Here is a 57,671-nt window from a genome sequence, read left to right as displayed (position 1 = left end):
ATCTCGCTTGGATGCTTTGCATAAACTACAAATCATCCAAGACGTCCGTGCTGTAAATACGGGAAGAACTCCCGTATTAGCACCACTTTCGCCACTGATTCCATTACTGCTGACCGGAAGCTCTGTTGATTGATTGTACATAAAAAGTCGCCACAATGACTGGATAAAATATCCGGTCGTTGTGACGACTTTTTTTATTGTTAAGATGTGAAATTCGATTATTTATTTTGCCAATTTAGGCTAATTATTATTGACCACCGTTAGCGGCAATACAACAACCATCGAATTAGTTGATTTCGATATGATGACCTAAGTCTTTCTTATCTTCAACCTTTGGCAACGTGATCTTCAAAACACCATCAGCGTAATCAGCAGTAATCTTGTTCTCATCGACTGCTGGTAGGTGATATTGTCTTGCAAAACGTCCGCCCGAACGTTCACTCATAATCATATCGCCGTTCTTGTCCTCGTGATCATTGAAACTGTCACGATGACCGCTAACAGTCAAAGTATTGTTTTGATAGTTAATATCAATATTCTTTTTATCAAAAGCTGGCATGTCTACATGGACTTGATAGTCTTTGTCAGATTCCTTAATGTCTGTCTTTAGTGTTACATCGTTGTTAGCATCCTTAAAGAATGTTGGAAAGCTGTTCATCCAATTTGAATCAAACCAGTCTCTCATAATGTCATTTGGACGATCCATAATTTCGTTACTCATATATCAATTACTTCCTTTCCTTCATTACAAATACATTGTAGTACCTGCCTGGGGGAAAGTTCAAATATTTAGCACTCAAAAGTATCGAGTGCTAAATATTATTTTTTCATGTAATTTGTGGGTTCGAAATATTTTTGTAGTAAACCGATCAATAAATCAGTAATGACGGCCATTAGCGCGGTTGGCAATGCTCCAGCTAGGATCAATGGTGCACCGTCGGTAGCGTTAGTACCACGAATGATCAAGTCACCTAATCCACCAGCACCAACGAAGGAACCGATGGCGGTATTACCGATAGCAACGACCATGGCGGTACGGATACCGGACATGATAACCGACATTGCTAGCGGTAGTTTGACCATGTACAAAAGTTGTATCCCGGTCATTCCCATTCCCCGAGCTGAATCGATCACGTTAGGATCAACGTTTTTCATACCAGTATAAGTATTCTTGAGAATTGGTAGTAGGGAATACAAGAAGATCGTCACGATAACCGTATTTGGTCCTAATCCTAATACCAGCATGATGATTGAGAGCATGGCAAGTGAAGGGACGGTTTGAATGACGTTGGCAATACTGATAATGAAATTACCTAATTTGTAGTGATTTGCGATATATATTCCTAGTGGAATTCCGATAACTGCAGCGATCAAGACCCCATAAAATGAGATCAGAAAATGTCTGCAGAATTGTTCTAAGATATAAATTCCATTGTGAGTAAAATAAAAAATTAATTGTCTCCATAACGGCTGGTCAGCCATATTATTTTTCACCCCTAAAGTAATTATGTTTTTGTAAGAATTCTTGTGCGACATCTGCCGGTTCACGGAGATTATTATCGACTTCATAGTTCATTGTTTGCATTTGTGATAAGGAAATTTTGCCATCCAAACGGTGCAGTAGTGGTTTGAGTTCAGGATGTTTCCGCAACAAACTGTTATTAACAACCATACTTGTATCGTAAGGTGGGAAGAATTGTTTGTTATCAGGTAAGATCTTCAGATTGTAACTCTTGATACGTCCATCGGTCGAATATCCTAGAACGGCTGACATTTTACCAGCTGCAACGGCGGAATAAACTAATCCGACTTGCATAGGATACACCCGCTTGAACGTAAAACCGTAGGTACGTGAAAAAGCTGGGTAACCATCGTCAGGACGGTTGATCCAGATATTATCGGCACCAATATTGATGGTTGGAGCAATCTTCTTCAGGTCACTGATGTTGTGTAGATGGTATTTTTTAGCCATTTCTTGAGTGACTAACATGTTGTAGGTATTAGCGAAACCGTAAGTTGGGAACCAAGTTTGGTCGAAACGCTGTTTGTAGAGTCTTTTAACAGTTCGATTAGCCTTAGCGCGATTCTTGATCGGCTTATGGTTTAAAGTGGCGATCAACTCGTCACCAGTAAAGTTCTCAGCAGCAATATCGGCGTTATGACGCATCAAAGCGGCGTGAACTAATTGATTGGAACCTAAGTTATTAACGATTTCAGTGTGGTAATTAGTTTCGTGTGAAATAAGTTCCATGATGATCTCGGACATGATCATTGATTCAGTCGTCGATAAACTGGCAACTTTGATCGTGTCTTCAGAACCGGAACCTAGTCCAGGCCAGCCACAGCCTGATACTAATAACATTGTGGCTAGAGATATTAACGTAATGATTTTTTTGAATATTTTTTTCATAATTACACCCCACTACGTTTCGTTTTTGGTGTAACTTTTTTCTCGAATATTCCTAATAAATAATCAGCGAGGATCGCCAAAATTGTAACCGGAATAGTACCACCGATGATCAGACTAGGGTTGTAAAGATTCAGTCCGTTAAAGATGAAATCACCTAATCCACCGGCACCGATGTACGACGCCAAAGTAGACCAAGAAATTACATAAACAGTTGAGAGCCTGATACCAGACATAATAATAGGCATGGACATTGGTATTTCAACTTTAAAAATAGACTGCATCGTTGTCATTCCTAGACCACGTGCGGCGTCGATCAGATTTGCGTTGACCTTCTTCATACCGATATAGGTATTACGCAAGATTGGTAATAATGAATAAATAAATAGTGCCACGATAGCAGGGACTTTACCGATACCAAAGATTGGTATCATCAGAGCTAACAGTGCTAGCGAAGGAATGGTTTGTAGCATTCCCGAGATGGACATGACGTACTTGGCTGTCTTATCGTAACGAGTCAATAAGATACCAAGTGGTACAGCGACGATTATGCCGAGGATAATGGCAAAAGCTGAGATGTAGATCTGTTCCCAGGTTTTGATTATCAATTCAGAGCCATGCTGGTTCAGAAAAGAAATCATGCATCATCACTCTCCTTCGCAATCGTATCAGGTAGTTTGACGTTCTCAGGATTATCAAGTTCTTCTTTACCCCAAATAGCGTCATAGATGATATTAACTAGTGAAGCACGAGTAACGATACCGATTAGATTATTGTCATTGTCGATCACGGGTACGTACTTGTAGCCTTGTTTTAGAATACGTTCACTCGTATCGCGCAAATATGACGTTGTCTTGACTTTAAAGCGATTAGGCTTATAGATATCTGAGACGTTCGAATACTTCGAGTAACGGTCGTTAATCGTCTCTAAATCGATAAATCCTTTGAGCTTGTTGTTATCATCAGTAACTAACAGTGTATCAACGTGGTGATAACTCATTTCTCTAATTGCTTCAGCCAATGATTGACCAAGAGTGATCTTAGCCGGATTTTTCGACATGATGTCACTAACCGAAAGAGTGTTTTGTTGCGCCTGTAGTAAACGCTCTTCACCAAGTAATTCCTTGACGAAGTCGTTACCAGGGTGTTGCAAGATGTTATCGGGAGTGTCGTCTTGGATCACGTGACCACTGTCCATGATAACGATATGAGTAGCGAGTTTCAGAGCTTCATCCATATCGTGCGTAACGAAAATGATAGTCTTTCCTAATTCTTCTTGCAGGTTCTTAACTAGATCTTGCAAGTCATCACGCGTAATTGGATCAAGCGCACCGAAGGGCTCGTCCATCAAAATAATGTCTTGATCGGCGGCTAGCGCACGAACGACACCAATTCTTTGTTGCTGCCCACCAGATAATTCGGCAGGGTAACGATCTAAATAACTTTCAGGCAAGTCAGCCAATTTTATTAATTCTTTAGCCTTACGGTCCATTTTATCCTGTTGCCACTTGAGCAGCTTGGGTACTAGGGTGATATTGTCCTTAATGGTCATGTGAGGCATTAGTCCATTATTCTGAATAACGTAGCCAATTGTACGTCGTAGTCTTACTGGGTCGAATGTCTTAAGATTCTTTCCCTTAAAAATGATTTTCCCGCGACTAGGTTCGATCATACGGTTGATCATTCTCATAGTTGTAGTCTTACCAGAACCAGAAGTTCCGATCAGACAAACGAATTCCCCCTCATTGATAGTTATGTTGATATCCTCGACAGCATCATTGCCGCCGCGGTAGTTCTTTGCTACATTTTGAAACGATATTATTTCTTTTGCAGACTGCATAAATCCTCCTATAAAATGACTAACGATAGCTATGATACAATTATAGAGAGATTAATTCAAAAAGAGGTCGAGGATATTATGTCAAAAATAGTTCTCAAACGTATCTATAACAAGGAATTGCCCGATGGATATAGAATTTTAGTTGATCGTCTGTGGCCACGTGGTATGTCCAAATTACGTGCCAATTTGGATCTGTGGGCAAAGGAAATTGCTCCATCAGCTGAATTACGTAAATGGTTCGGACATGATCCAGAAAAATTTGCTGAATTTGAACAGAAATATATGGAAGAAATCGAAAATAATAGCTATACCAAAGAATTCGTTCAAACCGTTATAACGGCTCTGAAAAAGCAAGATGTCCTTATTTTGTATGGAGCAAAAGACGAAGAACATAACAATGCTGACGTTCTCATAAAATATTTAAATAAAGAAATTAATAAATAATTGAAGAATAGACCTATCGTATTATAATGATATAGTAAAGTTAAAAGACGGGACGGATGAAAATGGAAGAATTCGATTTGGCAACTCTTCTTTCCAGCAACGAGAAAACTTTAATACGTATTTTACAAAATTATGCCAGAACAAATGATCTGGTTATTTTTGTGTTAGATAATAATGATAAATTGATATCGAATGCTTTAGGTGAGGTATCAGAAAAAAGTGTTTTAGCAAATTTAGATAAAATAAAAAATTTTACTGAATTTAGTACGAATCGATTCAAGTATAGTGTTGAACTGACTGATGTGCCGATCCGTATCGCAAAGATCAATCAGATGGTGGGAAAACTGTACGTGGCGCACGACGTTTCCGGTAAACCGAGTCCGGATAGTTTAATACTTCTGCAAAGATTGCAAGATCAGGCCGAGTTCTTGAAATACTTGTTTGAGAACATGGCTCGTTTGCTAGTTGAGAATCGCGGGATCGATGATTTCTTAGTTAAGCAGCCAGTCAATGTTGATGATATGATCGATGAGTTAGATGATAGTGAAGCACTAGCGTTACAACAGTTACAACAGTTATCAACTTCGAATCGCGCTATTATCACAGCCATTGAGTTTATCGATGACAACTTGGACAAGCGCTTGACATTAGATCAAGTCGCTAACCGAGTTTATTTGTCGGACTATTATTTTAGTAAGCTATTTAAGAAAGAAACCAAACTAAGTTTTTCAGTATATTTGAATGCTAGAAAGATCCAACGGGCGATGCTCTTGCTCAAGGATACCGAATTGAGTATTCAAGATGTTTCTAATGAATTAGGTTTCACACGCATGAGTTACTTTAGTCAGACTTTTAAAAAATATACCGGCTATACACCTTCAAAATTTCGCCGTAATAAATAAAGCTTCCCGATCGACTGAGTCGATTAGGAAGCTTATTTTATACCTTTTTTCTTATTGTTGATTTGGTGAATTATTAGAGTAACGATGATGGCCACAACTAATACGGCTACGAACAGCATGTTAGGAACCTCTATATCGATAGCTGGAATGGACAAGAATAACTTGACTGAAATGAAGAGAATCAAGAAGTAGGCCATTCCCTGAAGTTCAGGAATACGGTTCATTAGTCCCATGATTAATTCAGCGATTCCACGCATTGCAAGAATACCGATCATACCACCGATCAAAACGATAACAGGGTTGCTGGAGATCGCTAATGAAGCTAGCACTGAGTCGATCGAGAAGACAATGTCCATCAGTTCGATGGAGATAACTACTTGCCAGAATTGAGAAATGTGAATGTGCTTTTTCCAGCCTTTAGGTTGTGGTTTCTCAGTTGGTACTTCTACTTTTCCTTTTTTGCGGCGATCAATGAAGAAATACTTCAGGAATAAATAGAACAGATAACCAGCGCCTAAAACCTTGATCCACCAGAAATTGATCAGGTAGACCCCGATACCGATGACTAAGAATCGGAAGATATAAGCTCCGAATAGTCCGTAGAATAGTGATTTTTCCTGTTCGACTTTGCTAGGTAGTGATTGTGTCTGTGCGGCTAAAACGACCGCATTGTCGACAGACAGGATACATTCCATAACCACCAAAGATAGAATTATCAACCAATCTTCGCCAGATTCAATAACCGTTGCCCAGTTATGAAGGTCGAAGAATGGACCGTACATGTTCACAAGTGCATTCAATCAGAATATGCTCCCTCAAATTATTTGTATTTGCCATATCATACTGTATTTTATGGCATTTGTATATATATTTATTTTACTCTGAAAACGAAAAAAGAACACCTTGCGGTGTTCAAATTTATACACTAGGTACGAATGTAGTGTAGATCAACCAAATATTTAAGATGGTCAAGATGATAGCAATACCATAACCAATGTTCTTAACATAGTTCTTATTGGCAAATTCACCCATCAGTTCTTTATTACTTGTGAAAGCAATCAATGGGAAAATTGAGAATGGTAAGGCAACACTCAAGAATACTTGTGAGAATGTTAATAGTGATTCAATCTTAGCTTCGTTACCATGATAAATAATAGCGAAGGTGATAACTGGCAAGATCGATAGTAAACGTGTAATAACACGTCTTGCCCAAAGTTTCATCTTCATGTGGACGAAACCTTCCATAACGATCTGACCCGAAAGTGTACCAGTGATAGTTGAGTTTTGACCAGATGCTAGTAAGGCAACGGCAAACAGAATACTTAGTACCGGACTAGCAACAGCACCGGCGATCTTTGGATCTTGCAGGGCGTTGAACAAGTCAACGAAGCGACCAAGATCACTATTAGTACCGTAGAACAATGCAGCACCCAATAGTAATAGCAAGGTATTAACAACGAAAGCTAAGGTAAGCTGAATATTTGAATCCCAAGTTGAGAAGCGAACAGCTTGTTTAACACTCTTAGAATCGTTACGATCGTATTTTCTAGCTTGCGAGATACTCGAATGCAGATAGAGGTTATGCGGCATAACTGTCGCACCAACAATACCTAACGAGATATAAAGCATGCTTTGGTTTTGTAAGATAACTGGATCAGGAACGAATCCAATTACCATTTGTCCCATATTAGGTTGGGCCAAGATAACTTCGTACATAAATACTGCTAAAATAACTAAGATCAATGCGGCAACGATAGCTTCGATCTTTCTGAATCCAAGTTTCATCAGAACTAGAAGCAATAGGACATCGAAGGCGGTTATTAGAACACCCCAGAGTATCGGTATGTTGAATAGAAGTTTTAAGGCGATAGCGGAACCGATGATCTCCGCAATATCAGTCGCCATGATAGCTAACTCAGTAACTATCCAGAGCATAAAGCCGACTTTTTTAGTCGTTCTATCTCTTGTCAATTGTGCCAAATCTCGACCAGTTACAATCCCTAGTTTAGCGGCCATATATTGTAATAACATGGCGATTAAACTAGATATCAAAATGACGGTCAAAAGTTTGTATTTGAATTGAGCACCACCAGCGATGGAAGTAACCCAATTACCAGGATCCATATAACCAACGGCTACTAGAGCTCCAGGTCCACTATAAGCTAGCAGAGTTTTGAAGAATCCAGCATCCTTTGGGATTTCAACGGTATCGTTAATTTCTTCTAGAGAAGGACCGTTTGCATAATGGATCAGGCTATCGTGTTTTTGTTTATTTTCACTCAAGCTTGTATCCCCCTTTTCAATCTCTCAACATAATATCACGTTATGCAACACTTTTAAACCCTAATAAAAAATAAATTTAGGGCGACTTAACTTATTTAAAATTTTATAATACTTGATCCAAATCAAAGTAAAAATTTGTAAAAACAGCTATACTAACCTACAATTATTTAAAAAGGAATGAGGCCATATGGACTTTATAATAATCATAGTAGACGTAATATTCTTAGCCGGAGCAGTCTTCAATATTTACTGGCAATCACAGATTGAGATCCGCTCGGTTTATAAGATATCATCATTGATTTTTGCAGCATTTATTGGTGCGTGGTTACTAGTTTCAGCCTCAAATGATTTGCCATATATCATTATGGTGGCGGCCTTTGTAACACTCACTATTATGAATGGTGTCGGTGGGATTGGCGAGAAAAAAGTCGTTATGAATGGATTCTATTCTGGCGTCTTAGATTACTCTCAAATCGTTCATGTAACGCTGATTCCCATTGAGATTCCGCAACGAAAACCAAAAGTTGCCGTTATCTTCAATACAAATCGTACACAACAAATACAAATGAGCTTTAATACATCATATAAAACCATTCAAGATTTTTTGAGTAAGAAATTATCGTCTGGTGTCCAAGTTGAAGTTGGACAAATATAAAAATAATAAAGCAGCATCACGATATATTATCGCGATGCTGCTTTTTAATTTGCACTCTTTAAATCTCTGATGTAGTAACCAGCATATCCAATGATGATCAGAGCTATGGCAATGCCGAGTTGCCACCACATTGTTCCCAGATCCATTTGATGAACAGGAACTTTGGTAATGAATCCGAAGGGAGTTAGTTTTTCGACCCATTTAGGCAAGTCGATCAGCTTTCCAAAGTAGCCGACAAATAATGCTAGTCCGGCATATAGGTAACCGAAGATAGATAATTTAGGGATCCAGCCGACGATACAGGCTGAGATAGCTAAGATAACTAGTAATGGTGAGATATAGGCGTAGAACCCACGTAAAAAGACCGACATGGCAACGGGATGCTTCATCACAGAAGCTCCTCCGAGTTGTAAGCCCCACATACCGGCAAATAATGCGGCCAAGCTAGTTAGAATTCCTAATACTAAGACACTAGTGAAAAGGTAATTACGACTAACTGGTTTAGAGTGAATCAATTCCAAATAGCCTTTGCTTTCACCGGTCTTGAGATAATTAATGATTTGAATTCCTGGAAATAGTGCGAGGACACCGAAGACGATCATTAAGATGGCTACGAAGTTCTTAATGATAAGAACATTAGCCTTGTTGACGGCTGCTGCACCGAAGATTTTTTCCATAGCTGGATTGGTCTTTAGAATATCTCCAATCGTATTGAAGATCGAACCATAAGTAAATCCGAGAATGAGTAGCCCGACTACCCAGACGATAATAGTCGTACGATGCAATCTCCAGAATAAACTCAGAGGACCACGTAAGAACATGGAAGCTTTAGCACGGCCAGGCTTGGTAGCAATGATACCAGATCCAATGTCACGGTGATCATTGATCCATAACGCCGCTATGCAAAGAATCAGTGCTAGTCCTAACATCAAGAATACAGGTAGCCAGTTGTTATCTTGATAAGTTGAAAATTTTTCGACCCATCCGAAAGGGATGAACCAAGTAGCCTTGGGGTTAGATACATCAGTCGACATTCTAGCAATGTACATAATACCGAAGACGACGTATGACAAGATAGTAGCTGAACGTGAGTTGTCGACTAGTTGTGCTAAGAACGCCGCGATAGCCGCAAACATGAATCCTGCGGCACCAAGACCTAAGCCGAGTAAAAAGTTACCGTTGGTATCAGTTCCAGGTAAGTTAGCTACTTGTAATCCAATGCCGTAGAACAAGCCGATCAATAAATTTATAATAAACAATTCAATCAAGGCTGAAGCTAGATTAGATAGTTTACCGACAGAGTGCGATTGAATTATTTCCAACAATCCGGAGTCTTCTTCGCCACGAGTATTCTTAATGATGATCGAGAAGTTCATGATTGCTGCCATGATAGCCATGAAGACTGTCATTTCACCGGCAAAGACATCAGCCGTGGTGTAAGGAGCACTACCGGATAACTTACCGAATAGAGAAACCATCGAAGGAGATTTCAGCGTTTTGACGATTTCGTCGATGGAAGCCTGTGTATCATAAATCGAAGTAAATTTGGCCGCCACTGCAGCGAAGAGAACGATCATCGTTACCGACCACAGTGCAAGTTTTAACCAGTCACGTTTTAAACTGAAACGTGTCAAAAACCAAGTTTGATGAAAATTACGATTTTCCATAATTGTTATCTCCCTTCGTTAGAACTGTAATATCTCATGAATAAGTCTTCCAAGGTTGGAGGAGTTGATTGAAGTGAGACGATTTGCTTAGAAGCTAAGTAATCCATTACGTAACTCATTTGTTCAGAATCTACTGAAAAAGTAGTTAAACCGTTCGCTGCAACTTCAACGTTATGAACGCCTTGAAGTGTTTGTAATTCTGGAGTAGGTTGCATAGTTTGAAATTCGATCACAGTTCTAGTTAAGTGACGCATATCTGATAGAGAGCCAGTTTCGACTATTTTACCGCTACGAATAATACCGATGCGATCGCACATTTTTTCGACTTCAGACAAGATGTGACTTGATAGTAGAACTGCCTTGCCCTCCTTTTTCAGTTCCATGACTGATTGTTGGAAGATCTCTTCATTCAGTGGATCAAGACCAGAAGTTGGTTCGTCAAAAATATAAAAATCGGCGTCAGTTGAAAATGCGGCGATCAAGGCGACTTTTTGGCGATTACCTTTGGAATAAGTTCGAGCTTTTTTAGTAGGATCAAGCTGGAATCGTTTGATCATCATGTCGGTTTTGCGGTTGTGCTTGGTGTTACCGAGCTTCAAGAATAAGTCGATGATCTCGCCACCAGTTAGATTAGGCCAGAGATAAACATCACCAGGTACATAGGCTAGACGCTTGTGGATCGATACAGAATCTTTATAAACATCCTTACCGAAGAGTGTGGCAGTACCGCCACTTGCACGAAGTATTCCTAGCAAAGTACGGATCGTTGTCGATTTACCAGCACCATTTGGTCCGATAAATCCAAAAACTTCCCCAGGATAGACATCGAATGTCACATCCTTTAGTGCTTGAAATTTACCGAAATTCTTTTGTAGATGATCAATATGTAAAATAGCATTGTTATTTTGTTTCATCATATTATCCCCTTTGCATGAATCCAAGTTGTGAGCAATAAACTTGAATTCTCAGTAATAAAATGAAATATTTTTCTTGAATAGTTCATTTATCAAAGAGTATATTAGTTGTGCGGATAGTCCCTGTCAACCTTAAAATATCGGCGAAATGAACTATCAGCACGATCCAAAATAACTATCTTGATGTATCAATATAAAAAGTGAAATATCACCGAAAAATATTTTTTGGAGGTAAAAATGGCAAGCAATCAAAAACGAAAAGAAAAGAAGAGATTGGATATTTTAAATGCGGCAACTATGGCATTTATTACTAATGGATACAAAAATACCTCCGTCGCAGATATTGCGAAAGAGGCACATTCGTCACAGGTAACACTGTATAAGTATTTTCCAAGCAAATTGGAACTAGCACGAGAAGTTACTATTAAGATGATCGTTGCTGGCTATGCTGGTTATGATAAGCGATTGGATCAAGCCGATATGAGTTTCAAACAAAAAATCGAGAGTATTTTAGATTTTGGTAATACGGAAGTCAATACGATGAATCCGGACTTCATGAATTTTATGATCGATGAATTTCAGGCTGCCAATGGTGATGATCGAGTTATGAAAGCTTATAACGAAGGTAAAGATAGATTCTGGGGTAAGATACTGAAGCAAGGCCGGTCTGAAGGGATGATCAAGGATGATATTCAAGACGAAGTCGTGATGATGTACGTTGATATGATCTTGACTTACTTTATGAATCCTTCTACAGCTCAAAAAACCAAAGACATTGTGACTAAGAAGTATTCTAATGGTTTAGCGAGAATATTTTTTTACGGTATTATGGGCAAGTGATCTTGGCAGGATCAATTGATATCCGTCGAAGAAATCACTGTTTAGTTTTCCAAATTCGTCGATCAAGGCGTGAAATTCACTAGCTTCGTCAGGTGTGAAATCAAATTCAGCATGGACGGAGTTTTTTAATTGCATGTAGGTTGGTTTTTCCGTGAAGGCATGGAGGTTTTTGAATAAACGCATGCAATAATTGTCAGCCACAAAAGTTGAACGATGGAAATAATATAGCAACAAGACATCGGCGGTCTCATTGCCAATACCCTTCAAATTTAACAGCCGCTTACGTAAAACTGGAGTTGAGAATCGTTCCCAATCATCGAAGTCATCACGGTAAGCCGTCAATAGCGACCTTACATAGATCGATTTATTCTTGTAGAAGCCACTCGGTTGAATTAGTTCGCGTAGTTGATCGAGTGGCAGAGCTAGTAATTTATCCAGATCGAATCCAGTCGCATCTTGTAAATTTGCTAGTGAACGATCGACGTTTTTCCAATTAGTATTTTGAATCAGGACCATACCGACAAGCATCTCTTCAGTACTGTGAGTAGGCCACCAATTTTGGCGACCGAGTTGTTTATTTAGTAATTCAAATAGTTCTCTGATAGTAATTTGTTTGTACAAGATATTTCCCCCTTGGGACATCCATTATCTAACAAAATCACTAAAATGTCCCAAATTGTTTCACGGGAAACGTTATAACGACCATTCTAAGTATTTTAAATTTAAAGAGATTATCTTTCTTAATGTTGTTACTTCAACTGGATAATTATGCAAAAAGGCACATCACAATAATTTCTGTGATGTGCCTTTTTAATATTGTTGACCAGCGTCAGCGGCATCCATAAACGAAACAAACTATTCAGAGCGCAATGCCGTAGCAGCATCCTTTTTAGCAGCCATTCGTGCAGGAATATGGCCACCAATAACAGTTAAAACCGTACTTACAATTATTAAGACAATTGCATGGATCGGATTCAATTGCGCCACGTTGGATAGATCGGTCATACTCTTCAAGATCGAATTGATAGGGAAAGTTGCTAGGTAGGCGATAACGACACCTAAGACACCAGATGCAACACCGAGAATGGTTGTTTCAGCGTCGAACACTCTAGTAATATCTTTCTTTCTAGCACCGAGTGCCTTTAAGATACCAATTTCTTTGGTACGTTCCAGCACTGATGTGTAAGTGATGATCGAGATCATGATCATACTTGTAACTAGTGAAATACCGGCAAATGCTACAAGTACATAGGTGATAGCGTCCATAAGTCCACCAGTTAGGTTAGAAACAGATCCAGCCATATCAGTATAGATGACTTTGTCAGCTTTTTTCTTGCCACTGTTGTACTTGTCTAAGTACTTAAGAATCTTGTCTTTGTTCTTAAAATTGTTTGGATAGATCATGATACTTGAAGGTGTTGTTGAACCACCTAAGTAGCTGATCAAAGTAGCTTTGGTTGTAGCATTATCAACACTAGCACCAGTTAGAACGTTGTCGTTGCTAGATTTTTGAGCATTAACGATATCTGAATCTTTATTTTGGTTGATGATGTTCTTAGTCAATTGATCGCTATAAGCAATTCCAGAAGCTAAAATATTTTCTGACGATTTAGATCTGACACGTAAGATACCTGAGATCTTCAAAGTGGTATTGGCACTGTTGTTATAAAGATCTTCACTAGCTGAATTAGGTAGGAAAGTACCAGTTTCTAATTTCTTGTAATAATCATTATTATTAACAACTTTGAATTCTTTACCAACTAACTTGTTAAAATCAAGCTTCTGACCGTCTTTAACGGATAAGCCTAGATTCTTCAAGGCGTTGATATTAGTTGAATTGTCACTGTCGACGATCAAGACAATATCATTGGCACTAGTTGGCATTGAACCTGAAACAACTTTGTAGTGTTTCTTCAAAAATGATTGACCGTTCTTGCCACCAGGATAAACTGAACCACCAATACCGGTTGAGGTTGCCATAGCACTAGTCATGGCACTAGCAGAATTAGCGTTACTATTATCAGTATTTGAGAACTGAACTGTTTTGATTTTACCATCGACATTACTCAAGAGATTCATTCCAGTTGAGTATGTGTAAGTGATAGTTTTGCTCAAATCTGGATCGATATTATCGATATAATTCAAGTATTTCTTAGTAATTTTGTTGACGTGAGTAGATTTGTCAGCCTGGCTTAATTTGGCCGTGACCTTAGTTTTTTTAGCTTTAGTCAGCTTATCGTCTTTAGTAGTTGGAGCTGTTTGGCTGGAGGCTACTTGTGAGACGGTAATAGGAAATTGTGCCAAGGTATTCGATTGTGTCTTGTCGATCTGCTTTTGGAAACCAGACGACAGGGCCAAAACAATGGCGATACTGATGATACCAATACTTGAAGCGAAGGCGGTCAAGAAAGTTCGGGCCTTTTTAGTTTTAATATTGGTGAATGATAATTTGAGCGCTGTCCAAAAAGTCATTTTGGTCTTTTTTAACTCAAATTTATCTTTGTTTTCATCTTCATTGTAAGGGTTAGAATCATTTTGAATCTTACCATCAGCAAAGTTGATAATACGGTTGGCATATTGTTGAGCTAACTCGGGATTATGGGTAACCATGATGACAAGTCGCTCTTTGGATAGTTCTTTGATCAGCTCCATGATTTGAACACTAGTTTCAGTATCCAAAGCACCAGTTGGTTCATCACAAAGCAGGATTTCAGGATCATTAGCGATCGCACGAGCAATGGCAACACGCTGCATTTGACCACCGGACAATTGGTTAGGTTTCTTGTCCATGTGTGGTCCTAAGCCAACACGTTCAAGCGCCTTAACAGCTTTTTCTTTCTTCTCAGCATTAGGAACACCACTAAGAGTCATTCCCATTTCAACATTATCTAGAATACTTAAATGTCCAATAATGTTATAGCTTTGGAAGATAAAGCCGACCGAATTGTTACGGTAAGCATCCCAATCTGATTCGGAGAAGTCCTTGGTTGATTTACCCTTAATAACCAAGTCACCAGAATCGTAAATATCCAAGCCACCGATACCGTTAAGCATGGTAGTTTTACCGGAACCACTAGGTCCCAATATGGCAACGAATTCCTTAGGTCTGAATGAGACTGATACGTCATCTAGCGCTTTAGTAACAGAATCACCAACGTAGAAATATTTTTTTATGTGTTTTAATTCCAGCATATAGTTAATCCTTTTATTTTAAATTTGTAATGCTCAATAATTAATTCTCTGTTAGAATGTCATTAATGCAACACCATGTTTCATATAATAGAAACAATTTATTCAAAAAACAATCATCAATTATGAATAATTTGTTGTAAGTGTAACACATTCACCCATACTGTCGCATTAATAAAACTATCAGGAGTTAAGAATTATGGTAGGAATAAAGAATAATCGTCGAGCCCAATACACTCGGCAAGTGATCCAAGACGCCGTCTTATCACTATTGGAAGACAAATCTATCAATGATATTAAAGTTACTGAGGTCTGTAAATTAGCCGATATCAATCGAACCACATTTTATCGTTATTACGATGATGTCTTTAAATGTGTTGAAGGTATTGAAACTGAATTCATTGAATCACTGGATGCAGATGAAGATCTGAAGCCAGAACAGGCTTTTGAAAAAGTCTTGAATGCCTTCTACAATCAGAAGCGCTTGAGCAATCTGGTATTTGTGGAAGGTAAGACCAAATTGCTGGATCGAATCCAACAGACGGTAGAGAACAGTGGCAAGGGAAAACCGCAGCTCGATGAAGATGATCAATATCAAGAGGTTTATATGATGTCAGGGATGATGGCCATCATGAAGCAGTGGGTCAAGAACGGTATGATCGAGACGCCCAAGGAATTGTCTAAAATTATGATTCGGATAATTTTTGCGGACAACATCCAATCGCTGCGTGATCAAATCGAAGGTTGATAACTCTGGATACGTTTACGTAAGTGTTATTGCTTATTTTCTGAAAATAACTGTGTTAATATTTTTAATGGTGCAAAAAAACACGTTGTTTTAAGGGGAGGACGTATCATGAGAGAGATTTTATTTGTTGTGGGCTCATTGTTAGTTTTAATGCTCGAAAAATATGTCTTAGCCAATAATTCAGTTAGCTGGTTAGGTTCAATCGTACCAATAGTATCGATCGCCTTTATTACTTGGTTATTGATCACTGGACAGTTGAATTTAGATTTACTGGATATTATGGTTTCTATATTATATGTATCATTGAGTTTTATTTTTTGGGGACAAGGGAATGATTTATATCATCGCAGAACGGTGAAGAAGATTTCCCAACAAATATACGAAAAGACAGCTTCTAAGTATAACGTTTAGAGGTTGTCTTTTTTTCGATTCAATTATTGGCAATTAATGTAAACAGGTTACATAATATGGGTGGATTTGAGGAGCTGTACCTCAGATCCAATATTCTGAAGTCCGTCGTGATGACATTGTCACTATGAAGAAGACTTCCTCCTTTATTCGCTTCATTGCTACAAATTGTTTCTTGTAATGGCTATTTACAAGTTATGAAAAGTTACATTTCCTTTCATAGATAGGGTATACTTTCAATGTAGTGTACCCTATTTTTTTGGAGGTTGAACATGTTAAACAAGCTTGAAGTAATGCTATATGTTAAGAATGCAGATCTGATTTCCAAATTTTTCCAAGAAGCTTTGGGCGCTAGACTGATCAAAGAAACCAAAATGATCGACGGTAGTTTTGAGTTGAAGCTTAGTGTTCTGGACCAAGTTAATATTAATTTATACGATGTTGAATTTATTAAGGACTATTCTCCAATGGTGTCATTAGAAATGCCATCATTGATGTTTTTAACTAATGATATTAGGGATCTTCATGATCAAATTGAAATGTACGCTAATACTGTTAGTGAGATATCTGCTCAGGGAGATCAATTGGTGTTTAATTTCTCTGATCCGGAAGATCATTATTTTGCGGTTGGAACTTTGGTTGAAGACTAATTAGTTTTTTGAGTTGAGGTTAGGATGCCGCTTGCCGCTTCCGGTCAGCAGTAATTCCATCAGTGGCGGGACCAGCTCGAGCCAAAAAGCGGTCTCGACCTTCGCTTTCTTGCTTTGCAAAGACCGCAAATCAATAAAGTCGTCCAGTTCTGTAAATGCGGAAAACCACCGCATTAACACCACTTTCGCTACTGATTTCATTACTGCTGACCGGAAGCTAATTTATCGATTCAAAAAAATAATAGCACGTAACGTCTACTGGATAGATTTACATCCAAATAGACGTTATGTGCTATTTTTTGTTCAAAATTAGATAATAAGATTGCTGCCTAGTAATAGAGGTTATTCTATTACTATCACAGATTTAGCTGAGGATGGGCAACAATGGAATCCGCCGTAAAAGTGTTCTTAGCGATTTATCGCTTAGAACACTGGACGACTTTGAAGACTACAGGCTTCAAAGCGAGGTCGAAAACGTAGTTTGAGACCGGTCCTACGGCAGATGGAATTGTTGCCCATCCTCAGCGGCATCGGCACCCACCACCCACCGACAAATTATTTCTGATAGACAAAAACCAATCGATCATCAACAGAAAGTTCTGGTGAGAATTTCCAATCGGGATGACTGAACCTTTTTATCCCAGAAATGTCAGTAATATTATTCTCAGCCATAAAACGGACCATTTCTCCACGTGCCATTTTAGCCAGAGTGGCTTTTGTTTTCAGCTTGTTATCTACCAAGCTTCCGAATACGATCGTAATCAGTTTTTGATTGGGTTTCAAATATGGTTTGATGGCATTGGCATATTCTTGTGAAGATAGATTAACTATTGGTTCAGTTCCATCAGTTAAAGCATCGTAAATTTTTGAGTTCCAGAAGTCATAGAGGGTGTTGTATGTCGCAACTTGTAGTTTTGACTGCATCTCTAAACGATAGGGAACTACACCGTCAAAGGGACGCAAGATGCCGTAGAATCCTGATAAGATGCGTAAGTTTTGACGGACATAGTCTAATGCTGGTTCGGTGAATAAATCTGGTGCCATGTATTGATATTGAATTCCGCTGAATGCTAGTAAGGCAGGGGTTAAATGCTTAGTTAAATCAATTTTTTGAAGCCAGTCATAGTTTTGTTCGGCTAATTTATCACTGCAATTCCACATTTTCTTAGCTTGTTCATAAGACAGTTGCTGCATGGTTTGCAGTATCTGTTTAGTTTGATCAAGGTATTGCGGTAATTCTTCATATGCAAACGTATCGTTGTCGACGATCATTTTTTTTGCTGGAGCGATGATGATTTTCATTGTGGCTCTCTTTCGATTAATCAATAGCAATTCTTACAATATCGGTGACAACAACCGAGAGAAGCGTTGCTTAAAGTGTAACCAGTGTCCTTGGCTCTTAATGACCTCAGGTGTGATCAACAGACTATCTTTCATGTCATTCTCAAAGGCACGAGAGATCTTGTGGGAAATCTTGGCATCATAAATAAAGGCGTTAGCTTCAAAATTCAATGAGTAACTTCTGAAGTCTTGATTCATTGAGCCGACAGTACAGATTTTATCGTCGAAAACACTAGCCTTAGCGTGCAAAAAGCCTTTTTGGTAACTATAAATTTTAATACCATAACTAGTCAAAAGGTTGGCGTAGTACTGAGTTGCACGATAGATGAAGGGATGATCGGGCATGCAAGGGATCATGATCCTAACGTCAACACCTGATCTGGCGGCGATCGTTAGGGCGGTGAACATTGGGTCATCGGGTACTAGGTAAGGTGATTGGATCCAAACACTCTTTTTAGCACTGACGATCATATCGATGAATCCGTCCTTAAGGACTTCTTCACGTCTGTCAGGTCCATCAGTAACGATCTGGATAGGTAAGTTAGCATCTATATCAAAGCGGTCAGATGGGAAGTATTTCTCTTCAAAGGATAGTGCTTCTTCACGGCGTTCGATCGAAGCGTTCCAGTCTTGGAAGAAGCGTTCTTGGAGAAGTAAGGTTGCCACGCCCTTGATCCTGACATGAGTGTCACGCCAGTAACCAAACTTGTCAGTTACGTTGACGTACTGATCACCGACGTTGAATCCACCAGTCCAGCCAACACATCCGTCGACCACAACGATTTTTCTATGCAAGTGATAGTTTAATCGTGTCTTAGCGATAACGTTCTTAGAAGTGATGAATTGCAATACCTCGCCACCAGCAGCCTCGAAGTCCTTGAACCAACTCTTACGAGTTCCGTTTGATCCCCATGGATCATATAAGAGACGAACTTCCAGTCCTTCTTTGGCCTTTTGAGTTAATAATTCCAAAAATTGTTCACCAATATCACTCTTGATGAAGGCATAGTATTCAACGTGAACTGTTTCTTTGGCGTTTCGCACGTCTTCAAACATTTTTTTGAATTTTTCTTTACCGTCAAAGAATAGTTCGACTTCATTGTGACGAGTAAGAGGAGTTTCTTCTGTCTCGTTGAAGAATTTGATGATGTGGTCAGCATAGTGAGTCTGATCGGAACGATTATTAGGATCTTTATTCTTGTCTTGGCGTTCGATGGCTTTTCGCTTAGCATCATCAGCAAGTTCCATTAACTTCAACTGATCCAAGCCAACGTGCTTTTGATTACTGATACTGAAGATTTTTTCCTGAGCGATTCCACGACCGAAGAAGGCATAGATCAAAAAACCGATGATCGGTAAAAGTGTCAAAACTAAGATCCAGGCCCAAGTAGTAACGATGTTTCTAGGTCTGTGGAAGACAGTTATCAGTGCTGAGATTGTATTAAGTAATAAGATAATTAATATTAGCCAAATAATCCAAACGTCAATCATATATAAATTCCCCTCTATTTTATATAAAAGAGTTTATCTCAATTTCTGGATAAAATCTATTTTCAAGAGTGATAAACAAAAAAATAGCCATTCGGAATTCCGAATGGCTATTTGCGATGATCAATCGCGATTGTTTCCAAAGATCAAGATTAAACGTAATAGTTGTAAAGCCGTTGAGATTGCGGCAGCGACATAGGTCAAAGCTGCAGCTCCTAGAACTTTTTTAACCATTGGTACTTCATCGCTTTCGAGTAAGTCACCAGAACTTAAGATCCTAATGGCTCGCCCTGAGGCGTTGAATTCAACTGGCAAAGTGACAACTTGAAATAAGACAACTAGAGCGAATAACCAAATACCAATTGAGATCAGGGTGTGATTCATACCAAAGATCATACCGATGAAGATCAAAGGAATAGATGCTTGTGAGCCAAGGTTTACAGCCGGAACTAGTGCGGCTCTCAAACGCATAGGTGCATAGCTCTTCTGGTCTTGAATCGCGTGTCCACACTCATGGGCAGCAACACCGATGGCAGCTACTGAAGTTGATCCATAAGTCGATTCAGATAAGTTCAGTGTCTTGTCACCAGGATTGTAGTTATCAGTCAAATTACCACTGATACGATTGATTTGAATATTCTGAAGTCTTGCTTGGTCTAGTATGTAACGAGCAGCTTCGGCTCCAGTGGTTCCACGGCGACTATCATATTGGTCGTATTTGTTGAAGTTGTGCTTGACGAACCATGACGCCCACAAACTTATAACTAGACCAATAATGATTAAGATGAAAGTGGGGTCAAATCCATATCCGTAATATCCGTACATTTATTGTTAACTCCTCTTTAGTTCTTTATTGCCTATATTATATCCATTCTTTGTGAAGTTTTCTTGAATAACGCTGTCCAAAGTAACAAATTGAAGTCGATTGAGCTTGATCTGATCTTTAACGAACATGATCAGTCTTTCAGCGATTTCTTTTTTCTCAATATCATTGAGATCATTAACTTGGACGGTCAAATTTCCAATTGAATCGCCGATATTTTCGATTGAAACAAAGGCAGCGATGTTCTTAGTCTCTTTATCTTGGATGAACCAATAGATACTAGTATCACGCATGATGCTCTTAGCAGTGTGACTGATAAAGTCCGTTGTTTGAGCAATGCTTAAGTTCAAGAACTCACTAGCTTCTTTTAATTTAAAATGTGAAGGGAATTCCCATAAGAAATTCTCAGTTATGAATGGTCTGTAAGATTTTAATTTTGTCATTATTCGATTATCATACTCTTCTTAGCGCTCTTGTGAAGTTTGTTGATCCAAGGTTTGAGCTTCTCGGTTGTCAACAGTCCTAGTAGGTAGAAGACAATACCAAAGGCTGCCAGGATAATAATATCCTTAGTAGCATTCGGCCAATAAATACCACCGACCGCTTCACGCAGCAGGTTAACAGCATACGTGAACGGTAGATATGGATTAATGAATCTGAAGAATCCACCTGATAAGACGACTGGGAAGTTACCACCAGCACCGGAGATCGATAGAACCAAGATGATAATACCAATACCCTTACCAACGGTTCCAAACATCTGGACCAGTGAATACAGGATCGATATGAAACAGAAACTGACTAGCATCATGAATAATATCAGAGCAACTTTGTCCTTAACGTAAGTATGGATCAAGAAGATATTACCTAATGCAGCCGCAACGGCTTGGAACATGTTCAATGAAGCGAAGGTCAAGTAACGGCCGTTGAAGCGTTGCTTGAAGTTGTAACGGTATTTTTGTCGATCGTTCAACTTGAAGTGAACGGTGAAGACACTTGATAGCAGCAAGGCACCAACCCAGACACAGAGTGCCAAGTAGAATGGGGCACTGGCAGAACCGTAGTTTGGAACATCATAAAGATTATTCTGCTTCAACTTAACTGGATTTGAGAAGAAGTCGGATTCAGTATTGGCATCAGCCTTCATTAACTTGATGATTGCTGAGAGGTCCACTTCCTTTTCGCCATCCTTTAGTAGCTTAGCCGAGTGGTGAATATCCTTCTTCAATTGTGGCCAGTCGTTAACGGCAAAGTCGTTAGCGGCAGACAATGATTGTTCCAATTCTGGAGTCTTGGAGTTGACTAAGTTCAGTGCAGTTGACAATTGATTCTCGATCTCTGGCAATTGATATTGAACGAAGAAGGTAGCCTTGGACAGCTTGTTCTTCAAGTTCGGATAATCGTTGTTGTAGAAATCGTTCGCCAGATTGATACCTGTCACAATGTTGCCCATATTGCCGTTTAACAAAGTATTGGCATCGTGGATCTCATTACCAACAGCAGGTAATTGTTTTTGGTACTTCTGTAGATATGTTAGAGCAGTTTGCAAAATTCCCTTAGTGTTACTCAATAATCCCGGAATAGCAGGGATAACGTTAGTATTGACTTCACTGAGAGTCTTACTTGCATCCGTCAGCAAGGTCTTGATATCAGAGATGCTGCTTGATACTGAATCGATGATCTTCAAGTTCTTAACATCGTTGACTTTATCTGCAATCGTGTCTGCTTGGTTAGATAGGTCAGTTAGCTTAGATTGCAGTTGATCAGTGCTGAGGTTGTCGAAGTCGTCAATGATGGCATTGGCACGATCAGCTAAGGTGTCATTTAATGCCGCCAAGTCAGTTAAGTGCTTGATCGGTGTATCAAAGATCGTAGTGTGATCGTGACCGAATTGATCAGCTAGCTTGTTGTAAAGATTTTGGAGGTCAGTCAAAGTTGAAGCAACTTGACGACTGACAGTAGCTAGTTGCGTAGCGTTGTCAGCCATATTTTGGATAACAGTTTTTAGTTGTTCTTTTAATTCTGTATTCTTTGGATCAGCCTTGATCTTGTCGATCAAAGTATTGATGTTAGATGCAGAAGTACTGATTTGTTTAGCTAAGTTGTAGACCATCGACAAACCAGTATCAATAGTAGACTTAATAACTGGTAGAGCATTTTGAATTTTTGGTATCAAATTCGTATTAGCGTTATTGATGGCAGTTTCAGCGTCATTACCTAGCTTAGTAACGTCAGGCATGACATTTTCTACTTGATTGATAACCTTGATACCATTGTCAACTTGCGTAATACTGCTGTCCATTAAGTTTGAGATCTGACTGAAGTCATTATCGATTGTATTGATCTGTGATCCAGCACTTTTGATTTCAGGGATTTTCGTCTGAAGTTGTTTAACGGCAGTTCCGCCTTCGTCAACTAGTGGTAGGAAGTTATTCAAATTGACGATCTTTTGAGCGTCCGCATTTAATTCGGGAATATAGCCGTACATATCGTTGACTTCGTTTAGTTTTTTGTTCAAATCAGGAATCAGTGTATTAGCGGTTTGGACTTTGTCCATAATACTCTGCAGTTCATCACGATTTTCATCGGTCGTGATCAACAAACTTGATAGACGCCGTAACATCGGCAAGTTATTCTCGATTTCAACACCCGACTTATTCAGCACGGTTGCGATAGTCTTACTGATCGTACCGATGAATTCGTCAGAAATAGTGTTTTGTAGAGTCGTCGCACCCGATTCAGTTAACTTCGGCGCGACGGCATTGATCTTCTGGTTAACTGAGTAGACTAGGGTAGGTTTCTTGATCTCTCCTGAAGCAAAACTCATGATATCCTTAGAGAAGCTCTTAGGAATGTAAATTCCGGCGTAATATTTACCGGATTTAACACCATTGTCAAGTTGTTCTTTAGAGTCAGTGAAGACCCAGCCTAGTTTTCGATTCTTTTTTAGATTGGCAATTAAATCTTCACCAATTTCAATTTTTTCACCTTTGAGATTGACAGATTGGTCATCTGAATAGACGGCTACTTTTAGGTCGCTGGTGTTTGAATATGGATCCCACAATGCCCACACGTTGAACCAACAATACAGACATGGCAAAATGATCAAAGCTATCATTAGTAGTGTTGCCGGTTTTGATTTAAGTGTTCGTTGTATATCTATTCTAAATAATTCCCAAGATTTGATGATGTACCCTCCTCAACGGTTCGGTTCCTAACAAGATAAGTTAACATAAATCAACTATGAAATAAACCATTATGTTAATGGATTAGAATAAATGAAATTATTAACGCGCTTCAAAATTTCGGAATCATCATGCATTAGTGAGTGTTCTGCCTTAGAGCCGTTGACCGGATAATCAATGTATTCTTTAACTCGTGGCTTGAGAATATATGAGATTGATTGCACCGATGTGACAGAAATATATTTATCACTATTTGAATAATCTTCCACATTACCGTAAATATTCAAAACCCTCAGGTCATTGGAAATACCGTTGCGTCCCATAAAGATCCGAAAATAAGTCGGGCTCATAAAAGCGGGACGACCGTCAGGTTTAATGCGGTTAACATTAGGAAGATCACCTAGTCCAAGAATGCCATTGAATGGACCAGCAATAAGAACCAGTTTTTTTAATCGTGGCATGTAGGGATGTAGTTTTTCTTTTAGATTGACTAAGACTAGAGCCACAGCACCTAGAGAATGTCCAACGGCATCATAAGTGTCGAACTCGTGCTTAGTTCTCAGATTAAAGAGCAGTTTGGATAGCCAATAAGAGATCTGGTTACTGCCGACATATTTGTTTTGAAAGACAACTTGAATAATCGGATGAGCATCATCAGTCCATTTTCCTTCATACGTAATTTTTCCACGCCAATTGATAATAGCTTTTAGATACTCAGTTTTTTGATTGAATTTTAGTGCTGATTCAATCATTTTTTCAGTCGTATAATCCCCACCACGAAAGCCGTGGATATAAAGTATCGGCCACTGTTTTTTTTTCATAAATTCACCCCAACACTAACCTATTATATAATGAAAAGTAACAAATTATAACTAATCGAGGTAAGACATTGCAAAAATATTATGCAGTACGACGAGGAAAGAAGCCCGGCATCTATCGTACATGGGCTGAATGCAAGGCGCAGGTCGACGGATTCACTAATGCACGTTATAAAAGTTTCACTACTGAAGCAGAAGCACAGAAATTTTTAACAGATAAAGATAATTATGCACCGAAAAAGAAGACCACAAATAAAACTAGTGATTTAAAGGATTTTGACGTTGTAGTCTATACAGATGGCGGATCTCGTAATCATGGAAATGTAAAGGGCGGTCATGTCAGAAGCAATGATCGTGCCGCTTGGGCTTATCATATCAATGCCGGCACAGAAACCTTTGAAGGTACTGATGGTGAATTCGGAGCTACGAATAATCGAATGGAGATCATGGCATTGATCGAGAGCTTCAAACGGTTGAATGATCTGAAGCTTAATAATAGGAAGATTATATTTGTTTTGGATTCACAATACGTTCTTAACGCCATTACTAAAGGCTGGCTCAACGGGTGGAAGCGTCGTGGATTTAAGAAGGCTGACGGACAAGTGCCAGTCAATGTTGAATTGTGGCGTGAATTGGATAAGCTGTTACCAACAATTGCTGACAAGACGTTTGAATGGACGAAAGGTCACGCAACTAATGCCGGTAATAATCGAGTTGATGCTTTATTAAATGAGACTATGGATAAAATGTAAAAAATAATTTTGGAGGAATAGATCAATGAATATAGCTATTGTAACTGGGGCATCCTCTGGTTTAGGTAAAGTTTTTTTTGAGCAATTAATTAAGCGATATACTTCATTAGATGAAGTATGGATAGTTGCTCGACGTTTAGAGAGACTGGAAGAATTAGCAGATAAGTTTTCAAATAGAAAAATTAGAGTTTTTTCATTAGATCTGTCAGAACCAGAAAGTTTTGACACTTTAAGTCATAGTTTAGAGACATTAAAACCGACGGTTAAAATTTTAATCAACAATGCAGGCTTTGATCGAACAGGCTTATTTCATAAAATGAAACCACAGAATATTCAGGCTATGATCAATCTAAATGTTATGGGTATGACATTGCTCAATCGAATTTGCCTGCCATATATGAAGAGAGGCAGTTATGAAATAATAACAGGGTCTATAGGAGGCTTTATTCCACTTCCCGGCAGTGCAGTTTATAGTGCTAGTAAGGCATATACTAGGTTTTTAGCAAGAGCGTTGCATGAAGAGGAAAAATCACGGGGCGTAAATGTTATGTTATTATCACCAGGAAATATGGATACTGAAATGCTTAAACGAAGTGAGATACATGGGAAACTCTCATTCCTACCATATTTGGATTTACAAAAAGAAACTGTAAAAGCTATGAAAAAAGCCGAGAAGGGGGCAGCAGTGTATACGCCGCTTGCCTTTTATAAAGCGTATAGAATTTTTGGTAAAATTGTTCCTAGTGCCTTGGCTGTCAAGTTTACAAAAGTGGAGATCAAGTAATAGCCTTGAATCAATGATTGTTGCAATTAGTTTATTGTTTTCCGCTTTCGGTCAGCAGTAACTCCAACAAAGGCGGGACCGGTCTGAGCCACAAAGCGGTCTCATACCTCGCTTGGGTTGCTTTGCCAAAATCGCAAATCAACCAAGACGTCCGTGCTGTAAATGGGGAAAGTTCACCCCCATTAACACCACTGTCGCTACTGATTCCATTACTGCTGACCGAAAGCTAGTTTGATTAAGTGTCAAAAAAAGGACCATCACAATAAATGGAAAATGTTATCCATTGTGTGTCGGTCCTTTTTTAAATTAATTACTACTTAACTGAATAGTGAGTAATGATACAAATTAGCTGAGGGTGGTCAATAATGGAATCCGCCCTGATAGTGTACTTAGCGATTTATCGCTTAGTACACTGGATGACTTGGAAGACTACAGGCTTCCAAGCAAGGCTTAAGACGAAGACTTAAGCCGGTCCCAGGGCAGATGGAATTGTTGACCACCCTCAGCGGCAAAGAACACTTAGTTAAACAAACCTTGGAAGAAGGAAACAATACTGTCCCAGATCCTTTGTAGGAAGTTACGATTCTCTTGAGTATTTAAGTTGTTAAAGATATTTTTAGCTTTACTCATGATATCGCTACTTAATTTCGATGCTTGTTCCTTAAAATTGGAATTGTTCAAAGCACCGGAATTTCTGATTTCTACCATTAAATTAATGATTTTTTGTTTTTGATTATCAGTAATAATGTTTTGTAGATTGTTCTTTTGTAAGTTGTTATTAACGATAGTTGTAATTTGGTTGACGGTGATATTATCACCCTTTTGAGCAATATCGGATTTCATTCCAGCAACGGCATTGTTCAATTGCTTGTCGGAATATCCGTCAGTTCCTTTGTTAGCATCAGTGATACCACTTAAGACACCCATTTCATTTTGGGCGGCATTAACTTGGCTTTGGTTCAAAGAATTACCAGTACTTGCGTATGCAGCATAGATACCTGCCAAAGCGCCAGAACCATCGATCGGTGTAGCTGACGTTACATAGATGTTAGCGTCACTAATACCGGCTGTGACAGCTGCGTTTCGGTATTGGTCGGCAGTGATGGTCGTGATGTTATTCTTGCCATTGTAATCAACGATTTTAACGTTGATACCTGAACCAGATGAAGTTTTTTGAATCAAGGCTGATGACCAGACTCCAGAACTGCTAGTAAATGAACTACCACTAGGGTTCAAGTACTTGACCAAAGTATCACCAGTTACGGTTACGGTCGTATAGTTGCTGTTGTTGCCATTGATCTGTGAAGATAAGGCATCAACTGTACCTTGTTTTTGGCTGCTAGTTAGCGATGTTCCCAGTGTCATTACTGGCTGGTCACTCAAACTATCCGCCTTAACACTTTGAGTAGTAAAAATACCCAAGGTGATCAAAGATACTAAACTAAGTAAAACAATATTTAACTTTTTCACGAGTCAAATCCTCCTTGTCTACATTAAACCAAACAATTATGAATAATTCGAGAATTTTGAAAAAAATGCCAAGATGGATAGCCTAAAAATAGTAAACTCACGGTGTTTGTGGTATTCTATAGGTTCTAGGAATTCGCTTGGAATTACAAAAAAAGAAAGAATAGGTGAAACGAACAATGAAAATCGTTGTCCTCTCAGGTGGAAGAAGTACCGAAAGAAACGTTTCTTTATCTTCAGGTGTGAAGATCACAAACGCATTAAGAAGTAAGGGTTATGAAGTCGCATATGTCGATTCATTTCTTGGGGTAGATGTAGCTGAAGATAAGATCGATGATCTATTTACTACTGAACCAGAAGATGAAACTAACTTGATCATCAGTGATGAAGTATTGACAGACGAAAAGATCAACGCCTTACGTACTGACGATACTGTTGGATTACTTGGAAAGAATGTATTGAAGATTTGCCAACATGCCGATATTGTCTACATGGGACTTCACGGTGAAGATGGTGAAAATGGTAAGATGCAAGCTGTCTTCGATGTCTTTGATATTAGATATACAGGTAGTGGCTCATTAGCTTCAGGTATTGCAATGGATAAGAAATTCTCCAAAGAAGTTTTTGTCCAAAACCATATTCAAACTGCTGACTACACAACAACTACTACAAGTGATATCTCAGCGGAAGACATTCCCTTCGGTTTCCCAATGGTAGTTAAACCATCAAATGGTGGTTCAAGTGTTGGTACACATATTATTAATGATGAATCAGAACTAAAAGAAAACATTGCGGATGCATTGAGATTCGACAAAGAAGTATTGATCGAAGAATACATCAAAGGTCGAGAATTCTCAGTTGCAATGGTTGATGATCATGCACTACCAGCCGTTGAAATTGCAGTTGATACTGGATGGTATGATTTCCAACACAAGTTTGTTGAAAACAACGTAACTCACTTCATCACTCCTCCAGACTTGGATGATGAAACTCACGCTCGCATGCAAGATATGACCAAAGATACTTTTGAAGCATTAGGTATGAGTAACTACGGTCGTGTGGACTTCTTATTACGTGATAGTGAATTGTACGTTATGGAAGCTAATACTTTGCCAGGTATGACACCATTGTCACTTATGCCACGTGAAGCAAAGGCTGCTGGTATTTCATACGCTGATCTATGCGAAAGCATTATTAAGAGCAAGATGCGTATTTACGACGAAAAATAATAACTCACTGACTCCTTATCTATTCAAGATAAGGAGTTTTTTTGTGCTTTTACTTGACCATCAATCTTATGAAAACTATAAAGGAATTGATGAGAGAATTTGATAGGAGGTTTGATTAAACTTGGAAGATTCTTATATATCATTTGATCGGGAAAACAAAGTATTTCATTTGCACAATAAAAAAATATCTTATCTGCTTAAGATTGAGGACAATAATGTCTTGAATCACTTGTATTTTGGTAAGGCTATTAAACATTACAGTGGTAATAAGTCCTATCCTAGACGTTACCGTGGTTTTTCAGGAAATGTGCCAGGAAATCCTGAACGCGGTTATTCCAAGGATACGTTGCCACAAGAATATTCTAGCCACGGCTCGATGGATTATCGCATACCAGCATCGATCATTCGGCGTGAGAATGGCTCGAACATTCACGATTTAAGATACTTTGATTATAAGATCGAACCCGGAAAGCCTAACTTGAAGGGTTTACCACAATCGTACGTTGAAGCAGACGATGAAGCATCAACTTTGATCGTTACTTTGAAAGATAGATTTCAAGAAATATACATAGATATGTATTATACGATCTATCATGATCGTGCCGTGATTACTCGTTCAGTCAAGGTCAATAACAAGACTGATCAAGCGATTGCCCTAGAAAAGATTGCGTCAATGCAATTGGATCTGACTAACAACGGCGTGTATGATCAAGTAGTTTCGTTGCCGGGTGCTCACATGCATGAACGTCAAATCAACCGTGAAGACATCAACTCCGGAATCAGAAGTTTTCAGAGCCGCCGTGGTGAATCTAGTCACCAGATGAATAGCTTCATTGCTTTGGCAAATCATGATACCAGTGAGTTTGCGGGACCAGCAATTGGCTTGAACTTTGTATATTCCGGAAACCATGATTTTGAATTAGAGAAGGATCAGATAGATCAGCTGCGAGTTTTAGTAGGAATCAATCCGTATAATTTCAGTTGGAATCTGGATCCTGGGGAAACATTTCAGACGCCAGAAGTGATCATGGTTTATTCGGATAATGGTTTTAACGATATGAGTAATACGTATCATCATTTGTTGCGAGAACGTGTCGCTCGTGGTGGATATAAATTGAAGCAACGTCCGATCGTCATAAATAATTGGGAAGCTACTTTTTTTGATTTTACCGACGAAAAGATCGAGAAGATCGTTGATGAGGCAGCTAACTTAGGTATTGAGATGTTTGTTCTAGATGACGGCTGGTTTGGACATCGTAATACTGATAATTCTTCCTTGGGTGATTGGTTTGAGTATAAGCATAAGTTACTTAAGGGACTCAAAGGAATGTCAGATTATGTTCATCAAAAAGGGATGAAATTCGGCTTGTGGTTTGAGCCGGAGATGATTTCTGTTGATTCAAAACTTTATCGTGAACATCCCGACTATTTGATGCAAGAGCCTAATCGTGAACCTTCGCCATCGCGTGATCAGTTTGTTCTTGATATGGGACGCCAAGAAGTGCGTCAGAATGTTGAAAAACAGATGACTAAGTTATTAGATTCAGTTGATATTGATTACGTTAAGTGGGATATGAACCGCAATATGTCTGATGTTTATTCATTGGCTTTGAACAAGCACAATCAAGGCGAGGCCTCTCATCGTTATATTCTCGGAGTTTATGAGTTGATGGATCATCTCACCACTAAGTACAAGAATATTTTGTGGGAAGGCTGTTCCGGCGGTGGCGGTAGATTCGATGCTGGATTATTGTATTACATGCCGCAATCTTGGACTAGCGATAATACCGATGCCGTAGAACGGATGAAGATTCAGTATGGAACTAGCTTAGCTTATCCAATTTCCAGTATGACAGCTCATGTTTCGGCAGTACCGAATCAGCAGACTGGCAGAGTGACACCGCTGAAGACCCGTGGCGACGTAGCTATGAGTGGAGTGCTGGGCTATGAGTTGGATCTGACCAAGTTAACCGCGGATGAGAAATCTGAAATCAAACGACAAGTTTCTCAATACAAAAAAGTTCGTCAGTTAGTTCAGTACGGTGATTATATTCGGTTGAAGAGCCCGTTTGAATCGAACATTGCTTCGTGGATGTTTGTAAATACTGAGAAGACCGATGTCTTAATGTTTGTCGGTCGCATACTTTCGTCTGGTCAGCCGGTCTTTCATGAGATTTTTTTGAAAGGCTTGAATCCAGAATATCAGTATCAAGATGTTGACACAGGTAAGACTTACTATGGGGATGAGCTGATGAACTTGGGGATTTATATTCCTGATTTTAATGGTGATTTTCAGAGTAAGATTTATCATTTTAAGAAAATATAGGATTAGTTCTTAATTCGTAAGAACAAAAGTAGCGCATCACAATTAAGCGATGCGCTACTTTATTTTCAGTTAGTAGTAATTGTTAGATATCTTTAGCAACCGCGTAAGCTGACCAAATTGCTCCCATGATATTTGATACATTATGAGAATCTCCAATTAGATAGGATTCCTTGTCAGTAGTTGCCAATAGGTGCATGAATGGATTATTAGGTGAGTAACCAAGAGCACAGACAACATCGCCACCACTGATTGTTTCCTTATTACCATCTTTAGTTGTTACGTTAACATTAGTGTCATCAATTGATTCCACCTTGGTATTTAGTTGTACGTCAATACCTTCATATGGTAATAATTCTTTCATCATTTGATAGTTGGCAAATGATTGGGCATGAGGTCCACCACAAATATCGTTTGACATCTCAACTATTGTGACGTCTTTACCTTTGCGTTCTAGCCACAAAGCCGTTTCGCAACCTACTAATCCACCGCCAATAACAGTAACTTTTTGTCCTACTTTGTTATGATCCGTTAATACATCAGATGCAGTGACCATTTTGTTACTTCCAAAGTCAGGAACAATGGGTTTAGATCCAGTTGCTACAACAACAGTGTCATACTCATTGCTATCAAAATCTTTTTTAGTAGCTGAAGTATTCAATTTAATCGTTACATTCTTCATTTTAGATAATTGACGTGTATACCATAATACTAGTTCATGATCGTTGGACTTAAAACTTGGTTTTGAACCCGGAATTAATTCTCCACCTAGTTCAGAATTTGATTCAAATAATGTTACGTTATGTCCTCTAGTACCGCAGATCCAAGCTGTTTCTAGACCAGCAGGACCACCACCGATGACTAGAACATTTTTTACTTTTAATGGAGCCGTCAATCGGTATGCGGCTTCTCTACCAGTTGCAGGATTTACAGTACATGAGAAGGGTAGTCCCTTTTCCAATCTTGCTAGGCAACCATCTTGACATGAAATACATGGGCGAATGTCTTCCCAATCATCAGCTTTGATTTTGTTTGGCAAATCAGGATCAGCTAATAATGGACGACCGAATTCTACCAAATCAATGCCTTGATCTAGTGCACTATTTATTACTTCTGGATCATCCATTCTTCCAGCAACTGCGACTGGAATATCAACAACGGATTTAACTTGTGCGCCAAAAGTATTATAAATACCCTTTTTGTCAAAATACATTGGTGGGTGATTCCAGAACCAAGCGTCATATGTCCCGGCATCGACATTTAGCATGTCATATCCAGCGGCCTCAAGAATTTTTGCGGCTTCTAATCCTTCGGAAATATCTCTTCCTTTTTCTTCGAATTTTTCACCAGGTAAAGCACCGTTTCTTATTTCTTTAATAAAACTCTTTAGTGAGAAACGAATAGATACAGGGAAGTCCTCACCGCATTGAGCCTTGATACCTTTAACAATATCTGTGACGATCTTTAATCTGTGTTCAAGATCACCACCGAATTCGTCGTCACGATGATTAAATAAACTCATCGCAAATTGGTCGAATAAATAGCCTTCATGAACAGCATGAATTTCAACCCCATCAAATCCACTGGCCTTACAAATTGCGGCACCTTTAACAAAGTCACTAATAGTTTTTTCGATTTCAGCGTGTGTCATTGCACGATGCTTTTGATTAGGATCGAATCTATTAGTTGCTTCAGAAGGAGCCCATTGTTTCTTGGAAGCACCTGGGAATGATGAACGTCCTGAACCAGCACTGATCATGCAGATTGCTTTTGTACCATATGAATGAATCTGTTGTAACATTTCTGCTGATGTATTCATAAAGTCAAAAGGATTATTTATAGGGCAAGGGGCACTGCCTTTTTCGAAGTCATCATAACTGCAAACGACTAATCCAACAGTTAATAATCCAACGCCTCCTTTAGCTCTGCGAATATACATGTCTTGAGCATTTTTGGAGAATCCACCTTCGCTGTCAGAATATCCGACTAATCCTAAAGGTGCCATAACAGTACGATTTTTGATTTCTAGCGAACCTATTCTTGCGGATTCAAAAAGGCGAGAAACATTTCTTTTTTCAACATTATCTGTAACTACAACCATTCAATTCTCCTCCTAATCAATTATTTATTACAATTCAATTGTGTATCACATCACAATATATGTACAATTAGTATTGGAACGACATAATATAACAAAAATGTTATATTCCATAAGTTGATATATAAAGGATTGTAATTATATACAAAGTTAATATTTTATATATTAATTCACAATTAGGAGTTGAGTTAGATGTCAGACGATAAAGTTATGCAATTCTTAGATGCAATTGTTAGTAATGGTGGCATATCTAAAGCAGCCAAGAGTTTGTTTGTTACTCAGCCTTACATTAGTCAAACAATTCATAATGCTGAAAAAAATTACGGAGTAGAGTTGCTGGATAGAAATGTCAAACCAGTTAGGCTTACTTACGCTGGACAATTATTGCTGGACTATTTGCATCGAGAAAAAAGTGAATATTCAAGACTCAAAAGTGAAATGAACAGTTTATCCAAGTATGCACATGGGGAAATTGTAATGGCTACTAATCAACCATTAGGCAGATATTTTTTTCCTAAGTTATTACCAGAATTTCAGCGGAAATATCCAGAAATAAAAACTAGGTTGATTGAACTTCCAACTACACAAGCAGAAAAGTTATTACTGACGGGGGATGTCAATTTTTTCATTGGTATGCCTATATATAATAAAAAATTGGACTATGAAAAAATATCTTCAGATTCAGTTTATGTACTGATTCCTAAAAGCTCATCTTTATTTGATGGTTCAATGAATTATCCTCCCGAATTTCCCTATACTATTAATGCATTAGATGGTGAGAATATTATAAGTATTAGACAAGATTCACATTACCAAGAAGTCTTAGATCATTTCTTTATCGATCATGGAGTAGATTTACATGTTGTTACTGAGGTAGCAAATATGGATATTGCAGCCCAATTGGCAAAGAAGCAAGTGGGATGTGCTTTTGTATCATCACTAATAGTCAGTGAAAACTTTGCACTACCAACCAATACATTGAATGTTTTTAAAATTCCTAATAGACTTTTGAAAACAGATGTCGGTATTACCTATAGAAAAGTTCAGGGTATGTCTGATCCGATACAATTACTAATTGATTTGACTCGTAAGAATATTAAGCCAGCTATTTTTTAATTACAGACAAAAAGCCAACAGCTGATTGGAGGACAGCTGTTGGCTTTTATGGTTGAGTGGTTTTGTTAAGTATTTGGATTTATGAGAGTGTAGTGTAAGGAATAGAAATGATCATTAAGCTAAATCGCTTGCTAGAACCCATTCGTTAGTAGCAACACGATAGTAAGTTACGCCATTAAGAACCATCATCTTATCAACAGCCCAGCTTGTGTTAGACATTAATGCACGGTTATTGATTGCTTTACCGTTGTTATCGAATAATTGTGTAACTTTGTTAGTTCTGAAGGTTGTCTTGTGAGCTGTGATTTCTGATTCTGCAGTTCCTTTTTGAACAACTTGAATATGAACAGCTTTTACAGACTTATCGATTTTGATTTCTGATGATTCATTTTTTGCTAATTCGAATCCATCGGGGACAACTACTGTATGTTTTGAACCATTGATACCAGAGATATTTGCTGATCCAACAATTTTATTAGTAGCTTTGTTAATGAATTGAATAGTATTTGTGTATACAGTGTTGTCGCCATTTGTTACATTGCCAGGTTTACCTGGAGTTGTAGGAGTAGCTGGTGTACTTGGTTTTGTATCAGTAGCACCGCTGTTAGTAGCTTTATTTAGTTTTACAGTTACAATTCTATTTGTAACTGTAACTCCACCTTGAGTATAGCTGTTACTTGAAATTTCAAATCTGTTTTCTGGGCTCAAAGTATAACCAGTTGGAATTTGAATATCTGATGCATTAATAGATTTTGTGCCTTCAGGTACAAGCAAACTAGTAGTTACAGCTGGACTAACAATTTGTAGTTTCTTTACTCCATCCAGATAGACGATTGAAACATTTTGCTTGTTAACATCTGTTACATGGATAGTTGCCTTACCTTGTACGATTTTAAAGTCATTAGTTCCATTTTCCAAAATGTAGCCCTTTGGAAGATGTAATTTGTTTTTGTCGATAGTTGTGGCATCATCATCGACAGTGTCATGAGTTAAATCTTGTGATACAGAGAGTGGTGAGCCGTTAAGAAGGAAGCTGATACTGATTTTCTTAGTTTTAGTGATTTTGATTGTAGCTTTGTTATCATCACTAACTTTTAAATCTTGATTGTCAGAAACTCTGTAGTTAGCAGGTGTTGAGATCATGTAGTTCTTAAGATCTGTAGCCGTCTTAGCGATAGTTACTGATTGATCCACAACACCAGCGATATCAGCTCCACTATTATCTGTGAAGTGAATAGTAACTGTTTTTGAGGTTTCTGGCTTTTTCTCTGGTGTTTCAGCTCCAGCGTCAGCAGCGTTAACAACAACAGCGTTGATCATGCTAGGATTTAAAATCATAGTACTAAATAATAAACTTGTAATTACAAGGGACTTACTTTTTTTCATAAAATCTCTCCTCAAGAGTCTAATAATTTAAGAACTATGTTATTGTATCTGGTCAGTGTAAATATCCAGCAAAGTTAATGTAAATATCGTGTAAAGTTTCAGAAAACTATTTTTGTGAGTCAACAAGTTTTTTTAACGAAAAATTAATAAATAAACCTTACTACTTTGAAAGCTAGTGAGGTCACCAGATGAAGGGAATCAGCGATTTTGTTTTTTTATTATATTCAATGAAACTTTGCCCATAATGTTGGGTTAAATACTTATCCGCATTGGGAATTTATGAAAATACAAACATGCACAGTAACATTATTGGTATTAATAGCGACCAAATATTTCCTGTAACTATGGCAAATCCCAAAACCCATAGAACGTCACCGAAATAATTGATGTGAACGGCGTATTTGAATAATCCACCGGTGTATAACTTTCCCTTATTATTGGGATCCGCCTTGAAAGGTTTACGTAACAATTCAGATAGGCTGTTTACACTGGATCCAATAATAAATAATAACCAGCCGAACCAAACGAGATTGAAGCTACTCCAAATTGCTAAAATTGGAAAACCAAGATAATACAATCCAAATGCTAAACTATTCCTGATTGCTTCCTTCCAACTAATACCGCGTGGTAGCCAGATGAACATCATGGAATTCAATCGGATGAAGGTTATCAATATAAGTAAGAACATATTAATAGCCATCGTTGATGTAAGGTGTGGGGTAATCCACTTGTAATCGATCAATACATAGATGATCTGCATTAGTAAAATAAAAATTTTTGCAGGTAGAGTTTTACGGTGAATGCCGTACATTATTTCACATCCTTTTCTGGTGCCAATCCTTTAACTAGGAAATCCACCAAATGAGAAATTTCTTCTTCCTTGTTCCAATTTGGAGATCTAAATAGGAAGTAATGCTGTGCTAAATAACCGAATATAGTGGAAAAGATAAATCTAAAGATCTCGACATTGTTCCAATCAACGATCAATCCATCAGATTTTAATTTATCGATGGCATCATTAATGGTCTTCAAATATTCGTAAGGAATCTCAGCAACGATACTCTTGCGAATATTTTCATCGTAAATAAACTCATCAATAAAGATCCTAAGCACATCGATGTTTTCAATGAAAAAATCTAAACGATTACGTAAAATAACGTCGATGAAATCGTGCAGAGTGGGGTATCCAGTTTTTAAAGTTTGCTCTGAGAATTCATTAAGTATCTCCGGTAGAATTACACGAGATAGCGGCTTGAGGATCGATAATAGTAACTCTTCTTTATTATTGAATCGCTTAAATAAGCTGCCTTCTGATACGCCTGCTTTTTGGGCAATCTCTTTGGTACTGGTATCTTTGTAGCCTTTTTGGGCAAAGAGCGTTATGGCAGCTTGAAAAATCTTTAATTGTTTGTCAGTTAAACCAGATGTTTCGGGTGATTCTTTATAAATATCAATTAAACTTTTCATATTATATATCCCTCAAATTAATTAGTAACTTAATTGTAATTCAATGGCATCGAAAAAGCTGGAACAAAATTGCTTTTGTCCCAGCTTCCTCAGGGGTGAATCTAAAATATTAAAATTAAGCGTGCTTTACGCTATGACCATTGCGGTAACCCAAATATAATTGTGTTCCCGCAAGGACGATATTTACATAATTCAAAATGTTGAACCAAGTGTCAATTCCGGCTACTTGAGTTGCACCGAAGTAAGCCCAGAATCCAGCGATGACAGCAACAACATTGACCCAGCCTAAGGCCTTTTGAAGTTGTTGGTCATCTCTTTTGACATACATCCAAATGACGTTGATCACGAACCAAATTGCTAAAATCCAAAACATTGTTGTAAACATAATATCAGCTCCTCTAAAAACTTTTTATATTATTAGAAAGTGAGTACTCACTTTATTGATTACATAGATCATTATAGTTCCACTAAATTTAAAGTCAACAGTTTGCAATCAATTATTTCAAAATAAAAAGACTTCCCAGCAAATTAATGCTAGAAAGTCAGTCATATCAGTCGTTTTCATCTTCAATAATATGATCTTTGGTTTGTCCAAAGATGGTAATGATGTGTTGATCACTCAAACGGTAATGTATATTTCGGCCATGTCGCACGCTATTAACTAGATTTAATTGGCGCAACAAGCTCAATTGATGGGAAATTGATGATTGGCTCATGTCCAAAGTATCGGCGATTTCTCCAACACTCAAAGGTGTCTTTGACAATGCCAGAATAATTTTTACACGAGTCATATCGCCAAATGCCTTAAAAATGTTGACCATCGATTCTAGTTCTTCGTTAGCAGGAATGCTTTCTTTCAGATGATTGAGAGCATCTTGATGTTCCTGCTCCGAAAAATCTTTTTCTACCATAATGTTTCACCTTTTTCTTAAAAATCATTGAATTTCCCTGTTGGATATATTATATTATAGATGAAATATGAATGAATGCTCATATATTCATGTAAACACTTACACAATTGTAGGGAGGATGTTCTAAATGAAGTCATACAATGTCCAATCCGAATATCAAGTTAAGGATAAACAAAAGAAATCACATAAAAGATTAGATCAAGAATCTGTAATAAGGATTTGGAAGTTAGTGATTTCGGCAATATTTATGGTAACAGGGTTCATTGGTGTTTTTGATGAGTCCATTAATATTATCTTCTATTTTATCGGTTACTTTGTGATCGGTGGAAGTATTGTTTTTAAAGCAATCAAGAATATTTTTCATGGAGAAATTTTTGACGAGAATTTCTTGATGACGATAGCAACGGTCGGTGCACTTATTTTGGGTGAGTATCCCGAAGCTGTTGCGGTAATGTTCTTCTATGAAGTTGGTAATTTATTCGAAGATATTGCAACTAATAATTCTAAACGTTCAATTTCCGCACTATTAGAAGTTAAACCAGTTTTCGCTACGATCAAGTTAGCGTCTGGTACCAAAGAAGTTGATCCCAACAAAGTTCAAGTAGGTCAAATAATCGTTGTTAGACCTGGAGAAAAGATTCCGCTCGACGGTACAGTTGTTGCTGGTAAGTCGATGGTTGATACTTCGGCCTTAACAGGTGAATCAATGCCTAGAAGTATCAAGGAAAATGATTCAGCAATGAGTGGATCGATCAACCAGAATGGTACTTTGGAGATCAAAGTTACTAAAGTATACAGTGATTCAACTGTAGCCAAGATTTTGGACATGGTTCAAAACGCCAGCAGTAAAAAAGCTCCAGCTGAAAAATTCATCACTCGTTTTGCTAAGATTTATACACCCATCGTTGTAGCAATGGCAGTTGCTCTAGCAATTGTTCCATCACTATTCACTGGTAACTGGAGTGAATGGATCTCACGTGCATTAGTTTTCTTAGTTATCTCATGTCCTTGTGCGTTAGTTATTTCAGTACCATTGAGTTTCTTCGGTGGTATCGGAGCTGCTTCTAAACAAGGTGTTTTAGTTAAAGGAAGTAGCTATCTAGAGGCCTTGAATAATGTCGACACAGTCGCTTTTGATAAGACTGGTACACTAACAAAAGGACAATTTGAGGTTGTCAAAATCGAACCAGTTGCTGGTATTACTAGACAAGAATTATTAGGTATAGCAGCAGCGGCTGAGCAGAACTCAACTCATCCAATTGCACAGTCTATAATCAAAGCTTATAACGGCGATATGAGTTTGTTTGAAGTAACAGATGCTAATGAACATGCAGGTCATGGTCTGAGTGCAACTGTTAATGGTAAAAAAATCGTTGTCGGTAACGATAAGGCAATGTCAGGAATTAATTTTATTAGAGATAATGGCATTGGTACGGTTGTTTATGTCAGTTCCGATGACAAATTTATCGGTAGTATCGTTATCGCTGATGAACCAAAGTCTGACGCCGAAGATGCTATAGAGTTGTTACATCAACGCGGTATCAAGAGTGCCATGCTGACAGGTGATAACGAAGTGGTTGGTCAATCGATCGCTACAAAATTAAAACTAGACCGAGTTTATACAGACTTGTTACCAGAAGACAAGGTTAATATTGTTGAAAAATTATTAGCTAAATCAAAGAAAAATAATAAAAAAGTTGCCTTTGTCGGCGATGGAATCAATGATACTCCAGTTTTGACAACGGCAGATATTGGATTTGCTATGGGTGGCCTTGGAAGTGATGCAGCTGTTGAAGCCGCAGATATTGTCATTATGGGTGATGAACCATCAAAGGTTTCTAAGACGATCAAGATTGCCCAAGTTACTCGTAAGATCGTTATGGAAAATATTAGCTTTGCTATCGGGATCAAGGTTTTATTCTTGATTCTAGGTGCTTTTGGTTTCGTAGGAATGTGGCAAGCGGTATTCGCTGACGTTGGCGTTACGGTTATAGCGGTACTTAATGCGGTTAGATTACAATTTCTCAAGTGATTTTAGAGTTGGTGGAGTATTCTATTTTCCGCTTCCGGTCAGCAGTAATTCCATCTGTAGCGGGATCAGCTCGAGCCAAAAGGCGGTCTCGACCTTCGCTTTCTTGCTTTGCATAAATCGCAAATCAATAAAGTCGTCCAGTGCTGTAAATGCGGAAAATCACCGCATTAACACCACTTTCGCTACTGATTCCATTACTGCTGACCTCCAACTAATTTAAATTAGATACTAAAAAACGTACATTATGGCGAATGAATAGATAATCTATTCAAATTGCTGCAATGTACGTTTTTAATTTGTAAAATTCAAAGAAGGATTGCCGTTTTACTGCTAAGTAAGTATCAATACTATTTAGCTGACAGTGGCCAACAATGGAATCAGCCGTGATAGTGTACTTAGCGATTTATCGCTTAGTACACTGGACGACTCGGAAGACCGAGGGCTTCCGAGCGAGGTCGAAGACGTTCCTCAGGCCGAGACCGGTCCCACGGCAGATGGAATTGTTGACCACTGCCAGCGGCACCCATCCACCTACTACTTTAAAAAAATAAATATCACGATTATCATATTTCCGATTCTTATTATAATAATCTATTTAAAAAAATATTCTATTATTTAGTAACGACAACTTATATTGTAATATTAAGATGTTAAGTTAATTAATTAAAGTGAATTATTGGAGATAATAATATGATAGCAGGAAGTTTATATCAAAGAGTTGCCAGTGATATTAAAAAGAATATCTTGTCGGGTAAATATGAAGTTGGAACTTTGATCCCGACCGAAAATGAATTGGAAAAAATGTACAAAGTTAGTAAAATCACTATTCGAAAGGCCGTTGAACTGCTGGTAGGCGAAGGATACCTAGTCAAGAAGAGTGGTATTGGCACGACAGTCATCAGTAATAATCTGTTCAACAAGTTATCAAAGGCGAGATCATTCTCATCGATCGTAGACGAGAATGGTAGTCTGACGAAGAAGATACTGGAGATAAAACTAGTCCCACCAACAGGTACACCGTTTGAGAATGATATTAATCAGCATATCCTCTACATCAAGCGCCTGTACTCTCTCAACGATAAACCATTTATTGTCTTTGAACACTATTTACCAAATGTTGCCATACAAGAAGAGCTGAAGAACTTGCGCCACAAGTCGTTATACAAGATTCTACAAGAGAGTGGTCATGAAATTGCCAGCTTTAAAGATGAATTCAAAGCTGTAAACTTAGATTCAGCGAATCAACAATTGCTAGAGAAGTCGGATACACTAGCGATCAAGCGAATCAGACGTGGTTTTGATCGTTTTGATAATTTGATCGAATACTCATTAGCGATGTATGATACGAATAAGTTTCCTTACGAGATCGAATACGAAGTCTAAGCTTCGTATATTTTTTTACATCATAATATTATAATGTTATAATTTTTTTGAAAAATTGAGGAGGCAGATTAGAAGGCGACAAACGAGTATCAAGCGGAATAACTATTTAAAAATGTCCATAGATTAGAAGGCGGAAAATATATGACTAAACGAACTTTGGGAGTTTCAGTATATCCGGATCACAGCAATATTGATAGTGACAAAGAATATTTAGCTAAGGCAGCGTTACAAGGATTCACTAGAGTGTTTATGAGTATGTTAGAGATTGGCACGGGCAGAGAGCAAGTAATGGACCGATATCACGACTTGATCTCATACGCCAAAGTTTTAGGTTATACCGTTACGTTGGATGTGGCACCAGATATTTTTGATCAATTAGGCATTTCATATCAGGATTTAAGCTTTTTTAGGCAATTGGGGGCCGATACGATTAGATTGGATACCGGTTTTGACGGTCAGACAGAAGCTATGATCTCTTATAATCCAGAACAGTTGAATATTGAACTGAATATGAGTAACGATGTCGATTATTTGAACAATATTCTATCTTATTCAGCTAATCGACCATTCATCCTGGGATGCCATAACTTCTATCCCCAACGTGGAACAGGATTACCACTAGAGTTCTTTCTATCCTGTTCTAGAAGATTCAGGAAGCAAAACATTGAAACAGCAGCTTTTATTACTTCACAATCTGGCAATATGGGACCTTGGGACGTGAATGATGGCTTGCCAACATTAGAGATGCATCGAGATTTTCCAGTAGTTATTCAGGCAAAACATTTATTTGCGACCGGTTTGATAGATTGTGTGATTATTGGCAATGCCTACGCTTCGGATGATGAATTAGAGGAATTGGGAAAAATGAATCGTTATGAATTGACCTTTGGAGTCAAACTATCATCTGACATAAATGAACTGGAACAAAAGATCCTCTTGGATAATTTGCATATGAGGCGCGGCGACATTACCAGCTTGGTGGCACGTTCGACACAAGTACGAACTAAATATGGTCCCGATTCTAATCCTAAAAGTCGTGGCACACACGAGTTTAGGCGAGGAGATATCGTGATCGGTAATGATGAGTTCGGCAGATATAAGAATGAATTACAGATCGTTTTGGAACCGCACAGTGACCCACGAAAGAACTTGGTTGCGGAAATTTCTGAAAAAGAATTGTTCCTATTAGACTATGTAACGCCATGGGCTAAATTTAAATTGGAGATGATTTGAATGGCTGATCTATATATTAAGAACGGATTGAATGAGCATTGTGAGCCGATAGAGCTTCTGATTACTAACGGAAAGATCGAAAGAGTTGGTAAGGAGTTAGCTGATATTACCGCCAGTAAAACAATTGACTTGGAGAAAAAATCCTTTGTCTCCGCTGGCTGGATCGATGATCACGTTCATTGTTATGAAAAATTAGACCATTACGGTGATGATCCAGATGAAGACGGCTATAAGACCGGCGTTACAACGGTGATCGATGCAGGGTCAACTGGTTCCAATAGTATCGGTGATTTCTATGACTGTACCCGTGATAAGAAGACCAATGTCTACGCGATGATCAATGCTTCTAAGACAGGTATTTTGGTTCATAACGAGCTTGAGGATATGACGCAAATAAGCCTGACTGAAGTACAGAATGTTGTCGACAAGTATCCTGACTTTGTTGTTGGAATCAAAGTCAGAATGAGTAGATCGACGGTGATCAATAACGGTATTAATCCTCTGATAGAAGCTAAGTATATACAAGTAAAATTGCATCAACGCTTACCACTGATGGTTCATATCGGAACTAATCCTCCTGAATTGTCAGAGATCATTGCGGTGATGGAACGCGGTGACATATTGACTCATTGCTTCAACGGTAAGAAGAACGGCATCTTGGATGAAGGTGATAATATTCATGACTTTGTGCAAGATGGTTATGAGCACGGAATAATTTTTGATGTCGGTCATGGTTCAGGTAGTTTTAACTTTCATACCGCAGAGGTGGCCAAGAAATATAAGATGTCCCCTGAAACACTTAGTACCGGTATTTATCAGTTGAATCGTGAGAATGGACCAGTCTATGACATGTCGACTTGTATTGAAAAGATGCTCATCGTTGGTTATAAACTAGCAGAGATCATCCCAATGATCACTCTTAGACCGGCTAAGAACTTTAATTTGAAACACAAAGGCAAACTAGAAGCCGGTTATGATGCTGACGTAACTATTTTTGATATCAAACGCGGCAGTAAAGAACTGACTGATTCAGATGGCAACACGAGAAAAACTGAAGAGCTAGTACTTCCTAAATACAGTATCATCAATGGTAATGTCTATACTATTGGGGATATTTAAACTTAGATAATAAAAATCCGCCTCAATTGAGACGGATTTTTTAGACACCTAAGGTCATTCGAGCAAGTTTGGACATCCGATCCTTAGTCCAGACGGGATTCCAAACAATATTGAGATTACATTTACTAACAAAATCAATTTTTTCGACGGTCTTAATAACGTTCTGTGCCATTGATTCACCGAATTGACAACTTCTAGTGGGCATGGTCATTTCAATATTGCAAATATCATCGTTTATTTCGATGTTATAGATCAAACCTAGATTGATAATATCGATGTCCATGTCGGGATCGATAACGGTGGATAAGTGCTCTTTGATGATCTTTGTTTTGTCAGTCATTATAAGTACCTCCAAAATGTCTACTTATTATTAATATACTGCAAAATCATTATTCACTATTACTTTTCTTTTAATTTAGGTTAGTATATAGAAGTGTTAATTAAGAAATAATAAGGTGCTATCTAATAATGAAAAGATTTAACAAAATTTACGCGTTACAATTTGTTTTTATAGTCCTATCAGCGCTTCTGATGGGGTTTGTTTTGGACTATTCACAAACTGGAGCAATGCAATTTACCATTGATACCGTTACGAAGACCTATCCGGGCATGTACCTAATAACATCATTGATATTGTTATTAGTTTATTTAGGCTTATACGGAATAATAAACCGTTTCTTCTATTCAACAGCGGTATTTTATGTCTTCTTTTTGATATATGCTGTTGCCAACCGCTTGAAGGTTATTTATCGAACGGAACCAGTTTTACCGAGTGATTTAATGTTCTTGAGTAATATCAAAGAGCTGTTGACGATGGTCAGCTTGAAGTTAGTCGCTGAAATTGTCGTTGCTCTTTTGATCGGAATTGCCATCTGTATCTTCCTAGAAAGAAAATTCGGCAAGTCGCTCTTGAGAATGAAGTGGCCAACTAGAGTAGTCTTTGTTTTGTTGGCAGTCTTGAGTCTAGGTAGTTTTTACTCAGCTAATGACGAGGGTTCGTTAACTAATAAGGCACTGGCCAAAGCTGGTCGCTCAGATTTTACAGCCAATTTGATTTGGGAAACTAATAGTAACGGTCCCTTAATAACTTTCTTGACCAATGTTCGAGTTAAAGTTATGGATCAGCCAAAGGATTACAGTGAGGCTAAGATCGATTCGATAGTTAAGAAGTATAAAGATGTGGCAGCAAATATTAATCAAGATCGTCCTAATAGTAATGTTAATAAACAGACTTTGATTTTTGTTTTGAGTGAGAGTTTCGCTGATCCCAGTCGAGTTCCTAATGTTAAGATCAATCAAGATGCTATCCCTAATATCCGTCAAACGATGAAGGACAATACTTCAGGCTTGATGCTCAGTTCTGGCTACGGTGGCGGAACGGCTAATATGGAATACATGACTTTTACAGGTTTGGCATATAATCAGTTCTCGAAGTCACTACAATCGCCATACGTACAACTAGTGCAAAAGCAAGAGAATCCCGAAAATATTACTAATCAGTTCAACACTAAAGCTGCGATCCATCCTTATATCGGTAACTTTTATAGTCGTGCTAGTGTTTATAAGAAATTTGGTTTCCAGACTTTTAGAAATATTGACACGACCGGAAACCTCGCCCTCCAATACACTAGCCCAGCTGATGGCGGCCAATATGTTGGTGATGAGTCAGCCTATGATGACGCTTTGTGGCAAGTGAATAATGTCAAGAGCGGCCAATTTATTAGTTTGGTCACGATGCAAAATCACATGCCATACACTAACAATTACAAGAATAATAATTTCAAGGCTAGCGGTAGTGGAGTCGGGAAGAATGCTGATCAAGTAGCTAACTTCTCCAAAGGACTTAACTTGACGGATGCGTCTACGAAAGCCTTCCTTGATAAACTAGACAAGATCAACAAGCCAATTACTGTCGTCTGGTACGGTGATCACTTGCCGGGAATTTATGACGGTAACAGCATGCAGAAGTACAATGTCGTACAACATGAGACGGAATACTTTGTTTACAGTAATAAGTATGCGATCGAACATGATCATGCTACGAAGAAATTAAATGCTAATACTAAGATCACTGATCCCAATGGTTTTATCGCTTTGGCGTACAAGCAGATGGGACAAAAGGTCACACCGTTCTACGCTATGCTGACGAAGATCCAAGAAGATGCTCCCGCTATGGCTAAGAGTACTGTCGGTAATTCTGAAAGTCTGTATGTCAATAAGAAGACTGGTAAGCAAGTTTCTTATAAAGATTTGAGTAAGAAACAAAAGGAATTGTTGAACGACTACAAGCTCATTCAATATGACTTAACTGTCGGTAAAGGTTACAGTACAAAAGCTGGATTTACTAAGTAAGATTTAATTCTCCCTCGAAAATAACTTGCCAATAGTAGTACACTAGTAATGTTATTCACTAATTTTTTGGGGGATGAAACGAAAGTTTTGAAGTTAAAAGGTTTTCTATGCATAATAATACCGATGTTTTTATTCAGCTCGATGGAAATTGCTTTAAAGATCGCCGGTGGTCAATTCAATCCAGTTGAGTTGAACTTTATTCGATTCTTGATTGGGGGATTGGCGTTATTACCATTCGCTATTCTTCACCTCAGAAAGAATGGCGTGAAGATGTCGCTGTATGATTGGGGACGTTGTGCGCTGACCGGTTTTGTTATCGTTGTTGTCAGCATGACACTCTATCAACTCTCTATTCAAGTTACAGAAGCATCTGTCATTGCGATTATTTTGAGCGCTAATCCAATTTTTGGACTTATCATAGGATTTATCTTCCTACGTGAAAAATTGTCTCGTACGAATGTATTTGCACTAGTATTGACCCTTGTTGGACTATTGATCATTATTAATCCATTTAATTTAAAAAATCCTATGGGAATCGCTCTAGGACTCTTAGCATCGATCATCTTTGGTGTTTATGGCGTTATGTCACGTATCAATGGCCATAAGATCGGCATCAATGGCTTGTCAATGACTTGTTTCTCATTCTTATTCGGATCATTAGAATTGGGTGCCTTAATGTTGTTAAGTCACACTTCACTGGCACAAAATTTACCTGCTCATTATAGTGAGTTCGTCAATATTCCCTTCTTCAAAGGTCTGACGTTACAAACCTTGCCACTGATCTTGTATATTTCAGTTTTGGTCACGGGAGTAGCCTTTGGATTGTACTTTATTTCAATGGAAGAAGTCGGGATCGTTCAAGCTTCATTGATATTCTTGATCAAACCAGCACTGGCTCCGGTCCTATCGTTGTTCATTTTAGGTGAAGCAATCAGTGGCAGAACCATCATTGGTATCGTTGTGATATTATTAGGATCATTGATAACACTAGTTGGCGAGGATATTGCTTATCGTGTTATTGCCCTAGTACGACATCAAACTAGGCCACATCATATAAATTAAATAATAAAATATATTTTTATTTTAATTAAAGAGCCTTTAAGCCTTGATATATAAGTAAAATATAAAAATACTGACATATTGTTGGTATTTTTTTTATTATTAAAAAACGTTTTCAGCTCTAAAGTGGTTCAAAAAGTTGTAAAATTATTAGTTGCAATTGTTTACTAAATTTTTTGAATATTTTTGGGGGATTATTATGGAAACTTTAGAGCCGAAAAAAAGCTTTATTAGTTGGCCTGTCTTGGCACTAATGAGTTTTGTTACGGTAATTGGTTTTGATGATTTGACATATAATTTTCAAAACCAAGGTATGGGTGTTATTACATCCTGGGTTATCATGTTATTTTTATACGTCATTCCATATTCACTTATGGTTGGACAACTAGGATCGGTCTTCAATCATGAGGGTGGTGGACTTACATCATGGGTTCGTGGAACTAGTGGTGAATTCCTAGGTTATTTCACAGCTTGGACATACTGGGCTGCTTCTATTCCTTACGTTGTTGATACAGCTAATTCAATCGTTGTTGGATTAGGTTGGGCATGGTATGGAAATGGTAAATTACAAGATACAATGTCGAACGGTTGGTTTGCATTCTGGACCGTTATAACGTTCGTTGTCTTCATCTTCGTTCAATCAAGATTCAAGCATTCACTTGAATTCTTGAGTACTATCGGTGGTGTGGCCATGTTTGGTATGACTGTGCTATTCGTTATTATGACATTTGCTGCATTAGGTATGGGTGGTCATATTGCTACTCAACCAATGAATGTTCATACAATTGTTCCAAAATTTGATTTACATTATCTAACTACATTGGGACTATTGATCTACGCCATGAACGGTGCTGAATTGATTGCACCGTTTATTACTAAGATGCGTAAGCCTAAGAGCGAGTTCCCTAAGGCAATGATCATGTTAGCCGTTATGACGGCCTTCCTAACTATCTTTGGTTCATTCTCACTAGGTGTTTTCTTCGATGCCTATCATTTACCAAATGATTTGAAGATGAATGGTTCTTACTATGCTTTCCAAGCATTAGGTGAACAGTTCCACATGGGCAATTCTTTGATGTATATCTTTGCCTGGACAGAAGTCTTCTATCTAGCTGCTTTGTTAGCTGTTTTACTTGATGCGATGACTAGAATGTTGATTTCTGATACAGGTGCTAAGTACATGCCTAAGGTTCTTCGTAAGAAGAATAAGTCAGGCTTACCAGTTAATGGTTACTTGTTAACTTGTGGTTTGAGTGCCTTCATTATGTTATTAGGAATTTTCTTACCAAGTATGAATGATATTTTCAACTGGCTATTGAATCTTAACGGAATTATTTCACCAGGTGTTACTTGCTGGATCTTCTTTGCTTTCATTAAGATCCGTATGGATAGTGCTAAATATCCTTCTGAATATGTTTATATCAAAAATGACAAGATAGCTTTGGCTGTCGGCTGGTGGTGCTTGATCGTTACTGCTATTGCTACGATTTTTGGTATCGGACCTCAAGACGTTGCCTTCGGTACAAGTACATGGTGGTACGAATTGATCATTAACTTCGTTGCTATCATTGTCTTGATCGGATTAGGTGCAATTATGCCTTACGTTACACGTCGTGAGGAACGCAGTAAGACTGGTTCAGCCTTTACTCGTCTACAATGGACAGGAATCCTAGCTATCTTGCTAGTTGTTATTGTTGGTGACTTGTACCTAGGTGGTGCTAAGATTGCTAATAACATCGCTATGATTGCTGGATTAAGTATTGTCGGTATCTTGTTGATCGTAATTATCGGTTGGCATGAACGCGATTTGATCGCAGAAGATTAAAAAAAACGAGTCGGAATTTTTCCGACTCGTTTTTTTTGTTAGATGACCATTTTAACTCCCATGATTACTAAGAGAACACCGATAAATGGTCTAAGATATTTGTTGAATTTTATTGGATCGACTTTGGCTAATAACTTGGGTGCTAAGAGTGCGCCTAGTATCGCACCGATCATTAGACTAATACCGATCGACCAATTGACGTTGCCACCAGAGAGATGGAATATTAGGCCGACACATGTAGTTCCGGCAAGGACGTATGAGGAAGTGGCTGCTGCTCTAACCATGTCCAGATTGAGTAACAACAATCCTGCTAGAATAGGACCGCCGCCGCTTAAGCCAGCGACACCGACCATTAGGCCACTGATGACACCAAACATCGATGCCTTTAGAGATTCGTTCCCGGATTTTTTGTTAGAATTTGATTTTGGAAAAATAAGTTGTATTAGAATTTGAAGACCTAATACAACTAAGATGATTGCAACGATCCAAGTGTATATTTTTAGCGGAATGTATGGAGAAATCAAAGCTCCCACTACGACTGCGGGGATAGCTGAGATCAACATTCTGTTACCAACCTTGAAGCGGATGTTACCGGTTCGATAATGTCCAAAGGCACCGACTACTAAAGATGGAAAGGCTGTTAACAGTGAAGTAGCCGCTGCAACGGGTGCGCTCAAATGAAAGATACTGGTCAGTACGCCTAAGTAGAAGGCTGCACCTCCACCGCCAGTTGATAGAACAAAGATGCCGATTACGAATCCGATTAAAACTAGTGCTAAATATGTCATATTCACATCTCCTGCTTACAATTGGTAATTATAATTTACAAGTTGTAAAATGTAAAGGAACGTGATAGGAGGTAGACGTATGACTCAAAAACGCGATCTTTCAGAAGATAAAATAATTCAAACAGCAATGAAAATAATTAGTCAAGATGGTGCTAATGCAGCTACTTTTAAGCGCATTGCTGAAGATTTGGATTGTAAGACACAGGCGTTGTATTTTTATTTCAAAAACCGTGACGCTTTGAATTTAGCGATAACTAATAAATATTTTGATGATTTAGATAATAAGATCAAGACTGAATGCTTAGGGTATAGCGGCAAAGAGGGACTGATCAAAATTGCAAAAGTTATGCGTGGGTTTGGCTTAGACAATTTGTCACTATCGTTAATGGCATTGAGAACCTCAGAACTATCTGAAGATAAAAGTATCGGTGAAGCCGTCTTACGTCTAAAAGGATTCATGTATAGGTTCATCGAAGAATTCGTGACCGATGACCAAGAGAAGCTGACCATTACTCGAGGAATTAGAGCGTTAGTCATTGGCGAAGTAGTTAATGAGAGCGTTGGTTGGTTTCACAATCCGCTCATAAAAAATACAGATAGTTTTGAAATCAACTTGAAAAAGATATTAAAGTGAAATTTTTTATTATTATTTTATCTAGTTTTTAAAACTAGGTTGAACAGTCTTTATGATTATGATAAATTGTATTAGTAATCATAAAGAGGTGCTTTTTAATGGATGAATTGCAAGAATGGTTAGATAATTTAGAGGAATTCAAGTTACCACGCTGGTCAGATCTACCAGAATTGGATTTGTATCGAGATCAGTTGCTAACATTGATAGATAAGTACTTAGGTCCGATTTGGTTAGATGATGGACCAATCGTTACTACTTCGATGGTCAACAACTATGTAAAAAACGGACTTCTACCACATCCGATTAAAAAGAGATATACCAGAGAACATTTGGCATATTTAATCGCCATTACTTTTTTGAAGCAAGTTGTCTCGATAAGTGAGATCGAAGAGGGCATTGATTTGATGACCAAGTTGAATGGTGGGATCGAGAATGCCTTTGATTTCTTTTGTGCTAAGCAGGAAACAGCTTTGAAATTGATCAATCATCGGACTGAGGGTCAGAAATTGTCAGAAGGCAATGATTCGCAAGCCTACTTGATGGTTGAGATGGTAACAATGTCATTTGCATCCAAGTGGGTGACGAAGAAGATCCTGTTACTAAGTAATGACGACGGCTCGAAAGAAAAGAGTAAAGAGAAATGACAGAACGTATTGCAATATTGGTTGATTCCTGCTGTGATATCCCTGAGGAGTATCTTGAAAAGCCGGGAATCTATGAATTACCAATGCAAATTATTTATAAAGACAAAACATATCTGGATAGACGCGACATTACTGCTGTTGAAGTCTATGACGGATTAGAGAAGGAAATTCCGAAGACATCTTTGCCTTCAGGTGAAGTTATCAATCAGACTTTGGATGAAATTGCTGCAGATGGTTACGATCATATCGTCTCAATCTCAGTTTCATCCGGATTGAGTGGTACTTATAATTTCTTAAAAGTATTGCTAGAAGATGATGACAGATTTACTTATACTACATTTGATACTAAGCAAGTGGCTGTGGCTGCCGGATTGATCGCCGTTGGAGCCAAGGACATGGTCGATGCTGGTAAGAGTTATTCCGAAGTTGTTGATGGTGTTGCTAAGATGGTTAAGAACACTGTGGTTTACTTCTGTATCCCAACATTGGAATACTTGCGTGCTGGTGGTCGAATCGGACTAGTTACTTCAGTTGTCGGTAATATGTTGAAGCTGGCACCGATCATCACTTGTAATAGTGAAGGTATCTATACGACTGCCGCTAAAGCACGTGGAATGAAGAAAGGTCAAAAGCTCATGTTGGGCTTAGTCAATGACTTCATCGGTGATCACAAAGATTACTTGTTAGCCGTAGGTCATGGCGCCGATGCTGCTATGGGTCAACGAATGATCAAGTTACTTGATGAAGATGGAATCCACGGTAGTAAACAATTCTTCGGTCAAGTAGGTCCCGCTCTGGGAGTTCATACTGGGCCAGGACTTGTTGGTGTTGGTGTCGTCTTACTTTAATTTAAAATTTTCAAAATATCTCAAGTCATTAATTTGATTTGAGATATTTTTATTTGACATTCACAACAAAAGAAAGTAATATGGTTCGCATACGAACTGATAGGAGGAAATCATCATGATTGATCCAGGAAAGACAATCATGTTTCAAATTAGAGACGTATCGTTGAAGATTGATCGCTATGTTAAGGCTAATTATGCAATCTTTAATGAAGATCATAAGCATATTTCTAAGTTGCAGGCGATGGCATCGGGCTATCTAGCGATGAATGACGACAAGGAAATCTTCCAGCGTGACCTGGAACATGCTATGTCGATCAGTAAGTCGACTGCCAGTGGGCTAGTTAGTCGCATGGTTAAGAATGGTATCATCGAAACCACACCGTCTAGTAAAGATGCACGTTACAAACGTCTGCTCCTGACCAAAGAAGCACGAGAAGCAATGACTAAGATCGATGCGGCCGCTCAAAAGGTGGAAGAATCTTTGAGTAAAGATATATCCGATGAGGATATGAAGACCTTTTTCAAAGTATTAAAACAGATTTCCAATAATGCTGAATAAGCATTTTATTTTTGGATATATAGTTCGCATGCGAACTCATAGGAGAGAAGGAGTTGCCAATGTTTAAGTTACTAAAAAGAATGAATAAAAAAGAATACGGCATGATGACAATAAGTACACTATTCATCGTCATTCAAGTCTGGTTAGAGCTGAGTATACCAGGCTACATGTCCACCATCACGGAACGAATTGAGACCAAGGGTACGACCATCAGTCAGATATTACAACCTGGAGCGATGATGATCCTGTGCTCCATTGCCAGTGTCTTAGCTGCTGTCGTCACCGGCTATTTCGTCGCTAAGATTGCCGGAGGATTCTCGGCTCGAATTAGAAAAGATGTCTTCAATCAAGTTATGGATTATTCAACCCAAGACATCAAGAACTTTTCGGTTTCCAGCTTGTTGACACGTTCAACGAACGATATTACCCAGATCCAACAATTCGTGGCGATGGGATTGCAAGTTATTATCAAAGCGCCGATCACAGCAATTTGGGCAATTACCAAGATTGCTGGTAAGGGATGGGAATGGACTACTGCCACAGCCGTTGCTGTCGTAATATTGTGTCTCATGCTGACTTTGATCTTGACTAAGGTACAGCCAAAATTCAAAATGGTCCAGAGTTTGACCGACCGTTTGAACTTAGTTACTCAAGAGAACTTGTCAGGTATTCGTGTCGTTCACGCTTATAATGCTGAAGATTACCAAAACAAAAAATTCAATAAAGCTAATGATGATCTAACTAATACTAACTTATTCGCCTATCGGTTCTTAGCTTTGATGAATCCAGGAATGACTTTTATCTCCAGTGCATTGACCTTAGCAGTTTATGGAATCGGTGCGGTGATCATCAACCAAGCTGTTGGTGCTCAGAGATTGACTCTGTTCAGTGATATGATCGTCTTCTCATCATATGCCATGCAAGTTATCTTAGGGTTCTTGTTGTTGTCGATGATCTTCATCTTGTTACCTCGTGTGACAGTTTCTGCTGGTAGAATCAACGAAGTACTCGCTATTGAACCTTCGATCATATTTGATAATGAAACTAAGAATGATCCCACCGACAAAGGTGAGTTGGAATTTAGAAATGTTACATTCAAGTATCCCGGAGCTGAGAAACCAGCTATTGAGAATTTGTCTTTCAAGGCAAATCAAGGACAGACAGTTGCCATCATTGGCTCAACCGGTAGTGGTAAAAGTTCTGCTCTCAATCTGATTCCAAGATTGTACGATACAACAAGTGGTGAAGTACTGATCGATAACGTGGATGTCAAAGATTATTCGCAAACCGACTTGAACAATCGAATCGGATACATTCCTCAGAAAGCAGTATTATTCAGTGGTGATATTAAGAGCAATATCGACTTCGGTACCAGCACTAACAAATCAAACAAACTGTCTGATGATGAAGCCTACGATGCACTAGATACAGCACAATCAAAAGATTTCGTTGAAGAAAAAGAGCAACAGTTAGATTCAACTGTCGCTCAACACGGTGATAACTTCTCCGGTGGTCAAAAACAACGTTTGGCAATTGCCCGTGCGATTGCACGTAAGCCGGAGATATTACTATTTGATGATTCCTTCTCAGCACTAGACTACGCGACTGATCGCAAGTTGCGTGAAACTTTGAAGCAAAAAGCTGCTAAGACTACCAAAGTCATCGTGGCGCAACGTATCAGTACGGTCATTGATGCTGATGAGATCATTGTTCTAGACAAAGGACAAGTAGTTGGACAAGGAACACATGAAGAGTTATTGAAGAATAATTCAGTTTATCAACAAATCGCTTATTCACAATTATCAAAGGAGGAACTTGCCTAATGCGTAGAGCTAATACTAGAGACGTCAGTATTAAGGACGGTGTCGTTAAATATGGACGTTCGTATATTGGACCAGTGCTTGTCGCAGTAATATTTGCCGTCTTAGGTAGTGTTGCTTCAATCGTTGGTCCTAGTCAGTTGAGTAAGATCACTGATCTAATCACAGCTGGCTTGATCAAAGGAATCGACGTTGCCCAAGTTATGAAGATCGTTATGATTTTGGGAATCATCTATGCAATCGGAGCTGCCATGTCTTACGGTCAAGGGTTCATTATGGCGACAGTGACACAGAAGTTCACTCAGAAGCTCAGAACTAAGATCACTGATAAGATCAACAAATTACCATTGAACTACTTCGATACTCACAACGAAGGTGATACCTTGAGTCGAGTTACTAATGACTTGGATACCATGGGGCAGTCGCTTAATCAGAGTTTGGGTACATTGATCTCGTCAGTTACATTGTTCGTTGGCGTCGTCATAATGATGCTGGTCACCAACGTGCCAATGAGTATTACAGCTATTGTCTCCGTTCTAGCTGGTTTCATCGGTACCATGATAATCATGGGCAAGTCACAGAGATTCTTCAATGCACAACAGACACGACTAGCTGATATTTCCAGTTATACTGAGGAAATCTATTCAGGTCACGACGTTGTGAAGACTTACAATTATACCGATGAGGCTAAGTCAGACTTCGACCAAATGAATAATAACTTGTACGATGCTGTCTGGAAGTCACAATTTATGTCAGGAATCATGCAACCCTTGATGGGATTCATTGGTAACTTCGGTTACGTGATGGTCTGTATCGTTGGTGGTGTGATGGCAATCAACGGTAGCTTGAGCATGGGGACGATCGTTGCCTTCATGATCTATGTCCGTCTCTTCTCACAGCCACTATCACAGATTGCACAGGCTTTCGCTAGTTTACAGACTGCTTCAGCAGCGATGAAACGTGTCTTCGGTTTCTTAGAAGAATCTGAAGAAGTTGACGATTCAGATAAGCCTAAGATGTTAACTAAGACGACTGGGGATGTTGAATTCGATAATGTTGAATTCGGCTACTTGCCCGGTCAGAAGATTCTGAAGAACTTTACTATGCATGCCGAACCAGGGCAGAAGATCGCCATCGTAGGCCCAACTGGATCAGGTAAGACAACGACGGTGAACCTGTTGATGAGATTCTACAATCTCAATAGTGGTACGATCAAGATCGACGGTGTCAATATTACCGATATGAAACGATCAGAAGTACGTGATCAGTTCGACATGGTCTTACAAGATGCTTGGTTATTTGAAGATACAGTTAGAAATAATCTCGTCTACAATCAACCAGATGTGACTGATGAACAGATTCGTAAAGCCTGCAAGGCAGTTGGTATCGATCATTTCATCGATACTTTGCCAGATGGCTTCGATACGGTCTTGGATGATTCAGTTAGTCTCTCAGTGGGTCAGAAACAATTGTTGACGATTGCTAGGGCATTGATCAGAAATGCGCCAATGCTGATACTTGATGAAGCTACTAGTTCCGTTGATACGAGAACTGAAGAGCAGATTCAAAAGGCGATGGACTTATTAACGAAGGGAAGAACATCGTTCGTTATTGCTCATAGATTATCAACAATCAAGAACGCTGATATGATCCTAGTTGTCAAAGACGGTGAGATCATCGAGCGTGGTGATCACGATGAGTTGATGAGTGAGAATGGTTTCTACGCTAATATGTATAATAGTCAGTTTGAGGAGTAGTCGTCTCTAATTCATTACAAAAAATGGAACAGCAATTAATTTTGCTGTTCCATTTTTTGTTTAACTATTAGATCTGATTGTTTACATCAACATCGCTAGCTTTGACAAATTCGTTAGTAGCAACACGGTAGTACTTGTCACCATTGATGTATGTAATGCTGTCAGCTTTCCAACTGCTGTTGTTGATCAGTGATCTGTTAGTTACCAGTTCACCTTTAGCAGTATAGATGTTTGTATAAGCATCAGAGCGAGTCGTGACGACCATATTTACTGGTGAGTAAACATAGACATCGTTGGCATTGACGAACTCGTTAGTAGCAACACGGTAGTACTTAGTATTGTTGATCACGTATGTTTCACGGTCAGTGATCCAGCTGCTGCTTGGAGCAAGTGTTTCATTGCCAATTAGCGTATTTTCAGCTCTGTAAAGAGGCTTCTCAGAATCATTGTAAGTTCTGATGTGTAAGTTGAGAGCTTGATATGGGTAAGCTTGACTAGTCTTAGCCCATTCGTTAGTAGCAACACGATAGTAACTTACACCGTCGATCGTAATGATCTCGTCACTGTACCAGTTAGATGCTGAAAGCAATTGACGGTTAGTGATCTGTGACATCTTGTTGTCTGAACCTAGACGATAAATATTAACCGCAGGTTTGTCAGAATATGTCGAGATTGTTTGATTCTTGTGTTCAATTGCACCTTCATCAGGAGTTGTTGGTTCTACGGTTGTTGAACCGCCGCCTGATGATTTTCTTGTGTAGGTTAGGGTGTCAGCAGTGGTAATTGGTTTAGTAGTATCTTTGGCATCGGTAATAGTTGAAGTTCCGTCAGAATTGTAAGTAACAATTACTGCAGGTGCACTGTATCCAGAAATGGATATTGCGGAGACAGTTATAGGTGCATCACCAAACTTACCTTCAGGAATAACTAGATCAGTTGTTGAACCATCTGGGTTTTTAACTGTTAGTTTTTGTTCTGGATTTGTAACACCTGTGTAAGTGATAGGATTGTCTTTATCAATAGTCTTTCCATCTTGGGTGATAGTAGGAGTGCCATCAGAGCCATAAACAACTTTTATTTCAGGAGTATCGTAACCAGAAATAGGATCAGGATAAACAGTAGTTGAATTTCCGTAATTTCCTTCAGGAATAGTCAAATCAGAAGTAGAACCATCAGGGTTAGTAACAGGAACTGTAGATTCATCGTTAGTAACACCTGTGTAAGTAACAGGATTGTCTTTATCAATAGTCTTTCCATCTTGGGTGATAGTAGGAGTGCCATCAGAGCCATAAACAACTTTTATTTCAGGAGTATCGTAACCAGAAATAGGATCAGGATAAACAGTAGTTGAATTTCCGTAATTTCCTTCAGGAATAGTCAAATCAGAAGTGGAACCATCAGGGTTAGTAACAGGAACTGTAGATTCATCGTTAGTAACACCTGTGTAAGTAACAGGATTGTCTTTATCAATAGTCTTTCCATC

At 38.5% G+C, this 57,671-nt stretch carries 53 protein-coding genes; 25 read left to right on the top strand and 28 right to left on the bottom strand.

All coding sequences use genetic code 11. The annotated features are described in order from the left end of the window. Positions 1–286 precede the first annotated feature (286 nt). From U8519_RS05520 to U8519_RS05500, 5 genes are all read right to left on the bottom strand, one after another. Positions 287–721, bottom strand: coding sequence for an Hsp20/alpha crystallin family protein (locus U8519_RS05520; RefSeq protein ID WP_334329308.1), 435 nt, complete (start codon positions 719–721; stop codon positions 287–289). A gap of 98 nt (positions 722–819) precedes the next feature. Further along, positions 820–1,482 carry an ABC transporter permease gene (locus U8519_RS05515; RefSeq protein WP_125565286.1) on the bottom strand — a complete coding sequence of 221 codons (663 nt, stop codon included), beginning with the start codon at positions 1,480–1,482 and terminating at the stop codon, positions 820–822. A gap of 1 nt (position 1,483) precedes the next feature. Continuing rightward, positions 1,484–2,410, bottom strand: coding sequence for an osmoprotectant ABC transporter substrate-binding protein (locus tag U8519_RS05510; RefSeq protein WP_334329307.1), 927 nt, complete (start codon positions 2,408–2,410; stop codon positions 1,484–1,486). Positions 2,411–2,412: 2 nt separating this feature from the next. Then, the gene (locus tag U8519_RS05505) at positions 2,413–3,048 is read right to left on the bottom strand and encodes an ABC transporter permease (RefSeq protein ID WP_334329306.1); all 636 of its coding nucleotides are present in this window, start codon (positions 3,046–3,048) and stop codon (positions 2,413–2,415) included. After that, positions 3,045–4,247 (bottom strand): betaine/proline/choline family ABC transporter ATP-binding protein, encoded by a 1,203-nt coding sequence (locus U8519_RS05500; RefSeq protein WP_334329305.1) that lies wholly within the window; start codon positions 4,245–4,247, stop codon positions 3,045–3,047. The genes U8519_RS05505 and U8519_RS05500 overlap by 4 nt, the downstream gene beginning before the upstream one ends. A gap of 78 nt (positions 4,248–4,325) precedes the next feature. Here U8519_RS05500 and U8519_RS05495 point away from each other — a divergent pair, with 78 nt between their 5' ends. Both U8519_RS05495 and U8519_RS05490 read left to right on the top strand, forming a co-directional pair. Further along, complete coding sequence (locus tag U8519_RS05495; protein WP_334329304.1) at positions 4,326–4,691, top strand: DUF488 domain-containing protein; 366 nt, start codon at positions 4,326–4,328, stop codon at positions 4,689–4,691. 62 nt (positions 4,692–4,753) lie between these two features. Continuing rightward, positions 4,754–5,593, top strand: a complete 840-nt coding sequence (locus U8519_RS05490; protein ID WP_334329303.1) for a helix-turn-helix transcriptional regulator — start codon at positions 4,754–4,756, stop codon at positions 5,591–5,593. Between the two features lie 32 nt (positions 5,594–5,625). Here U8519_RS05490 and U8519_RS05485 read toward each other — a convergent pair whose 3' ends face one another. Further along, positions 5,626–6,393, bottom strand: coding sequence for a TerC family protein (locus U8519_RS05485; RefSeq protein ID WP_334329302.1), 768 nt, complete (start codon positions 6,391–6,393; stop codon positions 5,626–5,628). A gap of 118 nt (positions 6,394–6,511) precedes the next feature. Next, on the bottom strand, positions 6,512–7,876 hold the full coding sequence (locus U8519_RS05480; RefSeq protein WP_334329301.1) for an Nramp family divalent metal transporter: 1,365 nt from the start codon (positions 7,874–7,876) through the stop codon (positions 6,512–6,514). Positions 7,877–8,063: 187 nt separating this feature from the next. Here U8519_RS05480 and U8519_RS05475 point away from each other — a divergent pair, with 187 nt between their 5' ends. Beyond that, positions 8,064–8,531, top strand: a complete 468-nt coding sequence (locus tag U8519_RS05475; protein WP_334329300.1) for a hypothetical protein — start codon at positions 8,064–8,066, stop codon at positions 8,529–8,531. 44 nt (positions 8,532–8,575) lie between these two features. On the opposite strand, the gene U8519_RS05470 is transcribed toward U8519_RS05475, so the two are convergent. Continuing rightward, positions 8,576–10,198, bottom strand: coding sequence for an ABC transporter permease (locus U8519_RS05470; protein ID WP_334329299.1), 1,623 nt, complete (start codon positions 10,196–10,198; stop codon positions 8,576–8,578). Between the two features lie 5 nt (positions 10,199–10,203). Beyond that, positions 10,204–11,115, bottom strand: a complete 912-nt coding sequence (locus U8519_RS05465; RefSeq protein ID WP_334329298.1) for an ABC transporter ATP-binding protein — start codon at positions 11,113–11,115, stop codon at positions 10,204–10,206. Between the two features lie 234 nt (positions 11,116–11,349). Here U8519_RS05465 and U8519_RS05460 point away from each other — a divergent pair, with 234 nt between their 5' ends. Beyond that, positions 11,350–11,952, top strand: a complete 603-nt coding sequence (locus U8519_RS05460) for a TetR/AcrR family transcriptional regulator (RefSeq protein WP_334329297.1) — start codon at positions 11,350–11,352, stop codon at positions 11,950–11,952. On the opposite strand, the gene U8519_RS05455 is transcribed toward U8519_RS05460, so the two are convergent. Together U8519_RS05455 and U8519_RS05450 are read right to left on the bottom strand one after the other, a co-directional pair. After that, a complete protein-coding gene (locus U8519_RS05455) occupies positions 11,914–12,573 on the bottom strand; it encodes an endonuclease III domain-containing protein (RefSeq protein WP_334329296.1) in 660 nt (219 codons plus the stop codon). The two genes, U8519_RS05460 and U8519_RS05455, sit on opposite strands and share 39 nt — an antisense overlap. A 234-nt stretch (positions 12,574–12,807) precedes the next feature. Then, a complete protein-coding gene (locus U8519_RS05450; protein ID WP_334329295.1) occupies positions 12,808–15,144 on the bottom strand; it encodes an ABC transporter ATP-binding protein/permease in 2,337 nt (778 codons plus the stop codon). A gap of 196 nt (positions 15,145–15,340) precedes the next feature. Here U8519_RS05450 and U8519_RS05445 point away from each other — a divergent pair, with 196 nt between their 5' ends. From U8519_RS05445 to U8519_RS05435, 3 genes are all read left to right on the top strand, one after another. Then, positions 15,341–15,889, top strand: a complete 549-nt coding sequence (locus tag U8519_RS05445) for a TetR/AcrR family transcriptional regulator (protein ID WP_334329294.1) — start codon at positions 15,341–15,343, stop codon at positions 15,887–15,889. A 108-nt stretch (positions 15,890–15,997) separates the two neighbouring features. Next, on the top strand, positions 15,998–16,300 hold the full coding sequence (locus U8519_RS05440) for a hypothetical protein (protein WP_334329293.1): 303 nt from the start codon (positions 15,998–16,000) through the stop codon (positions 16,298–16,300). 269 nt (positions 16,301–16,569) lie between these two features. Beyond that, entirely contained in the window at positions 16,570–16,947 is a 378-nt protein-coding gene (locus U8519_RS05435; RefSeq protein ID WP_334329292.1) for a VOC family protein, read from the top strand. Here the strand turns inward: U8519_RS05435 and U8519_RS05430 are convergent, their stop codons facing one another. The 7 genes from U8519_RS05430 to U8519_RS05400 all read right to left on the bottom strand — a co-directional run bounded on the left by U8519_RS05430 (position 16,948) and on the right by U8519_RS05400 (position 24,605). Next, entirely contained in the window at positions 16,948–17,148 is a 201-nt protein-coding gene (locus tag U8519_RS05430; protein WP_334329291.1) for a hypothetical protein, read from the bottom strand. A 354-nt stretch (positions 17,149–17,502) separates the two neighbouring features. Beyond that, the gene (yaaA, locus tag U8519_RS05425; protein WP_334329290.1) at positions 17,503–18,249 is read right to left on the bottom strand and encodes a peroxide stress protein YaaA; all 747 of its coding nucleotides are present in this window, start codon (positions 18,247–18,249) and stop codon (positions 17,503–17,505) included. Between the two features lie 33 nt (positions 18,250–18,282). After that, positions 18,283–19,779: a cardiolipin synthase gene (gene cls, locus U8519_RS05420; protein WP_334329289.1), complete on the bottom strand. Its 1,497-nt coding sequence runs from the start codon at positions 19,777–19,779 to the stop codon at positions 18,283–18,285. A gap of 120 nt (positions 19,780–19,899) precedes the next feature. Beyond that, positions 19,900–20,601, bottom strand: coding sequence for a zinc metallopeptidase (locus U8519_RS05415; protein WP_334329288.1), 702 nt, complete (start codon positions 20,599–20,601; stop codon positions 19,900–19,902). A 6-nt stretch (positions 20,602–20,607) separates the two neighbouring features. Further along, on the bottom strand, positions 20,608–21,042 hold the full coding sequence (locus U8519_RS05410; RefSeq protein WP_334329287.1) for a hypothetical protein: 435 nt from the start codon (positions 21,040–21,042) through the stop codon (positions 20,608–20,610). Then, complete coding sequence (locus U8519_RS05405; RefSeq protein ID WP_334329510.1) at positions 21,042–23,756, bottom strand: YhgE/Pip domain-containing protein; 2,715 nt, start codon at positions 23,754–23,756, stop codon at positions 21,042–21,044. The genes U8519_RS05410 and U8519_RS05405 overlap by 1 nt, the downstream gene beginning before the upstream one ends. 99 nt (positions 23,757–23,855) lie before the next feature. Then, on the bottom strand, positions 23,856–24,605 hold the full coding sequence (locus tag U8519_RS05400; RefSeq protein ID WP_334329286.1) for an alpha/beta hydrolase: 750 nt from the start codon (positions 24,603–24,605) through the stop codon (positions 23,856–23,858). Positions 24,606–24,673: 68 nt separating this feature from the next. Between U8519_RS05400 and U8519_RS05395 the strand changes: the two genes are divergently transcribed. Together U8519_RS05395 and U8519_RS05390 are read left to right on the top strand one after the other, a co-directional pair. Beyond that, positions 24,674–25,354, top strand: a complete 681-nt coding sequence (locus U8519_RS05395; protein WP_334329285.1) for a ribonuclease H family protein — start codon at positions 24,674–24,676, stop codon at positions 25,352–25,354. Positions 25,355–25,379: 25 nt separating this feature from the next. Further along, on the top strand, positions 25,380–26,138 hold the full coding sequence (locus tag U8519_RS05390; RefSeq protein ID WP_334329284.1) for an SDR family NAD(P)-dependent oxidoreductase: 759 nt from the start codon (positions 25,380–25,382) through the stop codon (positions 26,136–26,138). A 519-nt stretch (positions 26,139–26,657) separates the two neighbouring features. On the opposite strand, the gene U8519_RS05385 is transcribed toward U8519_RS05390, so the two are convergent. Next, positions 26,658–27,608: a DUF1002 domain-containing protein gene (locus U8519_RS05385; RefSeq protein WP_442892123.1), complete on the bottom strand. Its 951-nt coding sequence runs from the start codon at positions 27,606–27,608 to the stop codon at positions 26,658–26,660. A 176-nt stretch (positions 27,609–27,784) separates the two neighbouring features. On the opposite strand from U8519_RS05385, the gene U8519_RS05380 reads away from it, so the two are divergent. Beyond that, positions 27,785–28,834, top strand: coding sequence for a D-alanine--D-alanine ligase (locus tag U8519_RS05380; RefSeq protein ID WP_334329283.1), 1,050 nt, complete (start codon positions 27,785–27,787; stop codon positions 28,832–28,834). A 121-nt stretch (positions 28,835–28,955) separates the two neighbouring features. Further along, positions 28,956–31,160, top strand: a complete 2,205-nt coding sequence (locus tag U8519_RS05375; RefSeq protein WP_334329282.1) for an alpha-galactosidase — start codon at positions 28,956–28,958, stop codon at positions 31,158–31,160. Between the two features lie 82 nt (positions 31,161–31,242). Here the strand turns inward: U8519_RS05375 and U8519_RS05370 are convergent, their stop codons facing one another. Beyond that, a complete protein-coding gene (locus U8519_RS05370; protein WP_334329281.1) occupies positions 31,243–33,258 on the bottom strand; it encodes an FAD-dependent oxidoreductase in 2,016 nt (671 codons plus the stop codon). A 189-nt stretch (positions 33,259–33,447) separates the two neighbouring features. Between U8519_RS05370 and U8519_RS05365 the strand changes: the two genes are divergently transcribed. Further along, positions 33,448–34,371: a LysR family transcriptional regulator gene (locus U8519_RS05365; RefSeq protein WP_334329280.1), complete on the top strand. Its 924-nt coding sequence runs from the start codon at positions 33,448–33,450 to the stop codon at positions 34,369–34,371. Positions 34,372–34,485: 114 nt separating this feature from the next. On the opposite strand, the gene U8519_RS05360 is transcribed toward U8519_RS05365, so the two are convergent. The 5 genes from U8519_RS05360 to U8519_RS05340 all read right to left on the bottom strand — a co-directional run bounded on the left by U8519_RS05360 (position 34,486) and on the right by U8519_RS05340 (position 38,135). After that, positions 34,486–35,757, bottom strand: a complete 1,272-nt coding sequence (locus tag U8519_RS05360) for an SLAP domain-containing protein (RefSeq protein WP_334329279.1) — start codon at positions 35,755–35,757, stop codon at positions 34,486–34,488. A 277-nt stretch (positions 35,758–36,034) separates the two neighbouring features. Then, positions 36,035–36,568: a DUF1295 domain-containing protein gene (locus tag U8519_RS05355; RefSeq protein ID WP_334329278.1), complete on the bottom strand. Its 534-nt coding sequence runs from the start codon at positions 36,566–36,568 to the stop codon at positions 36,035–36,037. Continuing rightward, a complete protein-coding gene (locus tag U8519_RS05350) occupies positions 36,568–37,224 on the bottom strand; it encodes a TetR/AcrR family transcriptional regulator (protein WP_334329277.1) in 657 nt (218 codons plus the stop codon). Before U8519_RS05350 ends, U8519_RS05355 begins: the two co-directional genes overlap by 1 nt. 115 nt (positions 37,225–37,339) lie before the next feature. Further along, positions 37,340–37,609 (bottom strand): hypothetical protein, encoded by a 270-nt coding sequence (locus U8519_RS05345; RefSeq protein ID WP_334329276.1) that lies wholly within the window; start codon positions 37,607–37,609, stop codon positions 37,340–37,342. 166 nt (positions 37,610–37,775) lie between these two features. Further along, positions 37,776–38,135 carry an ArsR/SmtB family transcription factor gene (locus U8519_RS05340; protein WP_334329275.1) on the bottom strand — a complete coding sequence of 120 codons (360 nt, stop codon included), beginning with the start codon at positions 38,133–38,135 and terminating at the stop codon, positions 37,776–37,778. Positions 38,136–38,262: 127 nt separating this feature from the next. Here U8519_RS05340 and U8519_RS05335 point away from each other — a divergent pair, with 127 nt between their 5' ends. The 4 genes from U8519_RS05335 (at position 38,263) to U8519_RS05320 (ending at position 43,902) form a co-directional block, all read left to right on the top strand. Then, a complete protein-coding gene (locus U8519_RS05335) occupies positions 38,263–40,167 on the top strand; it encodes a heavy metal translocating P-type ATPase (protein ID WP_334329274.1) in 1,905 nt (634 codons plus the stop codon). Positions 40,168–40,857: 690 nt separating this feature from the next. Next, positions 40,858–41,550, top strand: a complete 693-nt coding sequence (locus U8519_RS05330; RefSeq protein ID WP_334329273.1) for a GntR family transcriptional regulator — start codon at positions 40,858–40,860, stop codon at positions 41,548–41,550. A 141-nt stretch (positions 41,551–41,691) separates the two neighbouring features. Further along, entirely contained in the window at positions 41,692–42,783 is a 1,092-nt protein-coding gene (locus tag U8519_RS05325) for a DUF871 domain-containing protein (protein ID WP_334329272.1), read from the top strand. Next, a complete protein-coding gene (locus tag U8519_RS05320) occupies positions 42,784–43,902 on the top strand; it encodes an amidohydrolase/deacetylase family metallohydrolase (protein ID WP_334329271.1) in 1,119 nt (372 codons plus the stop codon). Between the two features lie 40 nt (positions 43,903–43,942). On the opposite strand, the gene U8519_RS05315 is transcribed toward U8519_RS05320, so the two are convergent. Further along, positions 43,943–44,242 (bottom strand): metal-sulfur cluster assembly factor, encoded by a 300-nt coding sequence (locus U8519_RS05315; protein ID WP_334329270.1) that lies wholly within the window; start codon positions 44,240–44,242, stop codon positions 43,943–43,945. 203 nt (positions 44,243–44,445) lie between these two features. Here U8519_RS05315 and U8519_RS05310 point away from each other — a divergent pair, with 203 nt between their 5' ends. The 3 genes from U8519_RS05310 to U8519_RS05300 all read left to right on the top strand — a co-directional run bounded on the left by U8519_RS05310 (position 44,446) and on the right by U8519_RS05300 (position 49,138). Continuing rightward, a complete protein-coding gene (locus U8519_RS05310) occupies positions 44,446–46,254 on the top strand; it encodes an LTA synthase family protein (protein WP_334329269.1) in 1,809 nt (602 codons plus the stop codon). A gap of 87 nt (positions 46,255–46,341) precedes the next feature. Next, on the top strand, positions 46,342–47,316 hold the full coding sequence (locus tag U8519_RS05305) for a DMT family transporter (protein WP_334329268.1): 975 nt from the start codon (positions 46,342–46,344) through the stop codon (positions 47,314–47,316). Positions 47,317–47,512: 196 nt separating this feature from the next. Further along, positions 47,513–49,138, top strand: a complete 1,626-nt coding sequence (locus U8519_RS05300; RefSeq protein ID WP_334329267.1) for an APC family permease — start codon at positions 47,513–47,515, stop codon at positions 49,136–49,138. Positions 49,139–49,176: 38 nt separating this feature from the next. On the opposite strand, the gene U8519_RS05295 is transcribed toward U8519_RS05300, so the two are convergent. After that, complete coding sequence (locus U8519_RS05295) at positions 49,177–49,926, bottom strand: sulfite exporter TauE/SafE family protein (protein WP_334329266.1); 750 nt, start codon at positions 49,924–49,926, stop codon at positions 49,177–49,179. 79 nt (positions 49,927–50,005) lie between these two features. Here U8519_RS05295 and U8519_RS05290 point away from each other — a divergent pair, with 79 nt between their 5' ends. The 6 genes from U8519_RS05290 to U8519_RS05265 all read left to right on the top strand — a co-directional run bounded on the left by U8519_RS05290 (position 50,006) and on the right by U8519_RS05265 (position 56,188). Beyond that, on the top strand, positions 50,006–50,560 hold the full coding sequence (locus tag U8519_RS05290; protein ID WP_334329265.1) for a TetR/AcrR family transcriptional regulator: 555 nt from the start codon (positions 50,006–50,008) through the stop codon (positions 50,558–50,560). A 98-nt stretch (positions 50,561–50,658) separates the two neighbouring features. Next, a complete protein-coding gene (locus U8519_RS05285) occupies positions 50,659–51,204 on the top strand; it encodes a DUF1836 domain-containing protein (RefSeq protein ID WP_334329264.1) in 546 nt (181 codons plus the stop codon). Beyond that, the gene (locus U8519_RS05280; protein WP_334329263.1) at positions 51,201–52,052 is read left to right on the top strand and encodes a DegV family protein; all 852 of its coding nucleotides are present in this window, start codon (positions 51,201–51,203) and stop codon (positions 52,050–52,052) included. The genes U8519_RS05285 and U8519_RS05280 overlap by 4 nt, the downstream gene beginning before the upstream one ends. A 115-nt stretch (positions 52,053–52,167) precedes the next feature. Continuing rightward, entirely contained in the window at positions 52,168–52,611 is a 444-nt protein-coding gene (locus U8519_RS05275) for a MarR family winged helix-turn-helix transcriptional regulator (protein WP_334329262.1), read from the top strand. A gap of 59 nt (positions 52,612–52,670) precedes the next feature. Next, complete coding sequence (locus U8519_RS05270; protein ID WP_334329261.1) at positions 52,671–54,434, top strand: ABC transporter ATP-binding protein; 1,764 nt, start codon at positions 52,671–52,673, stop codon at positions 54,432–54,434. Next, a complete protein-coding gene (locus tag U8519_RS05265; protein ID WP_334329260.1) occupies positions 54,434–56,188 on the top strand; it encodes an ABC transporter ATP-binding protein in 1,755 nt (584 codons plus the stop codon). The genes U8519_RS05270 and U8519_RS05265 overlap by 1 nt, the downstream gene beginning before the upstream one ends. A gap of 67 nt (positions 56,189–56,255) precedes the next feature. Here the strand turns inward: U8519_RS05265 and U8519_RS05260 are convergent. Continuing rightward, on the bottom strand, positions 56,256–57,671 hold a 1,416-nt coding region (locus tag U8519_RS05260; RefSeq protein ID WP_334329259.1), incomplete at its 5' end, for an SLAP domain-containing protein.

Origin of the sequence: Companilactobacillus sp. HBUAS59699, from assembly GCF_036913575.1 — a bacterium.
Lineage (GTDB): Bacteria > Bacillota > Bacilli > Lactobacillales > Lactobacillaceae > Companilactobacillus.
This window is presented reverse-complemented; position numbering and strand designations above follow the sequence as displayed.

Coding starts and splice junctions, on each gene's coding strand:
- U8519_RS05520 (WP_334329308.1), bottom strand. CDS start 721: ATGAGTAACGAAATTATGGATCGTCCAAATGACATTATGAGAGACTGG.
- U8519_RS05515 (WP_125565286.1), bottom strand. CDS start 1,482: ATGGCTGACCAGCCGTTATGGAGACAATTAATTTTTTATTTTACTCAC.
- U8519_RS05510 (WP_334329307.1), bottom strand. CDS start 2,410: ATGAAAAAAATATTCAAAAAAATCATTACGTTAATATCTCTAGCCACA.
- U8519_RS05505 (WP_334329306.1), bottom strand. CDS start 3,048: ATGATTTCTTTTCTGAACCAGCATGGCTCTGAATTGATAATCAAAACC.
- U8519_RS05500 (WP_334329305.1), bottom strand. CDS start 4,247: ATGCAGTCTGCAAAAGAAATAATATCGTTTCAAAATGTAGCAAAGAAC.
- U8519_RS05495 (WP_334329304.1), top strand. CDS start 4,326: ATGTCAAAAATAGTTCTCAAACGTATCTATAACAAGGAATTGCCCGAT.
- U8519_RS05490 (WP_334329303.1), top strand. CDS start 4,754: ATGGAAGAATTCGATTTGGCAACTCTTCTTTCCAGCAACGAGAAAACT.
- U8519_RS05475 (WP_334329300.1), top strand. CDS start 8,064: ATGGACTTTATAATAATCATAGTAGACGTAATATTCTTAGCCGGAGCA.
- U8519_RS05470 (WP_334329299.1), bottom strand. CDS start 10,198: ATGGAAAATCGTAATTTTCATCAAACTTGGTTTTTGACACGTTTCAGT.
- U8519_RS05465 (WP_334329298.1), bottom strand. CDS start 11,115: ATGATGAAACAAAATAACAATGCTATTTTACATATTGATCATCTACAA.
- U8519_RS05460 (WP_334329297.1), top strand. CDS start 11,350: ATGGCAAGCAATCAAAAACGAAAAGAAAAGAAGAGATTGGATATTTTA.
- U8519_RS05450 (WP_334329295.1), bottom strand. CDS start 15,144: ATGCTGGAATTAAAACACATAAAAAAATATTTCTACGTTGGTGATTCT.
- U8519_RS05445 (WP_334329294.1), top strand. CDS start 15,341: ATGGTAGGAATAAAGAATAATCGTCGAGCCCAATACACTCGGCAAGTG.
- U8519_RS05440 (WP_334329293.1), top strand. CDS start 15,998: ATGAGAGAGATTTTATTTGTTGTGGGCTCATTGTTAGTTTTAATGCTC.
- U8519_RS05435 (WP_334329292.1), top strand. CDS start 16,570: ATGTTAAACAAGCTTGAAGTAATGCTATATGTTAAGAATGCAGATCTG.
- U8519_RS05430 (WP_334329291.1), bottom strand. CDS start 17,148: ATGAAATCAGTAGCGAAAGTGGTGTTAATGCGGTGGTTTTCCGCATTT.
- yaaA (WP_334329290.1), bottom strand. CDS start 18,249: ATGAAAATCATCATCGCTCCAGCAAAAAAAATGATCGTCGACAACGAT.
- cls (WP_334329289.1), bottom strand. CDS start 19,779: ATGATTGACGTTTGGATTATTTGGCTAATATTAATTATCTTATTACTT.
- U8519_RS05415 (WP_334329288.1), bottom strand. CDS start 20,601: ATGTACGGATATTACGGATATGGATTTGACCCCACTTTCATCTTAATC.
- U8519_RS05410 (WP_334329287.1), bottom strand. CDS start 21,042: ATGACAAAATTAAAATCTTACAGACCATTCATAACTGAGAATTTCTTA.
- U8519_RS05400 (WP_334329286.1), bottom strand. CDS start 24,605: ATGAAAAAAAAACAGTGGCCGATACTTTATATCCACGGCTTTCGTGGT.
- U8519_RS05390 (WP_334329284.1), top strand. CDS start 25,380: ATGAATATAGCTATTGTAACTGGGGCATCCTCTGGTTTAGGTAAAGTT.
- U8519_RS05380 (WP_334329283.1), top strand. CDS start 27,785: ATGAAAATCGTTGTCCTCTCAGGTGGAAGAAGTACCGAAAGAAACGTT.
- U8519_RS05370 (WP_334329281.1), bottom strand. CDS start 33,258: ATGGTTGTAGTTACAGATAATGTTGAAAAAAGAAATGTTTCTCGCCTT.
- U8519_RS05365 (WP_334329280.1), top strand. CDS start 33,448: ATGTCAGACGATAAAGTTATGCAATTCTTAGATGCAATTGTTAGTAAT.
- U8519_RS05360 (WP_334329279.1), bottom strand. CDS start 35,757: ATGAAAAAAAGTAAGTCCCTTGTAATTACAAGTTTATTATTTAGTACT.
- U8519_RS05355 (WP_334329278.1), bottom strand. CDS start 36,568: ATGTACGGCATTCACCGTAAAACTCTACCTGCAAAAATTTTTATTTTA.
- U8519_RS05350 (WP_334329277.1), bottom strand. CDS start 37,224: ATGAAAAGTTTAATTGATATTTATAAAGAATCACCCGAAACATCTGGT.
- U8519_RS05345 (WP_334329276.1), bottom strand. CDS start 37,609: ATGTTTACAACAATGTTTTGGATTTTAGCAATTTGGTTCGTGATCAAC.
- U8519_RS05340 (WP_334329275.1), bottom strand. CDS start 38,135: ATGGTAGAAAAAGATTTTTCGGAGCAGGAACATCAAGATGCTCTCAAT.
- U8519_RS05335 (WP_334329274.1), top strand. CDS start 38,263: ATGAAGTCATACAATGTCCAATCCGAATATCAAGTTAAGGATAAACAA.
- U8519_RS05330 (WP_334329273.1), top strand. CDS start 40,858: ATGATAGCAGGAAGTTTATATCAAAGAGTTGCCAGTGATATTAAAAAG.
- U8519_RS05325 (WP_334329272.1), top strand. CDS start 41,692: ATGACTAAACGAACTTTGGGAGTTTCAGTATATCCGGATCACAGCAAT.
- U8519_RS05320 (WP_334329271.1), top strand. CDS start 42,784: ATGGCTGATCTATATATTAAGAACGGATTGAATGAGCATTGTGAGCCG.
- U8519_RS05315 (WP_334329270.1), bottom strand. CDS start 44,242: ATGACTGACAAAACAAAGATCATCAAAGAGCACTTATCCACCGTTATC.
- U8519_RS05300 (WP_334329267.1), top strand. CDS start 47,513: ATGGAAACTTTAGAGCCGAAAAAAAGCTTTATTAGTTGGCCTGTCTTG.
- U8519_RS05295 (WP_334329266.1), bottom strand. CDS start 49,926: ATGACATATTTAGCACTAGTTTTAATCGGATTCGTAATCGGCATCTTT.
- U8519_RS05290 (WP_334329265.1), top strand. CDS start 50,006: ATGACTCAAAAACGCGATCTTTCAGAAGATAAAATAATTCAAACAGCA.
- U8519_RS05285 (WP_334329264.1), top strand. CDS start 50,659: ATGGATGAATTGCAAGAATGGTTAGATAATTTAGAGGAATTCAAGTTA.
- U8519_RS05280 (WP_334329263.1), top strand. CDS start 51,201: ATGACAGAACGTATTGCAATATTGGTTGATTCCTGCTGTGATATCCCT.
- U8519_RS05275 (WP_334329262.1), top strand. CDS start 52,168: ATGATTGATCCAGGAAAGACAATCATGTTTCAAATTAGAGACGTATCG.
- U8519_RS05270 (WP_334329261.1), top strand. CDS start 52,671: ATGTTTAAGTTACTAAAAAGAATGAATAAAAAAGAATACGGCATGATG.
- U8519_RS05265 (WP_334329260.1), top strand. CDS start 54,434: ATGCGTAGAGCTAATACTAGAGACGTCAGTATTAAGGACGGTGTCGTT.